Source organism: Faecalibacterium gallinarum (assembly GCF_022180365.1).
Classification (GTDB): Bacteria; Bacillota; Clostridia; order Oscillospirales; family Ruminococcaceae; genus Faecalibacterium; species Faecalibacterium gallinarum.
This window is the reverse complement of sequence record NZ_BQKV01000027.1, coordinates 1-56,398: the sequence shown is the minus strand read 5'-3', so window position 1 is coordinate 56,398 and position 56,398 is coordinate 1. Positions and strand designations below refer to the sequence as shown.

Annotated in this window: 53 protein-coding genes and 1 tRNA gene (1 of these 54 cut by a window edge); 26 read left to right on the top strand and 28 right to left on the bottom strand. The window is 58.5% G+C overall.

Annotated elements, in window-relative coordinates:
* The 11 genes from hisG to JCM17207_RS04105 form a co-directional block, all read left to right on the top strand.
* Positions 1–1,136: the 3' portion of an ATP phosphoribosyltransferase gene (gene hisG, locus JCM17207_RS04155; protein ID WP_238316401.1), read on the top strand. 460 nt of this gene lie to the left of the window's left edge; the window shows 1,136 of its 1,596 coding nt (coding positions 461–1,596); its start codon lies off the left edge, out of view; it ends in the stop codon at positions 1,134–1,136.
* Entirely contained in the window at positions 1,133–2,410 is a 1,278-nt protein-coding gene (gene hisD, locus JCM17207_RS04150; protein ID WP_238316400.1) for a histidinol dehydrogenase, read from the top strand. Before hisG ends, hisD begins: the two co-directional genes overlap by 4 nt.
* Positions 2,407–2,628 (top strand): hypothetical protein, encoded by a 222-nt coding sequence (locus tag JCM17207_RS04145; protein ID WP_238316399.1) that lies wholly within the window; start codon positions 2,407–2,409, stop codon positions 2,626–2,628. Before hisD ends, JCM17207_RS04145 begins: the two co-directional genes overlap by 4 nt.
* Positions 2,625–3,686 (top strand): histidinol-phosphate transaminase, encoded by a 1,062-nt coding sequence (gene hisC / locus JCM17207_RS04140; RefSeq protein ID WP_238316398.1) that lies wholly within the window; start codon positions 2,625–2,627, stop codon positions 3,684–3,686. The genes JCM17207_RS04145 and hisC overlap by 4 nt, the downstream gene beginning before the upstream one ends.
* 3 nt (positions 3,687–3,689) lie before the next feature.
* A complete protein-coding gene (hisB, locus tag JCM17207_RS04135) occupies positions 3,690–4,280 on the top strand; it encodes an imidazoleglycerol-phosphate dehydratase HisB (protein WP_238316397.1) in 591 nt (196 codons plus the stop codon).
* The gene (gene hisH, locus JCM17207_RS04130; protein ID WP_238316396.1) at positions 4,277–4,885 is read left to right on the top strand and encodes an imidazole glycerol phosphate synthase subunit HisH; all 609 of its coding nucleotides are present in this window, start codon (positions 4,277–4,279) and stop codon (positions 4,883–4,885) included. The genes hisB and hisH overlap by 4 nt, the downstream gene beginning before the upstream one ends.
* 45 nt (positions 4,886–4,930) lie before the next feature.
* Entirely contained in the window at positions 4,931–5,650 is a 720-nt protein-coding gene (gene hisA, locus JCM17207_RS04125) for a 1-(5-phosphoribosyl)-5-[(5-phosphoribosylamino)methylideneamino]imidazole-4-carboxamide isomerase (RefSeq protein WP_238316395.1), read from the top strand.
* 24 nt (positions 5,651–5,674) lie between these two features.
* Positions 5,675–6,430: an imidazole glycerol phosphate synthase subunit HisF gene (gene hisF, locus JCM17207_RS04120; RefSeq protein ID WP_238316394.1), complete on the top strand. Its 756-nt coding sequence runs from the start codon at positions 5,675–5,677 to the stop codon at positions 6,428–6,430.
* A 70-nt stretch (positions 6,431–6,500) separates the two neighbouring features.
* The gene (hisIE, locus tag JCM17207_RS04115; protein ID WP_238316393.1) at positions 6,501–7,136 is read left to right on the top strand and encodes a bifunctional phosphoribosyl-AMP cyclohydrolase/phosphoribosyl-ATP diphosphatase HisIE; all 636 of its coding nucleotides are present in this window, start codon (positions 6,501–6,503) and stop codon (positions 7,134–7,136) included.
* A gap of 10 nt (positions 7,137–7,146) precedes the next feature.
* Positions 7,147–7,971: a histidinol-phosphatase HisJ family protein gene (locus JCM17207_RS04110; RefSeq protein WP_238316392.1), complete on the top strand. Its 825-nt coding sequence runs from the start codon at positions 7,147–7,149 to the stop codon at positions 7,969–7,971.
* Between the two features lie 90 nt (positions 7,972–8,061).
* Positions 8,062–9,450, top strand: a complete 1,389-nt coding sequence (locus JCM17207_RS04105; protein ID WP_238316391.1) for an MATE family efflux transporter — start codon at positions 8,062–8,064, stop codon at positions 9,448–9,450.
* Between the two features lie 170 nt (positions 9,451–9,620).
* Here JCM17207_RS04105 and JCM17207_RS04100 read toward each other — a convergent pair whose 3' ends face one another.
* The 3 genes from JCM17207_RS04100 to JCM17207_RS04090 all read right to left on the bottom strand — a co-directional run bounded on the left by JCM17207_RS04100 (position 9,621) and on the right by JCM17207_RS04090 (position 13,162).
* Complete coding sequence (locus JCM17207_RS04100; RefSeq protein WP_238316390.1) at positions 9,621–10,256, bottom strand: type I phosphoribosyltransferase; 636 nt, start codon at positions 10,254–10,256, stop codon at positions 9,621–9,623.
* Between the two features lie 201 nt (positions 10,257–10,457).
* A complete protein-coding gene (gene rny, locus JCM17207_RS04095) occupies positions 10,458–12,032 on the bottom strand; it encodes a ribonuclease Y (RefSeq protein WP_238316389.1) in 1,575 nt (524 codons plus the stop codon).
* 329 nt (positions 12,033–12,361) lie between these two features.
* Positions 12,362–13,162, bottom strand: coding sequence for a tyrosine-protein phosphatase (locus JCM17207_RS04090; protein ID WP_238316388.1), 801 nt, complete (start codon positions 13,160–13,162; stop codon positions 12,362–12,364).
* 307 nt (positions 13,163–13,469) lie between these two features.
* Here JCM17207_RS04090 and JCM17207_RS04085 point away from each other — a divergent pair, with 307 nt between their 5' ends.
* The gene (locus JCM17207_RS04085; RefSeq protein WP_238316387.1) at positions 13,470–14,036 is read left to right on the top strand and encodes a TetR/AcrR family transcriptional regulator; all 567 of its coding nucleotides are present in this window, start codon (positions 13,470–13,472) and stop codon (positions 14,034–14,036) included.
* Positions 14,037–14,214: 178 nt separating this feature from the next.
* Positions 14,215–15,771 carry an FAD-dependent oxidoreductase gene (locus JCM17207_RS04080; protein WP_238316386.1) on the top strand — a complete coding sequence of 519 codons (1,557 nt, stop codon included), beginning with the start codon at positions 14,215–14,217 and terminating at the stop codon, positions 15,769–15,771.
* 527 nt (positions 15,772–16,298) lie between these two features.
* On the opposite strand, the gene JCM17207_RS04075 is transcribed toward JCM17207_RS04080, so the two are convergent.
* From JCM17207_RS04075 to JCM17207_RS04025, 11 genes are all read right to left on the bottom strand, one after another.
* Entirely contained in the window at positions 16,299–17,651 is a 1,353-nt protein-coding gene (locus JCM17207_RS04075; RefSeq protein ID WP_238316385.1) for a glycoside hydrolase family 1 protein, read from the bottom strand.
* Between the two features lie 106 nt (positions 17,652–17,757).
* Entirely contained in the window at positions 17,758–18,939 is a 1,182-nt protein-coding gene (locus JCM17207_RS04070) for a macrolide family glycosyltransferase (protein WP_238316384.1), read from the bottom strand.
* A 120-nt stretch (positions 18,940–19,059) separates the two neighbouring features.
* Positions 19,060–20,448: a glycoside hydrolase family 1 protein gene (locus tag JCM17207_RS04065; RefSeq protein WP_238316383.1), complete on the bottom strand. Its 1,389-nt coding sequence runs from the start codon at positions 20,446–20,448 to the stop codon at positions 19,060–19,062.
* Between the two features lie 44 nt (positions 20,449–20,492).
* Positions 20,493–21,908 (bottom strand): PTS transporter subunit EIIC, encoded by a 1,416-nt coding sequence (locus JCM17207_RS04060; RefSeq protein ID WP_238316382.1) that lies wholly within the window; start codon positions 21,906–21,908, stop codon positions 20,493–20,495.
* 16 nt (positions 21,909–21,924) lie between these two features.
* Positions 21,925–22,713 (bottom strand): ChbG/HpnK family deacetylase, encoded by a 789-nt coding sequence (locus JCM17207_RS04055; protein ID WP_238316381.1) that lies wholly within the window; start codon positions 22,711–22,713, stop codon positions 21,925–21,927.
* Positions 22,697–23,080, bottom strand: coding sequence for a PTS sugar transporter subunit IIA (locus JCM17207_RS04050; RefSeq protein WP_206423007.1), 384 nt, complete (start codon positions 23,078–23,080; stop codon positions 22,697–22,699). Before JCM17207_RS04050 ends, JCM17207_RS04055 begins: the two co-directional genes overlap by 17 nt.
* A 3-nt stretch (positions 23,081–23,083) precedes the next feature.
* The gene (locus tag JCM17207_RS04045) at positions 23,084–23,383 is read right to left on the bottom strand and encodes a PTS sugar transporter subunit IIB (protein ID WP_238316380.1); all 300 of its coding nucleotides are present in this window, start codon (positions 23,381–23,383) and stop codon (positions 23,084–23,086) included.
* 49 nt (positions 23,384–23,432) lie between these two features.
* Positions 23,433–24,743 carry a PTS sugar transporter subunit IIC gene (locus tag JCM17207_RS04040; protein WP_238316379.1) on the bottom strand — a complete coding sequence of 437 codons (1,311 nt, stop codon included), beginning with the start codon at positions 24,741–24,743 and terminating at the stop codon, positions 23,433–23,435.
* Between the two features lie 318 nt (positions 24,744–25,061).
* Complete coding sequence (locus JCM17207_RS04035) at positions 25,062–26,606, bottom strand: alpha/beta hydrolase (protein WP_238316378.1); 1,545 nt, start codon at positions 26,604–26,606, stop codon at positions 25,062–25,064.
* A 120-nt stretch (positions 26,607–26,726) separates the two neighbouring features.
* Complete coding sequence (locus JCM17207_RS04030) at positions 26,727–28,253, bottom strand: hypothetical protein (RefSeq protein ID WP_238316377.1); 1,527 nt, start codon at positions 28,251–28,253, stop codon at positions 26,727–26,729.
* Between the two features lie 279 nt (positions 28,254–28,532).
* On the bottom strand, positions 28,533–29,345 hold the full coding sequence (locus tag JCM17207_RS04025; protein ID WP_158098248.1) for a MurR/RpiR family transcriptional regulator: 813 nt from the start codon (positions 29,343–29,345) through the stop codon (positions 28,533–28,535).
* Between the two features lie 250 nt (positions 29,346–29,595).
* On the opposite strand from JCM17207_RS04025, the gene JCM17207_RS13720 reads away from it, so the two are divergent.
* Both JCM17207_RS13720 and JCM17207_RS04020 read left to right on the top strand, forming a co-directional pair.
* A complete protein-coding gene (locus JCM17207_RS13720) occupies positions 29,596–29,721 on the top strand; it encodes a hypothetical protein (protein ID WP_282449842.1) in 126 nt (41 codons plus the stop codon).
* Positions 29,722–29,804: 83 nt separating this feature from the next.
* The gene (locus tag JCM17207_RS04020) at positions 29,805–30,203 is read left to right on the top strand and encodes a hypothetical protein (protein ID WP_238316376.1); all 399 of its coding nucleotides are present in this window, start codon (positions 29,805–29,807) and stop codon (positions 30,201–30,203) included.
* A gap of 75 nt (positions 30,204–30,278) precedes the next feature.
* Here the strand turns inward: JCM17207_RS04020 and JCM17207_RS04015 are convergent, their stop codons facing one another.
* Both JCM17207_RS04015 and JCM17207_RS04010 read right to left on the bottom strand, forming a co-directional pair.
* On the bottom strand, positions 30,279–31,718 hold the full coding sequence (locus JCM17207_RS04015; protein WP_238316375.1) for an ATP-binding protein: 1,440 nt from the start codon (positions 31,716–31,718) through the stop codon (positions 30,279–30,281).
* Positions 31,719–31,990: 272 nt separating this feature from the next.
* On the bottom strand, positions 31,991–32,581 hold the full coding sequence (locus JCM17207_RS04010) for a hypothetical protein (RefSeq protein ID WP_238316374.1): 591 nt from the start codon (positions 32,579–32,581) through the stop codon (positions 31,991–31,993).
* A gap of 842 nt (positions 32,582–33,423) precedes the next feature.
* Here JCM17207_RS04010 and JCM17207_RS04005 point away from each other — a divergent pair.
* The 6 genes from JCM17207_RS04005 to JCM17207_RS03980 all read left to right on the top strand — a co-directional run bounded on the left by JCM17207_RS04005 (position 33,424) and on the right by JCM17207_RS03980 (position 38,734).
* Positions 33,424–33,864, top strand: coding sequence for a plasmid mobilization protein (locus JCM17207_RS04005; protein ID WP_238316531.1), 441 nt, complete (start codon positions 33,424–33,426; stop codon positions 33,862–33,864).
* Complete coding sequence (locus tag JCM17207_RS04000) at positions 33,827–35,407, top strand: relaxase/mobilization nuclease domain-containing protein (RefSeq protein WP_238316373.1); 1,581 nt, start codon at positions 33,827–33,829, stop codon at positions 35,405–35,407. The genes JCM17207_RS04005 and JCM17207_RS04000 overlap by 38 nt, the downstream gene beginning before the upstream one ends.
* Positions 35,388–36,428 carry a DNA primase family protein gene (locus tag JCM17207_RS03995; RefSeq protein ID WP_238316372.1) on the top strand — a complete coding sequence of 347 codons (1,041 nt, stop codon included), beginning with the start codon at positions 35,388–35,390 and terminating at the stop codon, positions 36,426–36,428. The genes JCM17207_RS04000 and JCM17207_RS03995 overlap by 20 nt, the downstream gene beginning before the upstream one ends.
* Before the next feature lie 18 nt (positions 36,429–36,446).
* Complete coding sequence (locus JCM17207_RS03990) at positions 36,447–36,716, top strand: hypothetical protein (protein WP_238316371.1); 270 nt, start codon at positions 36,447–36,449, stop codon at positions 36,714–36,716.
* A 303-nt stretch (positions 36,717–37,019) separates the two neighbouring features.
* Positions 37,020–37,334: a helix-turn-helix domain-containing protein gene (locus JCM17207_RS03985; RefSeq protein WP_238316530.1), complete on the top strand. Its 315-nt coding sequence runs from the start codon at positions 37,020–37,022 to the stop codon at positions 37,332–37,334.
* A 14-nt stretch (positions 37,335–37,348) separates the two neighbouring features.
* Entirely contained in the window at positions 37,349–38,734 is a 1,386-nt protein-coding gene (locus JCM17207_RS03980) for a site-specific integrase (protein WP_373871918.1), read from the top strand.
* 153 nt (positions 38,735–38,887) lie between these two features.
* Here JCM17207_RS03980 and JCM17207_RS03975 read toward each other — a convergent pair.
* Positions 38,888–38,963: transfer RNA gene (locus tag JCM17207_RS03975), tRNA-Lys, on the bottom strand.
* A 218-nt stretch (positions 38,964–39,181) separates the two neighbouring features.
* On the opposite strand from JCM17207_RS03975, the gene JCM17207_RS03970 reads away from it, so the two are divergent.
* Both JCM17207_RS03970 and JCM17207_RS03965 read left to right on the top strand, forming a co-directional pair.
* Positions 39,182–40,390 (top strand): DUF3048 domain-containing protein, encoded by a 1,209-nt coding sequence (locus tag JCM17207_RS03970; protein WP_238316369.1) that lies wholly within the window; start codon positions 39,182–39,184, stop codon positions 40,388–40,390.
* 21 nt (positions 40,391–40,411) lie between these two features.
* Positions 40,412–41,479 carry a DUF3048 C-terminal domain-containing protein gene (locus JCM17207_RS03965; RefSeq protein WP_238316368.1) on the top strand — a complete coding sequence of 356 codons (1,068 nt, stop codon included), beginning with the start codon at positions 40,412–40,414 and terminating at the stop codon, positions 41,477–41,479.
* Positions 41,480–41,572: 93 nt separating this feature from the next.
* Here JCM17207_RS03965 and JCM17207_RS03960 read toward each other — a convergent pair whose 3' ends face one another.
* From JCM17207_RS03960 to JCM17207_RS03925, 8 genes are all read right to left on the bottom strand, one after another.
* Positions 41,573–42,121: a hypothetical protein gene (locus JCM17207_RS03960; protein WP_238316367.1), complete on the bottom strand. Its 549-nt coding sequence runs from the start codon at positions 42,119–42,121 to the stop codon at positions 41,573–41,575.
* 165 nt (positions 42,122–42,286) lie between these two features.
* Complete coding sequence (locus tag JCM17207_RS03955; RefSeq protein WP_238316366.1) at positions 42,287–42,850, bottom strand: hypothetical protein; 564 nt, start codon at positions 42,848–42,850, stop codon at positions 42,287–42,289.
* Between the two features lie 45 nt (positions 42,851–42,895).
* On the bottom strand, positions 42,896–43,468 hold the full coding sequence (locus tag JCM17207_RS03950; RefSeq protein ID WP_238316365.1) for a twin-arginine translocation signal domain-containing protein: 573 nt from the start codon (positions 43,466–43,468) through the stop codon (positions 42,896–42,898).
* 217 nt (positions 43,469–43,685) lie between these two features.
* Positions 43,686–44,207: a twin-arginine translocation signal domain-containing protein gene (locus tag JCM17207_RS03945; protein WP_238316364.1), complete on the bottom strand. Its 522-nt coding sequence runs from the start codon at positions 44,205–44,207 to the stop codon at positions 43,686–43,688.
* Between the two features lie 252 nt (positions 44,208–44,459).
* Positions 44,460–44,975, bottom strand: a complete 516-nt coding sequence (locus JCM17207_RS03940) for a hypothetical protein (RefSeq protein WP_238316363.1) — start codon at positions 44,973–44,975, stop codon at positions 44,460–44,462.
* Positions 44,976–45,025: 50 nt separating this feature from the next.
* The gene (locus JCM17207_RS03935; RefSeq protein ID WP_238316362.1) at positions 45,026–46,234 is read right to left on the bottom strand and encodes a hypothetical protein; all 1,209 of its coding nucleotides are present in this window, start codon (positions 46,232–46,234) and stop codon (positions 45,026–45,028) included.
* Positions 46,235–46,395: 161 nt separating this feature from the next.
* Positions 46,396–47,520, bottom strand: a complete 1,125-nt coding sequence (locus JCM17207_RS03930) for a hypothetical protein (protein WP_238316361.1) — start codon at positions 47,518–47,520, stop codon at positions 46,396–46,398.
* A gap of 288 nt (positions 47,521–47,808) precedes the next feature.
* Positions 47,809–48,471, bottom strand: coding sequence for a histidine phosphatase family protein (locus JCM17207_RS03925; protein WP_238316360.1), 663 nt, complete (start codon positions 48,469–48,471; stop codon positions 47,809–47,811).
* A gap of 271 nt (positions 48,472–48,742) precedes the next feature.
* Between JCM17207_RS03925 and JCM17207_RS03920 the strand changes: the two genes are divergently transcribed.
* Positions 48,743–49,438, top strand: a complete 696-nt coding sequence (locus JCM17207_RS03920; RefSeq protein ID WP_238316359.1) for a helix-turn-helix domain-containing protein — start codon at positions 48,743–48,745, stop codon at positions 49,436–49,438.
* Positions 49,439–49,503: 65 nt separating this feature from the next.
* Here the strand turns inward: JCM17207_RS03920 and JCM17207_RS03915 are convergent, their stop codons facing one another.
* The 3 genes from JCM17207_RS03915 to trpS form a co-directional block, all read right to left on the bottom strand.
* Positions 49,504–50,439: an alpha/beta fold hydrolase gene (locus tag JCM17207_RS03915; RefSeq protein ID WP_238316358.1), complete on the bottom strand. Its 936-nt coding sequence runs from the start codon at positions 50,437–50,439 to the stop codon at positions 49,504–49,506.
* A 30-nt stretch (positions 50,440–50,469) separates the two neighbouring features.
* A complete protein-coding gene (locus JCM17207_RS03910) occupies positions 50,470–50,721 on the bottom strand; it encodes an AbrB/MazE/SpoVT family DNA-binding domain-containing protein (protein WP_238316357.1) in 252 nt (83 codons plus the stop codon).
* Between the two features lie 285 nt (positions 50,722–51,006).
* Positions 51,007–52,017: a tryptophan--tRNA ligase gene (trpS, locus tag JCM17207_RS03905; protein WP_238316356.1), complete on the bottom strand. Its 1,011-nt coding sequence runs from the start codon at positions 52,015–52,017 to the stop codon at positions 51,007–51,009.
* 214 nt (positions 52,018–52,231) lie between these two features.
* Between trpS and gltX the strand changes: the two genes are divergently transcribed.
* Positions 52,232–53,701, top strand: a complete 1,470-nt coding sequence (gene gltX / locus JCM17207_RS03900) for a glutamate--tRNA ligase (protein WP_238316355.1) — start codon at positions 52,232–52,234, stop codon at positions 53,699–53,701.
* Positions 53,702–53,980: 279 nt separating this feature from the next.
* Entirely contained in the window at positions 53,981–56,251 is a 2,271-nt protein-coding gene (locus JCM17207_RS13715) for a serine/threonine-protein phosphatase (RefSeq protein ID WP_282449841.1), read from the top strand.
* The last annotated feature ends 147 nt before the right edge of the window (positions 56,252–56,398 follow it).

The following is a 56,398-nucleotide window of genomic DNA, read 5'->3' as shown; positions in this document are numbered from 1 at the left end:
TGCTGGATGCTCTGGGGGTTCCCTCTTCCGCCCGGCCCCGGCTGTTGGAAAAGCTCCGGGCCCGGAACGCCCACGAACTGCGGGCCGCCGCCCTGGCCGCTGGTTTGGGCGAAGCCGGAGCCTTTGCCCTGAGTGCCCTGCTGGCCCTCTCGGGGGGCTATGCGGAGACCCTCCGCCGGGCTGAGGAGTTCTGCCGCAGCGATGCCATGCGGGCCGCGGTGGCCGAGCTGCGGGCCCTGGAAGAGGTGCTGGCGGGCTACAAGGGCGCCGTCCGGCTGGACCTGACCCTGGCGGGGGAGATGGAATACTACAACGGTCTGATCTTCCGGGGTTATCTGAAAGGCCTGCCCCGCCCCCTGCTGAAAGGCGGCCGCTATGACCTGCTGGCCCAAAAGTTCACCCCCGGGGCCGGGGCCATCGGCTTTGCGGTCTATCTCGATGAGCTAGACCGCCTGGGGGCCCCCACCCCGCCGGTGGAGCGAAAGAGCGGCAGCAGTTTTATCAACATCGCCCTGCCCAAGGGCCGCTTGGGCGACAAAGTCTATAACCTCCTGGCCGGGGTGGGCTACGGCTGCCCCGAGGATTACAACGCCACCCGGAAACTGGTGGTGGAAAACCCCGCCGCCGGGATTCGCTACTTCCTAGTCAAACCCAGCGACGTGGCCATCTATGTGGAACACGGCGCGGCGGACGTGGGCATTGTGGGCAAAGACATCCTCAACGAGGCGGGGGCCGACGTTTACGAGCTGCTGGACACGGGTCTTGGCCGCTGCCGGATGTGCGTGGCTGCCCCGGCGGACTACCAGGACGACCCCAGCCGCCCGGTGCGGGTGGCTACCAAGTTTGTCAACATCGCCAAAGCCTATTACGCTTCCCTGGGCCGGGACATTGAGATCATCAAGCTGAACGGCTCCATCGAGCTGGCCCCCATTCTGGGCTTGTCGGATGTAATCGTGGATATTGTGGAGACGGGCACCACCCTGCGGGAGAACGGCCTGAAAGTGGTCACCGAGTTCATGCCCATCTCGGCCCGGTTCATCGCCAACAAAGCTAGCTATTCCTTCAAACACCCCGAGATCGAGGCCATGCTGGCCAAACTTCGGGCCAGCCTTGCAGAGCAGGAGGAGAAACAATGATTCGGATTTATGACTTTGATGCCCTTTCCCCCGAGCAGATCCTCAACCGGGACCTGCGGGCCGAAAAGAACGTGGAAGATGTGGTGGACGCCATCATCGCCGACGTCCGGGCCCGGGGGGATGCGGCCCTGAAAGAGTACGCCCTCAAGTTCGACGGCGCAGAAATTGACACCCTCCAGGTCACCCAGGAGGAGATCGACGCGGCCTTTGCCGCCACCGACCCCGATTTCCTCGAGACCCTGCGGATGGCGGCGGCCAACATCGAGGCCTTCCACCGCCAGCAGGTCCACAAAAACTTTGTGATGAACGAACAGGACGGAGTGATCCTGGGCCAGAAATATACCCCTATCGAAAAGGCGGGCGTCTATGTGCCCGGCGGCACTGCGGCTTACCCCTCCACCGTCCTGATGGATGTGATCCCCGCCAAGGTGGCCGGGGTGAAAGAGATCGTCATGACCACCCCCGCCGGCAAGGATGGCAAGGTCAGCCCGGTGATTCTGGCCGCCGCCGCCACCGCGGGGGTGACCAAAATCTTCAAGACCGGCGGCGCCCAGGCTGTGGCGGCTCTCGCCTACGGCACCGAGAGCGTCCCCGCTGTGGATAAGATCGTCGGCCCCGGCAACATCTATGTGGCCACCGCCAAGCGGAAGGTCTACGGCAAGGTGGGCATCGACATGATCGCCGGGCCCAGCGAAATTCTAGTGCTGGCCGACGGCAAGTGCAACCCCGCCTGGGTGGCCGCCGACCTGCTGAGCCAGGCCGAGCACGACAAGCTGGCCAGCCCGGTTCTGGTCACCGACAGCGCCGAACTGGCCGAGGCCGTCCAGGCTGAGCTGGAAGTTCAGATTCCCCAGCTGCCCCGGGCCGCCATCGCCCGGGCCAGTGTGGACGATAACGGCAAGATCATCGTCTGTGACGACCTGCGCAAGGCCATCGAAGCCTGCAACATCATCGCCCCCGAACACCTGGAAGTCTGTGTGGACGACCCCTTCGCCGTTCTGAACGAGATCAAGAACGCGGGCAGCATCTTCCTGGGGCGGAACGTCCCCGAGGCTCTGGGCGACTATTTCGCCGGGCCCAACCACACCCTGCCCACCAGCGGCACGGCCCGCTTCTCCAGCCCCCTGGGAGTGGATGACTTCGTCAAAAAGTCCAGCTTTATCTATTACACCCGGGAGGCTCTGGGCAAGGTACAGGAGCGGATTGCGGATTTCGCCGAGCGGGAGGGCCTCCACGCCCACGCCCGCAGCGTGACCATCCGGTACGAAGAATGACCCCCGCCGAGAAACTGGCCGCCTATGAGGCCATGCAGCAGTTTGTCCAGCAGCGGTACGACGAGGCCGTGGCCCGGATGGCCCAGCTGAAAGCCCAGGGCCGGGAAAAAAGCGCCACCTACCGCCAGATGATGGGGGATAAATTGCAATTCCAAAACGTATTAAGCCTCTATAAAATCTACGGCCTGGATAATCCAGACAGAAAGGACGCGTCATGAGCCGTTATCTCACCCCCACCCTGGCGGGGCTTTCGCCCTACACTCCGGGCGAGCAGCCCCAGGACCAGCAGTACATCAAGCTGAACACCAACGAGAGCCCCTATCCCCCCAGCCCGGCGGTGGTGGCGGCGGTGAATGCCGCCGAGGTGGAGAAGCTGCGGCTCTACTCCGACCCGGCCTGCGCCCAGCTGCTGGCCGCGGCGGCGGAATACCACGGCCTTTCCCCCGACGAGATTATGCCCGGCAACGGCAGCGACGAGAATTTGTTCTTTGCCCTGCGGGCCTTCTGCGACGAGCAGCACCCCCTGGCCTACGCCGATGTGACCTATGGCTGCTATTCGGTCTGGTGCAATCTCATGCACATCCCCAGCCATATTCTGCCGCTAGAAGCGGATTTCTCCATCGACCCCACAAAATACTACGGCCTGAATGAGACCATCGTCATCGCCAACCCCAACGCCCCCACCGGCCTGGCCCTGCCCCGGTCGGCCATCGAGGGGATCCTCAAGTCAAACCCCGACAATGTGGTGATTGTGGACGAGGCCTATGTGGATTTCGGGGGCGAGAGCTGTGTGCCCCTGATCCACCAGTACGACAATCTGCTGGTGGTCCAGACCTTCTCCAAGTCCCGCCAGCTGGCGGGAGCCCGGCTGGGCCTGGCCATGGGCAACGCCGCCCTGATCGCCGACCTGAACCGGGTGAAATTCAGTCTCAACCCCTACAACATCAACCGGCTGACCCTGAAAGCAGGCGAGGCCGCCCTGAAAGATACCGCCTATTTCGACGCCACCCGGCAGAAAATCATGGACACCCGGGCCTGGACGGCAAAAGAGCTGGCCAACCGGGGCTTTAGCCTCACCGACAGCCGCTCTAATTTCCTCTTTGCCCGGACGGACCGGATGGAGGGCGGGGCCCTCTACCGGGCATTGAAAGAAAAGGGGATTCTGGTCCGCCACTTTGATTCGCCCCGAATCGCCGATTATCTGCGGATCACCATTGGAACCCAGGCACAGATGGAAGCGCTCATCAAGGCGCTGGACGAAATTTTGGAGGGATGAACCATGCGGGAAGTGACCATTGAGCGGAACACCGCCGAGACCCAGATCGAGCTGACCCTGAACCTAGACGGCGCGGGCCGCTACCAGATCGACACCGGCTGCGGTTTTTTGAACCATATGCTGGAACTGTTCGCCCGGCACGGACGGTTTGACCTGGTACTCACCTGCCACGGGGATGTGGAGGTGGACTACCATCACACCACCGAGGACGTGGGCATCGCCCTGGGCCAGGCCTTCAGCAAGGCCCTGGGCCAGATGCGGGGCATTCAGCGGTACGGCAGTTTTCACCTGCCCATGGATGAGGCCCTGATCCTCTGCGCGGTGGACCTCTCCGGCCGGTGCACCCTGGGCTGGCAGGTGAACTGCCCCACCGAGAAAGTCGGGGATTTCGACGTGGAGTGCGCCAAGGAGTTCTGGCTGGGCTTTGTCCGCAGCGTCCCGGCCACCGTCCACTTTGTCCAGTTCGCCGGGGAGAACACCCACCACATCCTGGAAGCCTGCTTTAAGGGCGCAGGCCGGGCCTTGGCGGCGGCGGTGGCCATCGACCCCGCCCACAAGGACGAGATCCCCTCCACGAAAGGACTGCTGGTATGATTGCGATCATCGATTACGGGGTGGGCAACCTGTTCAGCCTCCGTTCCAGCCTCAAGACCCTGGGCCTGGACGCCCAGGTGACCGCCGACCCGGCGGTGATCCGGGCCGCCGACCGGCTGATTCTGCCGGGGGTGGGGGCCTTTGGGGATGCCATGGAAAAACTCACCGCCACCGGCCTGGTGCCGGTGATCCGCCAGCAGGCGGCGGAAAAACCCCTGCTGGGCATCTGTCTCGGGATGCAGCTCCTCTTTGAAAAGAGCTATGAATACGGCGAACACTCAGGGCTCGGCTTTGTGCCGGGCGAGGTTTGCCCTTTAGTGGAGGACCTTAAGGACAAAACCCTCAAGGTGCCCCAGATCGGATGGAACGCCCTCCACATCCTGCGGGATGACCCCCTGTTCCGGTACATCCGGGAGGGGGAATATGTCTACTACGTCCACAGCTTTTATGGCAAAAACTGCGCCGCCAGCACCCTGGCGGTGAGCGACTACTCCATCCCGGTCACCGGGGTGGTGCGGGCGGGCCGGGTCTATGGCACCCAGTTCCACCCGGAAAAGAGCGGCGACACCGGCCTGCGCATCCTCAAGGCCTTCGCCGAACTGTAAATTTTGATTTTTGTTTTACCCAGCGTACAGAAAAGGAGCGATTCGATGCAGCTTTTTCCAGCCATTGACCTGCGGGGCGGCCAGGTGGTCCGGCTGACCCAGGGGGACTACGACCGGATGACGGTCTACGGGGCCGATCCCTGCGCCCAGGCCCGGGCCTTCCAGGCCGCCGGGGCCAAAAACCTCCATGTGGTGGACCTGGACGGCGCCAAGGACGGCACTCTGGCCAACCGGGACGTGATCGAGGCGCTGGCCCGCCAGGGCGGGCTGTACATTGAGGTGGGCGGCGGCATCCGCACCCAGGAGCGGATCGAGGAATACCTCTCTTTGGGGGTGGGCCGCTGCATCCTGGGCAGCGTGGCGGTGACCGACTTCGACTTCACCGCCCAGATGCTGAAAGAATACGGCGACAAACTGGCTGTGGGGGTGGACGCCCGGGACGGCTATGTGGCCATCCACGGGTGGAAGGAATTGAGTAAGGAAAAGGGCGTGGATTTCTGCCGGCGGCTGGCGGACGTGGGCTGCCGGGCGGTGATCTACACCGATATTTCCCGGGACGGCGCCATGCAGGGCACCAATCTCGACCTCTACGGCCAGCTGGCCCGGGCCCTGCCGGGGCTGACCATCACCGCCAGCGGCGGCATCACCTACGAGGAGGAGCTGGTCCGGCTCAAGGAACTGGGCATCGGCGCGGCTATCCTGGGCAAGAGCCTCTACACCGGGGCCTTGGATCTGGCCCGGTGTGTCCAGCTGGTGCAGGACTGAGAAAACAACAAGGGAGAAACGCCTGTGATTACAAAACGCATCATCCCCTGCCTGGACGTTCGGGACGGCCGGGTGGTCAAGGGGGTCAACTTTGAGGGGATCAAGGACGTAGCCGACCCGGTGGAGATGGCCCGGATGTACAACGCCGCCGGGGCGGATGAGCTGGTGTTCTATGACATCACCGCCAGCTTCGAGGGCCGGGCCCTCTTCACCGATATCCTGACCCGGGTGGCCAGCGAAATTTTCATCCCCCTGACGGTGGGGGGCGGCATCAATACTTTGGAGGATTTCGACCGGGTGCTCAAGTGCGGGGCCGATAAAGTCTCGGTGAACTCGGGCGCTCTGAAAAACCCGGCCCTGATCTCCGCGGCGGCCCAGCGGTATGGCAACCAGTGCGTGGTCCTCTCGGCGGACGTCAAGCGGGTGGACGGCAGGTTCTGCGTCTTTGCCAAGGGCGGCCGGGAGAACACCGGCCGGGATGCCCTGGACTGGATCGCCCAGTGTGTGGAAAACGGCGCGGGGGAAATCTGCCTGAACAGCATCGACACCGACGGGGTGCGGGGCGGCTTTGATCTGGAAATGCTGGACGCAGTGGCCGCCCGGGTCAACGTGCCCATCATCGCCAGCGGCGGCGCAGGAAAAAAGGAGGATTTCCTCGAGCTGTTCGGTCATAAGGGCATCGACGCGGGCCTGGCGGCGGGGATTTTCCACCAGAAATTGCTGGGCATCCGGGAGCTGAAAGAGTATCTCAACAAAAATGGTGTGGAAATGCGTCTGTGACCCCTTGCATCCGGGGCGGGAATACGATAAACTGTGAGTATCCCCTTTTTTAGGGTAGGAGTGTTGTACTATGGAACTGAAATTTGACGACAAGGGCTTGATCCCCGCTATTGTGCAGGATCACTATACCAAAGAGGTGCTGACCCTCGCGTATATGAACGCCGAGTCCCTGGCGCTGACCATTGCCGAGGGGCGGACGGTGTTCTGGAGCCGGAGCCGTCAGGAACTCTGGCGGAAGGGCGAAACCAGCGGCAACGTTCAGCGGGTGGTGTCCATCACCGCCGACTGCGACGCCGACGCCCTGGTGGTGGAAGTAGTCAAATCCGGCCCGGCCTGTCACACCGGGGCCGAGAGCTGCTTTTTCAACCCGGTATACGTCAGCGACGAGCTCAAGCAGTTCAGCTGGCAGACCCTCTATGAGCTGATCAAGGGCCGCAAGACAAACCCCCAGGCCGGCAGCTACACCACCTATCTGTTTGAAAAAGGGAAAGAGAAAATCCTCAAAAAGGTCGGCGAGGAGTGCACCGAGGTCATCATCGCAGGCGAGAAGGAAGACAAGGCCGAGACGGTCTATGAGATCAGCGACCTTGCCTACCACGTTCTGGTGCTGATGGTCCAGGCGGGCATCACGGTGGAGGACATCACCCGCGAGCTCGAAAAACGCCACGTCATCGACCACAAGGTCAAACAGGAAAGGATGCAGTGAGAAACGCGCTATGGCAGACTTCATGAAATCCAGCGTCCATTGCCACTCGACGCTGTGTGACGGCAAAAACACCTTACAGGATATGGCCTCGGCCGCCTGCGCCCAGGGGCTGACCACGCTGGGCTTTACCGGCCACAGCCACACCCCCTGCGACCGGGAATACTGCATGACCCCCCAGCGCACCGCCCAGTACAAGGCCACCATTGCCAAGCTCAAACTGGAGTATAAGGGCAAGGTGGATATCCTCTGCGGCATCGAGTGGGACCAGTTCTCGGACGACAAGCTCACCGGCTACGATTACTGGATCGGCAGTGTCCACTATCTGCGGGGCCCCAAGACCGGCCGGTACTACGAGATCGACTTCCGCCCCCAGGACCTCAAGGACTGCATGGACGACGATTTCGGCGGCGACGGCCTGGCCATGGCCGAGGCTTATTTTGCCTCGGTGGCTGAGGTGGCAGCCCGCAAACCGGACATTCTGGGCCACATCGACCTGATCAAAAAGCTGAACTGCACCGGGGCTTATTTCGACGAGAACTCGCCCCGCTACAAGGCGGCGGCTCTGGCAGCTCTCAAGGCCGCCCGTGAGGCCGACTGCCTGCTGGAGGTCAACACCGGCGGCGTCTTTCGGGGCTACCGGAGCGACTTCTACCCCAGCGCCTGGATGCTGGAAGAGTGGCACAAGATGGGCGGCAAGGTGATCATTACCGCCGACGCCCATTCCACCGACAGCCTGACCTTCGGCTATGAGGACGCGGCCAAGCTGCTGCGCTCCGTCGGCTTCGAGAGCGTCGAGGTGCTCACCGGCAAGGGCTTTGAGACCCAGCCGCTCTAAACCAAAACCACAAACCGGCCAAACGCACGGCCCCTTTTTCGGGGGCCGTGCGTTTTGTGCGGCCGGGAGCAAATGATACGAGGGGAATCTATGGAAGCAATCAAAAAACGCCCGGCCCGGGGGATGGACGTGGACCTGATCCACGGGCCGATTTTCCGCAATCTGCTCTGGTTTGCGGTGCCTATTTTTATCTCCAACCTCTTCCAGCAGCTCTACAACGCCGCCGACACCATGATCGTGGGCAACGTGCTGGGAGACAGCGCCCTGGCCGCTGTGGGCGCCTGCGGCTCCATCTACGAGCTGCTGGTGGGCTTCGGCCTGGGCATCGGCAACGGCCTGGCCATCGTCACCGCCCGGGCCTTCGGCGCCGAGGATTACAAGAGGGTCCGCCAGTCGGTGGCCTGGTCCATGATCATCGGCATTGTGGCCTCCCTGATTATTACCGCGGTGGGAATGCTCTTCCTCCATCCCCTGCTGGTGCTGCTGGACACCCCCACCGAAATTCTGGAGGATGCTTACAGCTATATCTCGGTCATCGCCCTCTTTGTGCTGGTGATGTTCGCCTATAACCTCTGCGCGGCCCTGCTGCGGGCCATCGGCAACAGCGTGATGCCTCTAGTCTTTCTGGTCTTTTCCTCCTGCCTGAACGTGGGCTTGGATATCCTCTTCATCACCCGGTTCAATATGGGGGTGGCGGGCGCAGCGGTGGCCACCGTCATCGCGCAGGCGGTGTCGGTGGTTCTCTGCATCCTCTATATCCTGAAAAAGACCGAGATCCTGGTCCCCCGGCGGGAACACTTCGCCTATGACCGGGGCCTGGTGAAGGAACTGGTGGGCCAGGGCCTCTCCATGGGTCTGATGAGCAGCATCGTCTCGGCGGGCTCGGTGATCCTGCAATACGGCATCAACGGCCTGGGCACCCTGGTCATCGCGGGGCACACGGCAGCCCGCAAACTCTTTGCCCTGACGGATATGCCGGTCATGGCCATCTCCATGGCGGCGGCTACTTTTGTCTCCCAGAATCGGGGCGCCAGCCAGCCCCAGCGGGTCCGGCAGGGGATGCGCCAGACCTTCCTGTTCTGCATCGGCACCGCCGTGGTTATGAGCCTGCTCATGCTGGTGAGCGCCCGCTGGCTGGTGGGTCTGGTATCCGGTTCCAGCGAGCCGGTGGTGCTGGACAACGGCGCGGCCTACCTGATCTGGAACGCCCCCTTCTACTCGGTGCTGGGCATCCTGCTGGCTACCCGCTACGCCCTCCAGAGCCTGGGCCAGAAGGTGCTGCCCCTGATTTCCAGCGGCATCGAATTCGTGGGCAAGATCCTGTTTGTGCTCTTCTTTATCCCCCGGTTCGAGTACATGGCGGTCATCCTCTGTGAGCCCATCATCTGGTGCTTTATGTGCGCCCAGCTGCTCTATGTCTATTTCCGGGACCCCTTCATCCGCTCGGCCTCGGCCGCTCCGGAGAAAGCGGAATCCTGATCCAGCAAAAAAACACCCCCTGCACAGAGGCCGGTCCGGCCCCGTGCAGGGGTTTTTGCGTTCTGCCCGGGCAAGGAGGGAACCCGGAACAGAAACAGCCGCAGCGCCCGGAAAAGCGCCAGGCGGCCTGCGGCTGATGATACAAAGATACGGCCTGCCGCTCGGAGGCGTTACAGCACCGAATAACCAAAGCTGTTGACCAGTGCGTCGATGTGCTGGCCCGCCTTGCACAGGGGGCAGTCGCGGGACTCATAGCTGGCGTAGTCGGGCAGGTTGTTGGGGTCAAAGATGGAGATCACCTGATGGCCCATAAAATCGTGGGTGGTGGCGAAGATGGCCGATAGCCCGGCGACCTGGCCGCCGTAATATTCCACCGCTTCCACAGCCGCCTGGGCGGTGAAGCCGGTGGTGATGGAGGCCGCCAGGATCAGGACGTGTTTGCCCCGCACCATGGGGACGATGTTGTCCCGCAGGATGATCTGGCTGCCGGTGGTGTACTCGGGGGTGATGACATAAATGGTCTGGTGGGCGTTCATGTTCATAAAGCCGTCCCGGGTCAGCTCGCTGGCCAGGCAGCTGCCGATCACCTGGGTGCCGTCCAGACAGAGGATGGTGTCCACGATGGTGCTCAGGCGGTAGGCGGAGACCAGCTCCCGCGCCACCTCCTGCGCCTCGGACAGGCGGGTCTTCTGGGTGGTCACGTCGATGTAGTAGTTGATATGACTGTGACTGGTGGCAAAATGCCCTTTTGCCACCCGGAGAAACAGGCGGCTGTTTTTGGTGGGAAGTTTAACCGTGTTCATCATGGGTCCATCCACTCCTGTCAACAAAATCACAGGGACATACCATCCCCATGGTATTATTTTAACGAAAATCCACCCCCGGCACAAGAAACGAATTGACCAAAATTCGGACCGAAAATTATACACCTCTACGCTCGATCCCAGCAAAAAAGCCGCCCCGGCAAAAGGCCGGGACGGCAGAAAGTTCTGTGGGGTGAGCCGGGATTATTTCGCGTATTCCACCGCGCGGCTCTCGCGGATGACGTTGACCTTGATCTGGCCGGGGTAGTCGAGGGTGTCCTCGATCTTCTTGGCGATGGTGCGGGCCAGCAGAATAACCTGATCGTCCCCGATGACGTCGGGCTTGACCATGATCCGAACCTCGCGGCCAGCCTGGACGGCAAACGCCTGTTCCACGCCCTCGAAGCTGGAAGAGATCTCCTCCAGGTTCTCCAGACGCTTGACGTAGCTCTCCACGTTCTCGCGGCGGGCGCCGGGGCGGGCGGCGCTGATGGCGTCGGCCGCCTGCACCACAAAGGCCAGGGGGGTCTTGGGCTCCACGTCGCCGTGGTGGGCCTCGATGGCGTGGATCACCTGGCTGTTCTCCTTGTACTTGCGGCAGATGTCCACGCCGATCTGAACGTGGCTGCCCTCGATCTCGTGGTCCAGAGCCTTGCCGATGTCATGCAGCAGACCGGCGCGGCGGGCCATGGTGACGTTCAGGCCCATCTCCCCTGCCAGCAGGCCGGCCAGCCAGGCCACCTCCATGCTGTGGGTCAGGGCGTTCTGGCCAAAGCTGGTGCGGTACTTGAGCCGGCCGATCAGCTTGACCAGGTCGGGGTGCAGGCCGTGGATGCCCAGCTCCATGACGGCGCGCTCGCCTTCCCGCTTCATCTGGAGTTCCAGGTCGTGGCGGCACTTCTCCACCGTCTCCTCGATCCGGGCGGGGTGGATCCGGCCGTCACCGATCAGACGCTCCAGGGTCATACGGGCTACTTCGCGGCGGGTCTGGTCGAAGGAGGACAGGGTGATGGCCTCCGGGGTATCGTCGATGATCAGGTCCACGCCGGTGGCGGTCTCCAGGGCGCGGATGTTGCGGCCCTCGCGGCCGATGATCCGGCCCTTCATCTCGTCGTTGGGCAGAGGCACCACCGAGACGGTGGTCTCGCTGGAATGGTCGGCGGCGCAGCGGCTGACCGCCTGGCCGATCAGGTTGCGGGCGATGTTCTCGCAATCCTCTTTCAGGTTGGTCTCATAAGCGGCCACACGGATGGCTTTCTCGTGGGACAGTTCCTCATCCACCTTGTGGAGCAGCACTTCCCGGGCGTCGGCCTGGCTCAGACCGGCCAGCATCTCCAGCCGCTCCATCTGCTTGGCCCGCAGTTCGTCCACCTCGGCCAGATGGGCCTCGGCTTCGGCCATCTTGGCCTTCAGGTCCTCTTCCCGGCGCTCCAGGGCCTCGGTCTTGCGGTCCAGGGCGGTTTCCTTCTGGTCGATGCGGTTCTCCTGCCGGGAAATTTCGGCCCGGCGCTGTTTGATCTCCCGGTCGGCTTCGGCCTTCTGGGCGTCCACCTCGGCCTTCATCTTAAAGACTTCGTCTTTGGCTTCCAGGACAGCTTCCTTGCGTTTCTGTTCGGCGGTCTTGATCGCTTCATTCACCAGGCGTGCGGCCTCGGCTTCGGCGCTGCCGATCTGTGCCTCGGCGGTCTTTTTCCGGTGCATTTCGCCCAAATAAAAGCCCGCAGCCAGCGCAACAACGGCGGCCACGATCACGACCACAATCGTCATGACTGGGGTCATCGTGTTCACTCTCCTCAAAATTAAGAATACGCTAATTTTGGGATGCTGCGGCAGGACGCGGGTCCAATAAACAATATAAAGTGAGCCTCAAAACAAAAAGACAGCAAAACACACCCAGAGGGATCCCCTGTGCGGAAATCTTGCGCGGCTTCTATCATTGAATAGTTCAATCCTTATAAAAACGGGCGGAAAACCGCCCGGGTCCTTTATGGTGCGTCGATGCCCTGCAAACAGCATCTTATATCCATACTACCTTTTATATTAAGGTACAAAACGCCGATTGTCAAGTACAAGGGCCCCAAACCCAGACCTTTTTTTACAGGACAGGGTCATTCTGTGTACATTTGGCGCAGCCGCTCCAGCCGGGCAGAATCCAGCCCATATTCCGCTTCCAGATAGGCTTCGGCGCTGCCCCAGCGGGTGCGAATGGCGTCCAAAACAAAGGGAGCAAGCTCGGGGTTGACCCCGGCGGTCCACTGATAATAGCGCTCGCAGGCGGGGTCTGCCGCGATCTCCGCGGCATGGCTGGCTACATAGGCCTCGATGGCGGCCCGGCGGTAGTGGTTGGTCAGGGCGAAGTCGGTGCAGATGGCCTCGTCGGGGGTGCCCAGAGCCAAAAGGATCAGCATGGCGGCCACACCGGTGCGGTCTTTGCCCGCGGTGCAGTGGAAGAGCAGCGGCGTCCGCCCTGCCTCCAGCGCCTGGAACAAAATCCGATAGGCCCGGTTGCCCTGGAGCATTTGCAGGTACATCCCCTGGAGAAACCCCTCTTCCCCTGCCTCGGCGGGGATGGCCTGCCGCAGGAGGGCGATGTCTTCGGGGGAAAAACCAATCTCGTGTCCGTCATTGGCGCACAGGGCACACTGCTGGATCAGTTCGGCCCCCTGCGGCACCAGATCGGGGGCTTTTCGCGATTCGCTGGTGCTGCGCAGATCCAGGATCAGCTTTAAATTCAGGGAGTCCAGCAGGGCCCGGTCGGCGGTGCTGGTGAGGTCGGCGGTGCTGGGGCCCCGGTAGAACAGCCCCCAGCGGACGGTTTTTCCCCCGGCGGCGGGCCAGCCCCCCAGTTCACGGAAATTCCGGGCCCCTTCAAAGGGCAGCTCAGCCCCGGGGACAGGATGGTTTTGCATAACGATTCTCCTTTTACTCGCTTGATCGGCCGGGGGATGCCCCGCCGCAAATCCGAAAAAGCGCCGAATCGGAGGATTCGGCGCTTTGGCTTGGTGTGCTCTTGGTCGGCGTACTTTCCTATATAAAGTAACAAATTTTCAGGGGCTTGTCAATTGGTTTCCCCTCCGCTGAAATCGCTGCTTTTCCCGGATCAATCCCTGGATTTGTGCCTGTGGGGCCGGGGGCGTTTTGGGTTGCGATCCCTTGCGCTCTCCGCGGTTTTGGCGTATTATCTAATTGTGATGCTGAAGAGGGAGGTTTCTTGCCGTGGAAAATAATCCTCTGCCGCTGGTGCATAACCGGGCCAACGGCCTGAAAAACGCTGTGGCCCAGACCCTGTACCAGCTGATGCAAACGCAGTCGATTGATGATATCTCCACCCGGGACCTGATTGCACAGGCGGGGATCGGCGTGACCAGTTTTTACCGGCATTTCCGGGATAAATACGACGTGGTGAACTGGCTTCACGGGCAGCTGCTGGATCAGACCTTGTTCCGCTTGTTCGAGGGCGTGGACTATGACACCGCAACGCGCAGCACCTGGGGTGTGTTTGAGGCGCACGCCCGGTTTTACCGCAATGCTTTCTCGTCCCGGGACGTGAACAACCTGCGGGGATACGTTTATCAGGAGACGATGCGAACCTATGAGACGATCCTGCAGCAGCACGATATCCTGCTGGACTATCAGCAGAGGGTGGCGTTGGAACTGTATGTGAGTGGATCGGTGGAGCTGACGGTCCGCTGGGTTCAGGAGGGCTGCCGGCAGGAAGCCGCTCCCCTTCTGATGGCGATCAAGATGGCGGCCCCGGATTTTATCCGCCGGTATATCGAATAAAATAGCGATTTGGAGTTGGAAAAGGAACATGTGTGCCAATTCGTTCTTCTTTGGAACAGATCGGCATAGTCGTTCCTTTTCTTTTTGCGTCGGAGTCGATATTATTTTAACATAGTCGACAGCAACGCGCGCGTTTCACCTGCCTGGAAATCACAATGTATGGAAAAGGAGAAAGATTATGAAGAAGATCTCTAGAAGAAACTTCCTGCATAGCAGTGCCGTGGCAGCCGGTGTGGCGGCGGTCAGCACTCTGGCCGCCTGCAGCAGCACAGCCAGCTCCACCACTGCCAGCTCCAGCTCCACTTCGGAAACCACTTCCTGGGATTATGAAGCCGATGCAGTTATCGTGGGCGGCGGCGGTACCGGTCTGGCAGCAGGCCGTGCGGCGGTTGATGCAGGGGCGTCTGTCATTATCCTGGAAAAAGCCGGGATCACCGGCGGTACCACAACGTTCTCGGGCGGCGTTATGCAGGCGGCCGGTACCAGCTATCAAAAGGAGCTGACTTCTTTTGGCAGCGACACCCCCGCCAACCATGCCAACGAGTGGATCGCCGAAGGCGAAGGTTATGTGGACGAGGAATTGGTCAAAGCACTGGCAGAGGGCGCCCCGGCCATCATCGACTGGGAGGCCGAACTGCCCGAGATCAAGTGGGTCAGCGTCTACGGTCACTGCCATGTCCCCACGGTTCCCCGTGAGCTGGAAGCGGACCGGATTCACGTCTACGAAGGCGGCGGCGCCGCAGGTCAGGGCGGCGTTTTGACGAGTGCCCTGGCAAATTACTGCAAAGAAAAGGGCGTCAACATCATGACCAACACGGCCGCCACCCGTCTGATCACCGAGAACGGAGAGGTCATCGGTGTGGAGGCAGAGACGGAAGAGAAGGTTATCCGGGTAAAAGCCAAAAAGGGCGTGATTCTGGCTGCTGCTTCGGTGGATCAGAATAAGGAGATGGCCAAACGTCTGGCGCCCCAGCAGTACTGGGCGCTGGAGAACGGTACCTGCATGTGCGTCGCAGGGAATACTGGCGATGGCCTGCGGATGGGCATGGAGATCGGAGCGGATCTGTATGGCCAGGGCGGCACCATTGACTTCTGCGGTACCACCGGCAATGCCACCAACAATACCATTCCCACCATGCCCTGTATCATCGTCAACAAGGCGGGCCAGCGTTTTGTCTGTGAGGACGCTACCTATGCCTATCAGTACCGGGCGATCTTCCAGCAGGAAAAGCAGTTGGGCGGTAAGACCTATATGGTCTTTGGCCAGGAGGCTCTGAGCGATCCGGGTGCCATTTGGACGGCCGAAACAGTGGCGGATGCAGTCGCCGCAGGTACCCTGCTGTCTGCCGACACCCTGGAAGAGCTGGCCGCAGCCATGGACTGCGATGCGGCCAACTTGGCCGCCAGCGTCGCCAGCTGGAATGAAATGGTTTCCGCCACCGGTGAGGATCGGGTCTTTGGCCGCCGCACCGGCCTCAACACCATTACCGGCCCCTTCTATGCGATGATGAATGTGCCCTGCAATCTGGGCAGTATCGTGGGCCTGCGCATTAACGCAAACTGCCAGGTGCTCGATGTCAACGGCCAGCCCATCAGCCGCCTGTATGCGGGCGGCATGAATGCCGGCGGCTGGATTGGGCCCTACTACCCCGGTTCCGGTACGGCCATCATTGGCACCCAGTATCATGGCAAAGTCTGCGGCGAGCAGGTCGCTGCTCTGACGGCCTGGTGCTAAATATTTAAACATTTAAAAGCCGTGGCTCGATGCGCTTCCCTTTCAAAGGAGAGAGGATCCCGGGCAGACGGTACAGGACTTGTACAGGCTCGGGTGGGAAAAACGCCCGGCTTGTACAAGTCTTTTGTTTTGGGATGGAGTATGCAAAAAGAAAATCACGCGATAAATCTTGCGATTTATCGCGTGATTTTGGTGCGCTCGTGGGAACTCGAATCCCAGGCCCTCTGATTAAAAGGACTTCTCGGGCAACATTTGTCGATTCCCATTTGTTCGCATCTATGTAATTTTATTTGATTATACGTTATTTTTAGTCTTTATCCCCTCTGCATATTTTGCACCCATTGAATTTCTTGCATCCGCAATCCATCTATTTCGATGTGCAAAATCTGTGCAAAAATGTGCAGAGGGCTTATATGGACAAATAAACCACCGGTTCTCTGGCAGGGTTTGAGAAAGACAAAGAGGCCGCCCGCTGCGCTTGTCTGCACAGTGAGCGACCTCTTTATGTTTGTTCTGGCGTCGCGCCCTTACAGGCACCCGCCATCCGAGGCGATCACGTCCCGGTACCACCAGCCGGAATCTTTCACGATCCGCTGCTGGGTGGGATAATCCACATAGATCAGGCCGTAGCGGCAGCTGTAGCCTGCCGCCCACTCGAAGTTGTCGAAGAGGCTCCACACCGAGTAGCCGATCACCGGGATGCCGTCGGCGATGGCATGGGCCACCTCCCGCAGGTACCGGTGGAGGAAGTCAATCCGCTGGGGGTCGTGGACTTTGCCGTCCAGCATCACGCAGTCCAGGCCCGAATAGCCGTTTTCGGTGATGAGGATGGGCAGGTGGTACCGCTCAAACCAGAATTTGCTGGCATAGTACAGGACTTTCGGGGTGATGTTCCAGGCGGCCGCTGTCTGGGGGCTGCCCTGGTAGGCGTAGGCGTCGTATTTGGACGGGTCAGGGACGATGTCCACCGTCCCCTGATAGCAGTTGTAGGCGTAGAAGTCCAGAGGCTGGGACACCAGGGTCCACTCCTCTGCCGTCATGGGGTACAGCAGATCCCCAAACTTCTCTTTGGCCCAGGCGGGGTACTGCCCCAGAAACACCGGGTCGGCCCACCAGGTGTTGGACATGATGTAGCCCGGGTACTCGCTCAACGACTTCTGCCGGGCCTTCTCCACTTCCTCGGGGGAGTCATCTTTGGGCAGGCAGCAGTCGCCAGTGGGGGCCATGCCCACCTTGGCGCCGGGGCAGTTTTTCCGCAGTACCTGTACCGCCCGGCCGTGGGCCAGCAGGATGTGTTTGGTGATGTCCATCATGGCGACGTCATCGTTGTGCTCAAAAGGTGCATGAACCCCTGCCACCAGCCCCAAGCCACAAAACATCTGGGGTTCGTTGAAGGTGAGCCAGTACCTCACCCGGCCCGCCAAGGCCCTGGACACCACGTCCGCATACTCGGCAAACCAGTCGGGGCTGGCGGGGTTCTTCCAGCCGCCCTGCCGGTAAAGGGCGGTGGGCAGGTCCCAGTGGTAGAGGGTCACCAGGGGTTGGATGCCGTTTTTCAGCAGCTCGTCGCAGAGATCCTGGTAAAACCGGATGCCTGCCTCGTTCACCTTGCCAATACCCTCGGGCAGCACCCGGGACCAGCTGATGGAAAACCGGTAAGCTTTCAGGCCCATCTGTTTCATCAGGGCCACGTCCTCCCGCCAGCGGTGGTAAAAGTCAATGGAAGTGTCGGAGTTCTCGCCGTGGGCAATTTTGCCGGTGCCGTCGTGAACCAGGGTGTCCCAGATGGACTCCCCTTTGCCGTCGGCGTTCCAGCCGCCCTCAATCTGGGTGGCCGCTGTGGAGGCGCTCCACAGGAAATCTTTGGGAAAAGTGGTCATGGTCTGTATCCTCCTGACTGTGGAAAGAATACCCCGCCTGGGGGTCAGGCGGGGCATTGCAAAAAGGAGTACCTGCTCCGGCAAATGGAAGCAGCGGAAAATGGCGTTATTGTTTGAGGAAGTGCAGCAGGGCCTCGGCCGAGGCAGCGGCGCCGCCCAGGCTCTTCATGTCCCGGCCGAAATCTGCGGCGGTTTCCTTGTAAGAGGGGTCGGTCAGCAGCTTGACGATGGCGGTCTTCAGGTTCTCCGAGGTGATGGCGTTCTTGTCCAGGAAAGCGGTGCCCAGGCCCAGTTTCTCGATCTGCCGGGCGGTGATGGCCTGTTCTTCCATCTGGGGAATTGCGATCATGGGCACACCGTAATAGATGGCCTCGCCGGTGCCGCCCATGCCGGCGTGGGTGATGAACACCGATGCCTGGGACAGAATGTCCAGCTGGGGCACCATCTGGCCCACCTCCATGTTGGCGGGGATATCCTTCAGGCTGGCAGGGTCGATGGAACCCAACGCCGCAAAGACGTTGATGTCCAAATCACGAACCGCGTCAAACAGAATCGGGTAGTATTCGGGCCAGTTGTTGAAGGCGGTGCCCAGGGACGAGTACAGCAGGGGTTTGCCGTTGTCGGGGGCTTTCCAGCTGCCGAAGGCAGTGCGCTTGCCGATCTGGACCCCGGTGAACACGAAGTTGTCCCCGAAGGTCTCGTTGTGGGGCACCAGCCGCTTCTGCATCATCACCAGGTTGAAGTCTCCGTGGCCGTCGAAGATTTCCTTGACCGTCATCTTGCGGCAGCCGTACTTTTTCACAAAGCCCTCAGCAATCTGGTCGGCGGCCTTCCGCAGCGGGTGCTCCGCCGGGACGCTCTCGAAAGAGGCGGCCATGGAGTAGCTGTCGTTGGAGGGGTAGCTGGTGTACAGCATCACGTTGGGGATGTGGAGGGCGTCGGCGGCGATGGTGCCGGCGATGCCGGCAAAGTCGTGGACGATGGCGTCGGGCTTGTCGGCCTGCAGCACCTCCAGGATGGGGTCAATGTAGGCCCCGGCCTCGTTCAGGAACAGGAAGGGCACGGTGGCAGCCACATTTTCATCGGCGCCGCCTTCCTGTGCGCCGGCCTGCCGGGCCATCCAGGAGGGCACCACCACAAACTTGGCCCCGGTGGGCTCCACAATCTTCTGGAAATTCTCGGTGGAGAAGTAGGTCACCCGGACTCCCTGCTTCACCAGTTCGGTCACCAGGGCCAGGGTAGGGTTCACATGGCCGAAGGCCCCCAGGGATACAAAGGCAATATGCATAAACGGAACTCCTTTCCGGTTTTTGGGCAAAAAAGGGCAGCCATACAGGCAGCGCGGAGGGTTGCCCGCATGGCTGCGGAGGGAGAAAATGAATGAAGGAGAAAATGGGGTGATTGCAGGTTATTCAGGCAAGCCGTTCTGGGCAATGACCTTTTGGTACCAGTAGAAGCTGTCTTTCTTGACCCGGGCGCACTGCTTGGGGTCGGTCTCGGTGCGGTCCACATACACCAGGCCATACCGCTTGGCGAAGCCCTGGTGGCTGGACACCACGTCCACAAAGCTCCAGGGGCAGTAGCCAAACACCGGCAGCCCCTCGGCGATCATGATGCCGATCTGCTCAATATGCTCTTTCAGGTACTCGATGCGGTAGGGGTCATGGATGCAGCCGTCGGGGCCCAGGGTCTCGCTGTAGGCCATGCCGTTTTCGGTGACGATCATAGGCAGGCGGCAGCGGTTGTAGACCTTTCGCATGCCGATCCGCAGGCCCACCGGGTCGATGCCCTTGTCCATCCACTCGGTGGTCTTCAGGTAGGGGTTATCGCAGATGTCGAAGGCATCTGACACCCAGAATGGGGGCTGGTTATAGTTGACAGGGCCCTCCTTGGCCTTGACGCAGATGCTGAAATAGTAGTTGATGCCGATGAAATCGGGGGTCGAACTTTTCAGCACTGCGGCGTCCTCGGGCTGTGTCTCAGGGTAGAGGCCATGGGCTTTCAGATAGCTGGCCACATAGGGAGGATACTCCCCCCGGACGCTCAGGTCCAGCAGGTAAAACTCCATCAGCTCTTCGGCGTTCTCGGCGGCAAGCACATCCTCGGCCCGGCTGCTGTGGGGATACACCACCTGGATGGCGCAGACCGGTCCGATCTGGGCCTCCGGGTCAATCTGCCGCAGCAGGGCCATGGCTTTGTGCTCGGCCAAGGAGACGTGATAGCTCATCTGATAGATGTTTTGCAGGTTTTTCTGGGGGTCTTTCTCGTGGTTGCCGTTCATGATGCCGGCGGCAGTGGCGATCAGCTGTTCGTTGACGGTGACCCACCGCTTGACCCGGCCCTTAAAGTGGGTGAAACAGATCTCGGCGTACCGCAGGTAGGCGTCAATCATCTGCCGGTCCAGCCAGCCGCCGAAAGCGTCCACCAGGGCCTGGGGGCACTCGAAGTGGTAAAGGGTCACCAGAGGCTCGATGCCCTTTTCCAGCAGGTAGTCGATCAGATGGTCATAGAAGGCCAGGCCCTCCGGGTTGGGGTTGCCCGAGGCGTCGGGCATAATCCGGCTCCAGGAAAAACCCATCCGGTAGACCTTCAAGCCCAGTTCGGCCATCAGGTCCACGTCCTCTTTCCAGTGGTGGTAGTGGTCGGCGGCCACCTTGTTGTCGGCGATGCCGGGACGGCCAGCGCCCCGGTCGGTGGTGGCGGGGCCTTTGCCCCCCTCGTTATAGCCGCCTTCCACCTGGAAGGCGCTGGTGGATGCCCCCCAGAGAAAGCCGGCGGGGAAAATCATTTGTTTCATCAAATCCATAATACCAGCCTTTTTGATTTTATTGTATCACGCAATTAAACGTTCTCCAAATCTTTTTTGGAAAATCCAAACAAATAAGTCAGGACTGCTGCTACAATCAGGGAAGAGAAGGAAGCTGCCACGCCAACGGCGATGTTGGCGTTGGTGCCGCCCACATAGCCCAGCAGAGACAGGAAGTTGGCGGAGGTCATTGCGTATCCCTTGAGGTCGAACATGCCGGCAATGGCGCCGCCCACAAAGCCGCCGACGGCCATCGTTACAAAGCAGCGGGTAAAGCGGAAGCAGATGCCATACAGAGTGGGTTCGGTGACGCCGCCCAGAATGCCGGAAGCGAAGGCTGCAAAGGATGTGCTGCGATCATCCTTGTTTTTCAGGCGGAGCGCTGCGCCCAGCGCCACACCGAAGCAGGCCCAGGTGGCAAAGTTGCCGGCGTTCATCGGTCCGCTGCCAATACCGGTTTCAAAGAAATCGGCCATCATGGGCATCATCAGGGCCAGGTGCATACCGCTCATCACCAGGAACTCCCACAGGGCGGCAATGACAGCTACACCGAACCAGCCGGTGGTCATACCGAACCAGGCAAGGCCGCCGCTGATGGCGTTGCCCACAATGGTGCCCAGAGGCGCCAGCAGGCAGAGGATAAAGGGCATGGAAATGAGCAGGCTGAGGAACGGGGTGAAAACGGTGGTCAGCAGATCGGGCATGAACTTTTTGACGATCTTATAGACCAGGCAGAACAGGGGCACCGACAGCATAATGGGCAAAACAGTCTGGGCGTAATTGGTCACAGTGGCAGGGATGCCAAAGACTGTGAAGGGCTGCCCGTTGGTGGCAAAAACTGCGAAATCGGGCACCATCAGAATGCTGCCAATGAACGAACCCAGCATACCGTTGACCCCCAGCTGCTTGGCTGCATTGTAGCCTACCAGGATGGGCATGAAGTAAAAAGCTGCATCATACAGGAAATCGAACAGGATATACAGGTTGCTTTCCATAGGGTACAGGCCCAGCAGGTCGGGGCCAAAGATGGAATTGACGGCACGGAACAAGCCTCCGGCCAGCAGCACCGGGATCATGGGGGTCATACAGCCCGCCAGATAACCCATGATGTTTTTGAGCACCTGCTTGGGGGTCAGCTTCTGCCTGGCAATGGAGGCATCCTCAGCGGCGGCCGCATCATCCTTGACAGCGGCGCTGGCGCTGATGCCTGCCAGCTTGCACAGTTCCTCGTACACTTTGGGCACATTGGTGCCAATGATGATTTGATATTGCTGGCCGCCGCGGACAACCCCCAGCACGCCGGAGATCTTCTTCACTTCGTCATCTTTGGGGATGCTGTCGTCCTTTAGATACAGACGCAGGCGGGTCATGCAGTGGGTGGCGTCCTTCAGGTTGGCCGCTCCGCCCACCGCTCCCAGAACCTGCTCGGCTATTTTTTTATTGTCTGCCATCTTTATGTCTCCTGTTTCAAGTCAGATCGTTGTAAGTGACAAGCTGAATGTCCTGCTGTTCCAGCCAGGCACGGACCTCGGGCCGGCAGAGCATAGCGGCCTCCCGCACCCGGGGGGTGGTCATGGTGGAATGATCCAGCAGGTAAGCGTCGATGTATCCCGGGTGGAAGACCATCAGGTCGCAGGCTCCCTCATGGGCGTGGGCCACTGCATCCTGGACCCCGGTGAAAGGGTCGGCCTCATAGGCCTTGAAGTCTCTGGGCATATAGGCATAGACCTGGGTATGCCGGAAGGTCACCGCCTCGCCGGGACGACCCATGGCAAAGTAGGGCAGGCCGTGGCGCTGGGCTACGATTTCCAGCCCCTTGAAGAAGTTTGCGCTGGCCACTGCGTGTCCCTCAAAGTAACCCGGCTCCCACCCGGTGAGGGCCTTGAACTGGCGGTACTGGGCCTCGATCTCCTCAATGACCTCCTCCAGAACCACAAAGTCCTGGCCGGCTTTGGCGGCCTCCCGGTAGGCGCGGCTGGGCTTGAATTCCCCTTCGGGGGTGCACAAGCTGGGAATACGGGAAGGGTCGGTGAGGGGCCGGCCCACACAGATGTTGGTGTGCTGGCCCAGGCACAGGGAATGGCCATGCAGCAGCCCCAGGCCGTGGACGACAGCGGGCATGTTGGTCATGACGCCCACAGAGCGCACCAGCCCGGCGGCTACGGTCGCTGCAATGCCGCAATTGACCCCTTCCGAGTAGCCGAGATCATCGGCGCGGACCAGCAGATATTTCATGGTCTTAACCTCTTCCGTCACGGGATTTCAGCTCCTGCAGTTCCTGGTGTACTTCCACGAACTCGCTGGCGATGGTCTCAAAGGCGTCGGCAGCCATCAGCTGGTCCTCGGCGTGCATCAGGAAGATATTGGTCTTCCAGGTCAGCCCCTGGCCCTGCCACTCCAGCAGGTCGGCATGGCCGTGGTGACCCAGCACGAAGGTTTCCTTTCCTTCTGCCATCAATTCTTTGGCCCGGTCAAAATGGCCGGCCTTTGCCTCCTGAATGGCTTCGATGTACATCCCCCGGGCGGTACCCACGTTGGCAATGATCTCAAAAGCCATCTCGGTGATGGTCTCCTGGAGCTGTTCCTCGGTCATGGCCCGGGCTTCTTCTACAGAAATTGCCATGACTCAGTCCCCCAGCACTTTGCGGACATGATCCAGAACGGCTTTGCCGTTCATCATGCCGTAGTCCTTCATGTCGATGACTTCCACCTTGTTTTCCGGCAGCTCGGCCTGGACTTCCTTCAGGCGGTAGCGGACCTGGGGTCCCAGCAGGATCATATCAGCGCTCTTATAATTCTTGGCCTCGGATACCGAGTGGGCCGAAATATCACACTCATAGCCCTCGGCTTTGGCTGCATCTTTCATCTTGCGGACCAGGGCGCTGGTGCTCATGCCAGCAGCGCACAGGAGAACAATTTTGGTCATGGTAATATACCTCCGTATGGATCGTGGATAAAGTTTGGATGGCTCGATTTTATTCTTCGGGCTGCTCGGCCAGGGCGCCGGCCTTTTCCTCGGCCACAGCCTGGTTGTCAGCGGCCTTGAAGAAGGGATACCAGATGGCAGCGCTCATGATGGTCATCAGGATCTGATAGACGCCGATCTTCCAGGAACCCTGGATCACGCCGTAGATGAAGATGGGCATGGTGTTCATGCCGATCAGGCCGGTGGGGCAGGGCATAAGTCCCAGGGTGATGGCGGCCCAGGCAAAGACCAGGGACAGGATGGGGGTGACGATAAAGGGGATCAGCATGGTGAAGTTCAGCATCAGGGGCATACCGTAGACCAGTGGCTCGTTGATATTGAAGATGCCGCAGGGCAGGACGATCTTGGAGAACTCCTTGTAGCGCTTGGACTTGGCAAACAGGAACATGACGATCACCAGGCCCAGGGTGCAGCCGCAGCCGCCGTTGCAAGCGAAGTCGTACATGGAGGTGTTCCACATGTGGGGGATGGGCAGGCCGGCTGCAGCAGCAGCGGTGTTCTCAGGCAGGTAGGTGAACCACAGGGGGTACAGGATGGCCAGCACGGTGTAGGAGCCGTGGACGCCGAAGAACCAAAGGATCTGGGCCAGCAGCAGAAGGATGATGAAGCCGCCCAGGCTGCCGGTGATGTTGGCCAGAGGGGTCTGCAGCAGGGAGTAGACGGCGTCGATGACGTTGCCCCAGGGAGTCAGGGTAAACAGGCCCCGCAGCAGGCTGGAAACCAGCGCGATGGCAGCGCCGGGGATGATGGAAGTGAAGCACTGGGTGACGTTTTCGGGGACGCCGGCGGGCATCTTGATGGTGATGTTCCGCTCCACCAGGGCGATGTTGATCTTGGTAGCCATAATGCCCAGGATGAAGGCCAGGAAGACGCCGTGGCTGCCCAGGTAATCCAGGACGACAACGGTGCTGCCGGCCTCGTTGGTGGCCATGGGAACCATAATCAGGTAGGACATCAGGGACAGCAGGCCGTTGTTGAAGGCCAGCTCGTCATGGCCGAAAATCTTGGCTCCTGCGAAGCCCACGCTGAACACCATGAACACACCCATGAAGTTCATGCAGGCATTGTTGACGGCGTTCAGGAAGGCCGCGATTCCTGTCGCCTGAATGAAGCTCTGGTAGGGGTCAATCTGGATGCTGTTCAGCAGGTTGAACACTGCGCCGATCATGATGATGGCCATCAGGTTCTGGGAGCCTGTGCCGATGCAGCGGACGTAGCGATTCTGGGCGAACCCGGTGGAGATAGGCACCAGCGTATTCTCGATGAACCGCCCGATGGGATTTTTCTTGGTCTCCGTCATGGGAAGATTCCTCCTTCTTTTTGAAACAAACGATTTTGGGAAGGCAGCAGCTCTGCAGATGGGCTTTTCCTCTTTGCACCAAAAGTATATCACGCCTGACGTTTGATTTGGTTACAAGTGCAGCACCGGCCTTTCAGAGTGGCTGTTTCCATTTCATGTTTTGAAAAACGGAAAAACATTTTTGCTGTTTTTTGTGCAGTTTAACTGCACGAAACACAATGCCCCGGGAAGCCAAACCCTCCCGGAGCATCATGTTTTCTGCGGTTCAGCCGGTCATCTGCCGGGGGTATTCAGGCCCGGGGCCGGCATGCCGCTTTTTCAGTTGACAGGGACCCAGGCCGAGGGATCCACCAGATCCCACATCTTGGCTGCATCCTGGCCAAAGTAGCCCACGCTGTCGTAAGTTACGCTGGCCACATGGCCGCCGATCAGCAGACCTTCCACCATGATGTTTTCGCCCCATCCAAAGAAAGTGAACAGGCACTTGCCGCCGTCGGCGGTGGTGTAGACGTTCACCGTCACGTCGTCACCGATGGGGAACCAGTTGACATGGACCTGCTGGGTCAGGGTGTACTCGGCAGGAATCTCGCCAGTGAAGGGAATCTCAGCGTAGCCCATCACCTTCTGCATGTACAAGTCGCAGGTCTCCATCCAGGTCATGGAAGAGGTGCCCTCCATGCCGGCGCCGAAGCCGTGGCCGTTCAGGCCGTAAACATGGAGCTCGGGGTCCAGGCCCAGGTCATAGGCCTGCTTGAAGAGCTCCAGGCTGCCTTCCCACTGGTCGTCTGCGCCAACGGCGATGAACATATGAGGCAGGTTGGGGTTTTCGGTTTCGATGGGAGCGCCCGAGTAAATCAGATGAGCCACATCCACATCGCTGTTGACGGCGTCCACTGCGTCGCAGACGTAGTCAGGGTCGAACTGGTTGGGAGTGATGCTGCCGTAGAACTTCTCCAGCATGGTGCGGATGTTGCCGCCGCTGCCCGAGTAGCCGGACACGGCCAGCAGGGAATTGTCCAGGTCAATGCCCCACGATTCGGCATTGTATTTGATCACGCGGACAGCCCGCTGCATGTCCATAACGATGTCATCGTTGTTATAGGGGGCCACCCGGCGCTGGAGCAAAAAGCAGTTGTAGCCCAGCTTATTGAATTCGGGGCAGACTGCGTAGGCTTCCACCGGGTTGCTGCGGCTGGTATTGCCGCCGCCGGAGGTGACAAGGATGGTACCCTTGGCCGAGCTGGGGTCATCCAGCAGGTAAGGGATCAGGAAGGGCTGGAAGTCGGCGTTGTCGTACACGGCCTCCCCTTCATAGTTCACCAGAGGGAACTGCAGGTCGCTGGTCGGGGTGGTGACGGGCATGTCATCGCCCCAGAGGTAGATCACTTCGCCGTTGATGCCGTCGCTGAAGGGCTTGAGCTGATGGTCAGCCAGGTCGGCAATGGCGTCCCGGGCAGCCAGGATCTGCTGCTTGTTGGCGTCGGTCAAAGACTCGGGATGGAGGCCCATCATGACAGTGCCCGCGCTCTGGGCCGCATCCCAGGCGTCCTGGGTGTACAGGGTGGGATAGTTGCGGACCATCTTATAGTTATAGACCTGGGTCTCCCACTCAGCCTGCCAGTAGTTGGGGTCCGATTCGGGCAGGGTGTTGACCTTATAGGGGGCCTGGCTGTCGAAATGCCGGGGAATCTGAATGCCCAGCCAGTCTAAGATCTGGGCGCAGTTTTCACTGGAATCCACCGACTGGGCAGAGGGGGCAGACACATCCCCGGGGCTAACCGCAAAGGCGGATGCCGGGATACTCATCACCAGGCCGACTGCCAGGACGCTTGCCACCATGGTTTTAACGCTCGTGTTTTTCACAACAATTCCTCCTTGTATCTGAGATTTGCATACCACAGGTCATGCAGGACCGAAAACCATCACCCCTCGCAGGTTCCCCGAAGCCGTTTTTCACGCGGCAGATTTGTAATTCACATGCCTTTATGCTACAGGCTGCCAGTTGTTCTGATCAGCGGCGTTGTAGATGGCCTGGGCGTCATTGGTCATAAAGCCGGACTGGTCATAGGTGACGGTGATGATGCCGTCGTTCAGCACGCCTTCCACAACCTGCTGCTGGTCAAAGGCCACAAACGTCATATACACTTTGGTCTTTGCATCGTCCACAGCGCAGGTCACGTCTGCCTTGCCGAAGCCGCCCTCAAAGGTATACTGCTGCATCTGGGTGTAGCCCTCGGGGATCTCTGCCGCCTCGCCGGAGCCTGCTTCACCGCGGCCCATCACCAGGTCAATAAAGGTGTCCGCCATGGGAATCCAATAGGTGGAAGTAGTGCCTTCCAGGCCGCCGCCGAAGCCGTGGCCCACCTCGGCAAAGGTGTGCACTTCCACCAGCGTCTTGCCCCGGACCGAGTTGGCCAGGGTCCAAATGTCGGGCATGGCACCGGTGGCATCGTTTTCGCCCACAGCCAGGAACATGGCAGGCAGATTGGAATTTTCGGTGACCAGGCCCACGTAGTCGCTGGTGTGCTCTCCGTCATACTGGGGTCCGTACAGGGGGCAGACCACGTCCAGATCGGCGCTCATCTGATCCACTGCGTCGGAGACATAATCTGCATCATACAGGGTGGGCTGAACGTCGCCGTACAAGTTGGCCACTTCTCCCAGTATGGTGCCCGAACCGCCCGAGAAACCGCTGGCGGCGATGCAGTCCATACCGCCCAGCCCCAGGCTGTCGGCGTTATATCGCAGATACCGGACAGCCCGCTGCATATCCAGCCAAGTATCTTCCTGGCTGTAAGGGGCCACCCGGCGCTGGAGCACATAGGCGTTGTATCCCAAATCCCGGAAGGCCTCGGCGATGGGATAGCCTTCCATCGCGTTCCCGCGGGAAGAATAGCCGCCGCCGGCGATCACAATCATATTGCCCTTGGCTGCCGACTGGTCCTCCACCAGATAGGGCACCAGGAAGGGTTTCATATCGGCGTTGTCATAGCTCTCAACGGTAAAGTCCGCGACCTCCACCGTCTCGGCTGTGGCCGGTGCATCCCCCCAGATGTACCACATACAGTCGGCTGCCGGTGCAACCTGAACCAGCGCTTCCCGCTGGGCCACCGCGTTGTCAATCATACTCTTGGAGACATCATCGATATTGTCCGGGTCGATGTTCAGCAGGGTGTTGGCCGTTGCGGTATAGGTATCCCAGCCTTCTGCCTGATAGGCCGTGGGCACGTTGCGGATCAACTTGTAGTTATATAGTTCTGTTTCCAGGGCTTTCTGGTAGTAATCCGGGTCGCTGGGGTCCAGATCCAGAGTCTGGACTGGCATGTCGTGATAGGTTTCGACAGTTTCGGCCGGGCCCTCCGCTGTTTCCTCGCTGGACGCTGCAGCCGAAGATACAGCCTGCGACGACACAGCACTGGAGGGGGTATTCCCCTGCTGGCACCCGCCCATCGACAGCAGCAGGGCTGCCAGCAGGCACCCGGATAAAAGCTGTTTGCTCCATCTCTTCATTTGATCGTTCCCCTTTCTGTACAATCCTCTTATCCATTTTTTCGAACACATAGACTCTGGAATTGCATTTTTCACCTTCTGCAATTTCGTTTATCTTGCACCAAAATTATAACATGTTGAGAACATAATTTAGTTTCAAATACCTTCCGTCTGTTTCAGGAGCTGATTTTCTTTTTCAGTTCTTGAAACATCGAAAAACGTTTCAGCCGTTTTTTGTGCAGACCGCAAAAAAAGGCCGCGGTGCGCTATGCGCAACCGCGGTCTTTGAAGTGGGATTCTTTATTGAAATGCTTTGTCGTAGGCTCGCAAATACCCCATCAGAATCAGGTCGTTGGCCATCAGCGCCGCATATTTGCCCACATCATTGCGATTGGTGGTGCCGCATTGGAGGATGAAGTCTGCGGTGTTGAGATAGGGACTGGCCAGGTTCTGGGTGATGATCAGCATCTTGCACCCGCTGGACAGGATGGCGTTGCAGATGTCGGGATACCGGGTCAGATAGCTGCCGCCCACGCTGCAGATGATGGCAAAGTCCTTTTCGGTCAGGCTACGGGCGCATTCCAGCTGGGTGCCATAGTCCATGAACAGTTCTACATAGCGGCCCATCATCATCATTTTGCTCTGGAAGTAGTGGCCGATGTCCCATAGGAAGTGGTGGGAGAAGTAGGCAGCTTTGCTGCAGTCGTGGAGAACCTTGACGATGTCGGGAATCACCTGGGCATTTTCGGGGGCAATGGTGGTGTAGATATTGCCGATCAGAGCGTCCCGGTAGGCGCTGATGGCGGTTTCCTGGTTGTTGTGGAGCATGGTATAGAACTGGCGGGAATAGTCGGTCCGCATGGTAAAATCCCGTTCCATCCAGGACTGAAACTCCTTGAAATTGTCCATGCCCAGAAACCGGCAGAAACGGGAGATGGATGCGTTGGAAGTATAGCACAGGTCTGCGATCTGGCTGAGGGTCAATCCCTTCAGCTGGGAGTAATTCCGCAGCAGTGCCACCGCAATGTCGTAGTTTGCGTCCCGCTCCGGCGCCGAGCTCACATAGCTGAGCAGACGATCCGACAGGGAACCCATCATTTTTACATCATTCATCCCTACATCCTCCCTTACCATTGTTCTGAGCGGTTTTATTGTAACACATCCGTCAATATTCTGTCAAAACCAAACTTTCCCGGCATGCGGGCAGTCAAATCCGGCATGGACTTCGGTTGACAAAATTCAGATTCGGCTTTACAGTATTTTTATTTACGTCATATAGGGGCTGATGAAGGCCGACTACAAGTTCTACAAAGAACACGGTATCTACGATTTCCCCTAGAAGCAGAAAAAGCGGATTTTCCAGATGAAGCTGGTGGGGGCGCTGATTTCGGTTCCTGCGGTCCAGAAAAAGATCAAGGGCCAGATGAACCAGTATATCATCGGGCCCTACGAAAAAGTAATCCAAGAAGCTATGAAAAACGCTAGGTAAACCAGGTCTGCCTGATCACTGTCAAACAGAAAAATGCCGGATTGCATTTCAGTGCATTCCGGTATTTTTACGGCCGCCACAGAATGGATTTTGGCTTCAAAGCAGCTCCACACCAGTATTCAGATAGAACCTGGCAAAGAGCTCTAGGCCTCCTCACTATAACCGACGTTGGTCTCTTCGGGCATGCCGCCTATCCGCAGCTGCCTGCCGGTGAGGAATACCCTGTGCCTGTGCGTTTGATCCAGGTTACAGAATCGATCCGGTCAAAATCGCCCTGCTACCGCATCGGAAAACGCTTTCTAAGCAATATTTGTCAATCTCAATTTGCTCATATATATGCAATTTTAGTTGTTGTCTCCTCTGCACGTTTCATCTATTTCAGATGTGCAAAAATGTGCAGAGGGCCTAATCTGGACAAATCTTACACCGGTTCTCTAGCAGGGTTTGTGACAATCACTATCGCCGCCTCAGAGGCATTATAAAAGCACCTGGTTCAAGCAAACAGCCTGCCGGTCCAATATGACTGGCAGGCTGTAATTTTGTCTTCACCCGAAAAATCAAGGCTTGTAATAAGTTTGCCTGGGGCTGCCCGGGCGATCTGGGATCGTCATCTTCAGTTTGCCTGCTTCCACCAGCGGCAATACATACTGGCGGATGGCATAGGAAGCCGTCTTAATTCCCAAAAAGGCAGCAATTTCCTGCCGGGTGCGCGGAACTGTGCAATAGGAAAGCAAGTCCGTCTGCGCCCCATCATAACTCGGTTCTCCCGGCTCCATGGAATGACGGAGAGTCACCACAAATTCTCCGCGGCGGTTTTCAAACAGCGGCTCAGGCAAGCCATAGGCCGCCATTTCCCGCCGTATGGTGGGAATACCAGAATAGCGGTTTTCAGCGTCGGTCAGGATCTCCGCCATCACGGCCAAAGCTGGATTCCGCAGATCAGGCCGGGAATGTCCCAGCTCTTCCACAGTGGTCCGTCCATACAAGCCGCCCGGGCTGTGGATTTCCAGTCGGTCTGTGAAGAAATCCAGCTGCACTGGGGTTCCCTCGGTATAGCTGCTATAGTCCCGATGAATCAGGGCGTTCAGAATCGCTTCCCGCAGGGCGTTGATGGGATATTCTGTCTGGTCGGTGCGGCGGCCCGTCTGCGGGTCGATGATGGTACGGGTTTTCATGTTTCGCTTACAGAAGGCAAGCGCTTCTTCCACCATTTCGGCTATGGTTCCCTCAATGCGCTTATTATCAAGAAACCTGGCAGCGTCCTCTTGATCCGTTTCGCCAATCTCTTTGCCAGGCACTACAATGGCAGTGATCCCAAGCTGCGGCAGATACCCTTGTGGATAGATGCCAAAATTCAGCACTGCGGCCAGCGTAGGCACTCCATTCCGAGTGATATTCAGCATTTCCATCTGCTGTGCTTCATCCAACCGGCCAAAACCAGGCCGCTCTGCCCGCCGTTCCAGCAAGTAGCGCTGAAGAACATCCCGATTCAAAGTGGACAGGCTGGCTCGCTGAATGGGGCGCTCATCGTCATGCAGATGCTTGCGGAAAGCTTCATAGCTGTACAATTCGTAATCGGTCATAGGCAAGTCTGCATCGCCTACCCGGATATAGGAGCCTTTCATCCGGCCAGCACCTTTATAATAGCAGGGGCGCTCGGATAGATCGATGGCAGGTATTTCTGCTGAACAGACCAGCAGTCCATCCACTTCTGCAATGGTAAAGACCGCGCGCACCTGCGGCTCCATCTGGTTGCACTGCTCCGTTACCTTCTTCTGAAGATCCTGAAGGTCATAGACACCTACTACCTTGAATCCCTGCTTCTCATCCAGACCAAACAGCAGCACTCCGCCGCTGTCCTGGTTGGAAAAGCTGGACAACGTATCATACAGGCGTTTGGGACAATCTACATGGGCAGCTTTCACTTCCAAAGTCTGGCTTTCCGCCTTTTGACGTACTGTTGTGTTGACAAGTTCCAAAAGTTCTTCTGTCAGCATGAATAAACCTCCCTTCTCATTTTCATTTTAGTGGAAGATTTAAAAATTGTCAACGTGTTTTATTACCTTATTTTCAAAGCATTTCAAACTTTATCAATCAATTTCAATCTTTTATGATTTTGTTTTGATTTCTTTTCATTTTCTGCATGGATTATTTGAAATTTTCATTTTCCGGTTCAAATTCAATATAGCAAATGTCAACCCGTAGCCATACTCAATTTACTTAGAGGATGAACTTTTGGCCTGGCTTGAAAAGCTCAAGGAAGACCAAGTCAAATCCGACGGCCGCTACCGCCGCCCACCCTCAGGACAAGCCCCGTATCGAGCTGGCCGAAAAGACTGAATCCAATTTTTATCTTGACGAACTGGTAGACCCCATACTTGAGGGACTCGATTACTCCCAGTTTACGGAGCTTTCGTAGTGCCGCTGTAGCGGCAGCCGGCTTAACACTAAAAATGTCAGCCACATTGCTGGAATGGAACGTATACTCGTAACCATAGCGCCGGAACAGTTCCGCCACATTATTTCTGGTGCCATTAGAGATTGGCAGGTTTTTCAGCATTATTTTGAATGTTTCCTGCTCAATTTCCTTCGGTGTCTTCGACTGTGCGGTTACTAAATCTTCAGGGGAGGTTGCTAAACTCTGCCCCGAGGTCGCTAAACATTCTGACATTGTCGCTAAATCTTGAGCAGCGGTTGCTACATCATCCAGCGAGGTCTGCGCGGGGTTCGCCACACTTCGGTTGGGCAGCGTAACCAGGAAGATGTCTGAATCCGAGTAAAACACCAGCTTTTGAGCGACTTCAGCATAAGAGTTGAGAATCCGGTCGATGCCGCTGCCTCGCCGCTCCATGAAATTCAACTATAAAAACACATCCGAAATAATTTGGTTTCGGCGCATAGAGGAAATCCGATGGAGATCCATTTCCTGAATGCTCTGCGTTCTTTGTTGATCCGGTAAAGCCATAACTCCTCAAAAAAGCAGACTTTTTTCTTCGACAAAATCCGTATTTTTTCACCAAACAAAAATCGCCATTCTGCCCAACGCATTGAACTGTTTCTTGTTGTCCCTTCCAAATCGTTCGACATATCGTTGACATTTGCATTTTTCAGTGATACTCTGTTCCTCAACAAAGCCGCTTTACTCAACGAAAGCTACTACATTGCTTTGTTTGTCCGCTCCGCAGCTTCACCGAACTGTTTTGCCGCCATCCACCCACGACAAAATCTTTTGGTGCCGCGGAGCCTTTTTCTTTTCGAGAGACTTGCAGCCGGACAACCGGCTCGCAATTCTTCATACGTACCTTGACAACCGCATCAGCCGTCCGGACTGGATACAGCGCCATGACCCCGCAGAACTGCGGGCGAGCCTGACAACGCCGCTGCAAAACAGGGGCAGGAACTTAATTCGGATGTGAACGGCGACCCTACCAAGCAGGAGACACTGTGCACTTCCTACTTTGACCGATTGGAGACCGTTTTGAAATGGAAATTTTCAAACTTCTGGGAAAAGTAAAAAGCAAGTATCGACCCGTGGCCACAATTTCACAAATTGAAATGGATGCCGCACGCTCCGGTCGTACTTGTTGGGGAGTGCCTTCCCCAAACCCTGCTCATTTCGCGCTCTGCGCGTTCTTCGGCTGCGCCGCACCATACATAGCTCCCCACTTTCGATGGGAGCTAGTCAAACAGCAAGGAGGTACAATGACCAAGCCTAGCACTCGTTCGACTAGCCACAAACCCCAGCACAGCGGATCACCGAGGAAAACGCAGCTCATCAAGTTCAGAGTTACCCCACAGGAGAAGCGGGAACTGGAGATCATGTGTGAAATTCTTCACGTCAACATGTCCACCCTGCTTCGCCGCTGCTTATGCACCAAACCCATCAAGCAAACCCTTGTTGTCACCGGCGGCGGAGAAGATGCACTGAAACTTCTCTCTGACCTGCTGGGACAATGCGGCAGGATCGGCAGCAATCTGAACCAGCTTGCCCGCCACTTCAACAGAGGCGGTAAAGATTCAGAACAAATTCGGGCCCATCTCTTGACCGAATTGTCTGCACTCACACTCTTTCGGCTGGACGCCGAGAAAAAGATGGGAGAACTGTATGGCAACCATCAAGCATACAAGCTCGAAGAACTCTGATCTTACGGCGCCTGAGCACTATCTGACCTTTCAGCACAACGAGTACACCGGTCTCCCCCTTCTGGACGAGAACGGCCGGCCCAAGCTGCGGGAGGAGTACTTACTGGACACCCTGGAATGCGGCGGGCAGTCCTTTGCCATGGCCTGCCTGCTGGCAAACCGGAAGTACGGCAAGAACTTCTCTCCCGACGATGTGAAGACCCACCAATATATCATCAGCTTTGACCCGCGGGATGCCGCGGACAACGGACTGACCCTGGAAAAGGCCCAGGCCCTTGGCCTGCAATTCTGCAAAGAAAATTTTCCGGGTCACCCCGCTATTATCTGCGCTCACCCCGACGGGCACAACGGAGCCGGGAATATCCACGTTCACATCGTCATTTGCAGCGTCCGGGTGCGGGAGATTCCCCGCCAGCCCTATATGGAAAAGCCCTGTGACTGGCAGGAGGGCATGAAGCACCGCTGCACGTCCGCGATGCTCCGGCACCTACGGGTCGAGACCATGGAGCTTTGCCAGGAAGCCGGCCTCTACCAGATCGACCTTTTGAACGGCACCGGCGAACGGATTACCGAAAAGGAGTACTGGGCGCAGCGGCGCGGCCAGCGCCGCCTCGACCACGCCAACCAGAAGGCAGCTGCTTCCGGTCAGCCCATCCGGCAAACCAAATATGAAACCGAGAAAGCGACCCTTCGTCGGCAAATCCGTTCTGTTCTGGCCAAGGCTACCAGCTTGGAGGAATTTTCCGCTCAGCTTTTACAGAAGCATGGCATCACGGTTCGTGAGAGCCGCGGTCGGTTCAGTTACCTCACCGCCGGCCGGACCAAACCCATCTCCTCCCGCAAGCTGGGCGACGATTTTTCCAAAGAGAAAGTTCTGGCTGTTCTCTCTGAAAACGCCGAGCGAAAGAAAACCGCCAAACTCTACAGCTCTGATCCTCACCCCGACCGCATCAGCCGCCTGATTGACATTCAGGCCAAGCTGGCCGCAGGCAAGGGTGCAGGTTACGAGCACTGGGCCAAGATTTTCAATCTCAAACAGCTGGCAAAATCCATGGCGCTTTTCACCCGGTACAACCTGAACAGCGAGGAAGAACTGGACGTCCGTGTAACTGAACTTCAGGAAAAACGAGACGAGAGTCTCAAGGTGGTCAAAGACCTGGAGAACCGTATCAAGGCCAACCGGGAATTGAGCCGCCATGTTACAGCCTATCTCCAGAACCGGAAGTATGTCCAGCAGGTCAAGACCGCAAAGAACCCGGAAGCGTTTCGGGAACAGCACCGCGCCGAACTGACAGCTTACCAGGCAGCAGCCGCCTATTTCAAGGCTCAAAAAATTACCAAACTGCCCAGCCTGAAACAGCTTGAAACCGAACGCGAACAGCTGATCTCAGAAAAAGCCAGGTTCTATGAGGCGTACCGTGAAGCAAAAAAGGCATGGATAGAACTCAGCACCGCACAGCAAAATCTGTTGTCGACCCTCCATCGGGAAGATCGCCAGCAGGAAGCAGAACAAGGAGGGCTGCATGACCTGGACAGACGATGATGTCCGCGACGAAATGGATGAGCAGGAAGAGGACCAACTTTGGATTGACAGCAAGGGCAAAAGCGTGGAGTCTGCATTCTGCGCCTATTTTCTGCAGAAGCGTCCACTGATGTGCCTGGACCAAAAATTATTTGATCTGGACGGTGAGGTCAACGAGGAGCGGCTGCGCCATGAAATCCATCAGGAGATCCGGCCGGCTGCCCGCAATGACACCGCCAAAAAGACCAAGCGAATTGTGGATGCCATCAAGATGGAGTGCTACCGGGAAGAATGGGACACCCAGCTGGACCGGATTCATTTGAAAAACGGAACCTACTACCTGGATGAGCGGGGCTTTGTGCCTGAAAAGGAACTCTGCCTCAACCGCTTTCCGGTGGAGTACCAGCCGGACGCCCCGGCCCCGGAAACCTGGCTGGGCTTTCTGAATGGCTTGCTGGTACCAGAGGACATCCCAACCCTACAGGAGTATCTGGGATATCTTCTCATCCCTTCCACCAAGGCGCAGAAAATGATGATCCTCACCGGACGAGGCGGCGAAGGCAAATCCCGCATCGGACTGGTGATCAAGAAGCTGATGGGCGATTCCGTTCACATGGAATCAATCCACCGGCTGGAGACCAACCGCTTTGCCAGCGCCAACCTGGAACACAAACTGGTGATGGTGGACGATGATCTCCAGATGACGGCTCTGCCCGACACCCGGAACGTGAAGTCCATCGTCACCGCCGAGGACAAGACCTGCATTGAACGGAAAGGAAAACAGGCCACCCAGGGCCGGCTCTATGTCCGGCTGCTCTGCTTCGGCAACGGCAATCTGATCGCCGTCAATGACAGTAGCGACGGCTTCTGGCGGCGTCTAATTTTGATTTCGGTAAAGGATCGTGACCCCAACCGGGTGGACGATCCTTTTCTGATTGACAAGATGGCTGCCGAGCTGCCGGGGATTTTCCTCTGGATGCTGGAGGGTCTCAAGCGGCTTCTGGCCAACCAGTACCGCTTTACCCTCAGCGAACGGACATGAAAGAATCTGGAAGCCGTGATGGCCGACGGGAATAATCTGGATCAGTTCATGGCCTCGGACAAGTATCTTCGTTTTGCCGAAGATGCAGCTGCCCGGTCTACGCATCTGTTCTATGCCTACTCCAAGTGGTGCATGGAAAATCTGGAGACGCCCGTCTCTCAGAAGCGATTCAGCCAGTTTCTGTTCAAGAGTGCCGGCAAGTACAACCTTACCTTCTCGAAGCACATCGGGGGCGAGTACCGGGGCTATAAGGGCGTGTCGGTCCGCCCGGATTGCGCCCTGAATTAAAAAATCTCCGGGAAGTGAAAATTTCCCGCCCTACGCGCCCGCCCATCTGGAAAGCGTCTTATTTTCATTGTAATACCGTCATTTTTCAAAAATCATATCCGCCCGCTTTGCCGCCCTGTGAGCCGCCCAGGCGGGCGGTTCCGGGCGCATCTGGGCGGAAGGGCGGATCGGGCGCGTATTTTTGAGTTCCCGCACAAAAAATTTCACAGGCAAAAGTATAGGAGGGAGTTTTCAGCTAAAGCTCCTTCCTCTTCCATATCTTTCTGGACGAAAACAGTTCACTCGGAACTGTTTGCCATGAAGATGACGCAAAGGAGCGTGCAATTGAGTAATTATCACAAGAACGTAAATTTAGCCTGTGAAACCTTGCAATCCAGTCCGGCATCCGCTACAATGGAAGTGTCTCCAAACCCTGCCGTGGAACCTCAAAGCAGACCGCGTGCAGCCAGACTTGATCCTCTCGTTTACAAGGTGGAGGAGATCGCCCAGCTGTTGGCCATCTCTCCCCGCGCTGCCTATAACCTTTGCAACACCACCAAGGATTTCCGGGTGGTTCGCATCGGCACCAGCATCCGTGTAAACCGGCAGAGCTTCGATGCCTGGTTTGCCGCCCTCTGAGAAAGGGTTCAGCCATGGCATCCATTATGAAGCGCGGAAGCGCTTATTCCGTCCGATACACCTATATTGATCACCGGGGCAAAAAACATGAAGGCTGGGAGTCCTTCAAGACCAAGAAGGAAGCCTCCGAGCGAAAGATTACCATTGAAAAGGAATTGCAGGATGGCACCTTCCTGATCCCCGATTCCATGACAGTCCAGGAACTGCTGGAAAAGTGGATTCCAATTCAGTCCAGCAAGCACAAGTGGGCACCCAAGACCTACACGCATACGGTTGCAATGGTGCAGAATCTGATCGTCCCCTACATTGGGGGATTACAGGTGCAGAATGTACGCACCTTTGATCTGGAACAGTTCTACACCACCCTGAGCCAGACCCCCAAGGGTCTGTACAAGCAAGGCAAGAAGCAAAAGCTGACCGCCCAGCAAAAGAAACGCTGCCTGACTGCGGCTTCTATCCATGAAGTTCATGCGCTGCTCAAGACTGCGTTTTCCTATGCAGTCGAATGGGACCTGATCCACAAATCCCCTGTTCCCCGCGAGGCACCCAAGTTCACCTCGGAGGAACGCGCCATCTGGGACGAGCACACCATGCTGGCGGCCCTTCAGACCATGGAGGATCCCGCTCTGCATCTAGCGGTTCACCTGAGCATGATCCTCTCGCTGCGAGTCGGTGAAATCCTCGGTTTGCAGCCGGGAGATCTGGACTTTGAAGCCGCCGATGGGCGTGGAACGGTCGCTGTGCGGCGTTCCATGCAGCGTACCAATAAGGTATCCCTGGAAAAGACCGACTCCAGCCAGATCCTCTATGTGTTCCCCGACCAGCGGGAAGGCAGCACTTCCTCCTTGATTCTGAAAAAGCCAAAGACCAAAAAGTCTCAACGTATTTTGTACATGACCAAACCTTTAAAGGATGAACTCTTGGCCTGGCTTGAAAAGCTCAAGGAGGACGAAGCCAAATCCGACGGCCGCTACCGCAACTGCGGTCAGCTGTTTCGGCTTCCCAATGGTCTGCCGGTTGCCCCGGAAGCTCTGTCCAAGTGGTACCGGGAATGGCGGGACAAGCACCCTGAATTTGAGAAGATCGTTTTTCATGGGCTGCGCCACTCCAGCGCCACCTATCAGCTGATGCAGTCCGGGGGCGACTTCAAATCGGTCCAGGGAAACACCGGGCACGCCACCGCAGGCATCCTGATGGACACCTACGCCCACACCCAGGACAAGCCCCGGATCAAGCTGGCTGAAAAGATCGAGGCCAATTTTTATCAGTCGGCTTCTTCTCCCGCCGCCCCAACCGCCCCGGCTGGGACTGCCGGAATGACCGCAGAGAGCCTTTTGGAGCTGGTCCGGCAGATGAAACCCGAACAAAAGCGGGAATTTGCCCGTCTCCTGTTCTCGTAAATTCCATGGACGAATCGCCTTTGATGCACCTCATACAGCCTATGCAAAGGGTGAAGGTCCTTCCCCGCCGATGTGCAAAATATGTGCAAAAATGTGCAGCGGCCCGAAAAAAGAAAAATCCCGCGATAAATCTTACGATTTATCGCGGGATTTTGGTGCGCTCGTGGGAACTCGAATCCCAGGCCCTCTGATTAAAAGTCAGATGCTCTACCGACTGAGCTACGAGCGCAAATAAACACACGGCAACTATGCCGCCCAGTAATTGTAGCATAACCGGAACAAAAAAGCAAGAGGAAATGTGAAATTTTCGGTGGTCGGGGGGACTTTGGCAGCAACTGCCTCTTTACAAATGAGCGTCAAACCGCTACAATCAGAGGCAAGATACAGCCATAAACCAGGCCCCATTGCGCCCTGCGCGCGGGCCTGCTGAAAAGGAGAGGATCGCACATGAAGCTAACACGCCGTCAGATTCTGCGCGGCTCGGGGGTACTGGCCACCGGGTTCTTGCTGGCTGGGTGCAGCGCCCGCAGCGCCGCCCTGGGTTCCGGCTGGCCGGCGTGGCTCCGCCGCCTGCTGGGCATGGAAGAAGGGGCCTCCAGCGCGGCGTCCTCCGGCGCGGCGTCCTCGGCCGCATCTTCGTCGGCCGCATCCAGTGCGCCTGCCCTGCCCCCCTATCTGGCCGACCCCCTCACCGGCGAAGCCCGATCGGCCGATACCCGGATTGTCGGTATCATGGTCAACAATATCTCCAACAGCACCCGCCAGAACGCCCGACCCCAGCGGGGTCTGTCCGATGCCGGGATGCTGATCGAGAGCCGGGTGGAGGGCAACATCTCCCGGTTCTGCGCTCTGTACAGCAATGTGGACGCCATCCCTGAGGTGGGGCCCATCCGTTCCGGGCGGGATCAGTTCCTCCAGCTGCTGATGCCCTGGCAGGGTCTCTATTACCACGATGGCGAGAGTATTTTCTGCACCCAGTACATCAAACAGTGGAACTACTGGGACCTGAACATCGGCGGCAAGAGCTACTTTAGCACCCCCACTCATCCCCATGTAGCCCACCGGGACAGCCGGGGCGGCGTAGTGGCCTATGAGCACACCGAGTTTACCTCAGGGCCGGAGATCCGCCAGGCCGCGGAAAATGCCGGCATCGGGCTGAATTATGCCTATGATGCCACCTTCTTCCCCTTTACCGACTACCGCAAGGGGGAGATCAACCCTATGACCGACTGCCCCGAGGCTGAGAATATTCTGGTGTATCACTCGGCCAACTACCAGAGCAAATTTGCCTATGACCGAAGCGACCGGGTCTACACCATGCAGATGTACAGCGCCCGGACCAAAACTTTCGAGGCGGCTGTGGATGAGCTGAATGGCCAGCAGCTGGCCTTCGCCAACCTGCTGGTCTGCTTCGCGCCCATTGCAGCCTACCCTGGCGACTCCGCCGACGTCCAGTGTGTCGAGTATGCAGGGGGCGGGGCTGCCTGGTACTTCACCCGCGGCCGAGTGCTGGCCTGCCAGTGGCAGAAACCCGCTCCCGATCAGCCCCTGACGGTCTGGAACGGGGCTGATCAGGTGGTGTTTAACCGGGGCAAAACTTACCTGGCTGTGGTGGACGTGGACGCGCTGGATCATTTTGATTATGGCAGCGTCTGATGCAGGCGGGAAGGTGAACCAATGAAACACAATAAGCTCTGTGCGGCGGCCCTGGCTCTGGCCGGGCTGGCGCTGGTGGTGCTGGTGGGGTGCAGTCTGCCCTCTCTGCCCGGCGCATCCGACGCCCCCGCCGCCGCACTGGATCCTCTGACCGGTCAGGCCGCTATATGGACCGACCGGTGCCCGGCGGCCGTGACAGTCCAGAGTGACGCCGGGGCCAATCTGCGGGGGATCGGCGATGCCTCCCTGGTGCTGGAAGCCCTGACCGAGGGGGAGACATCCTCCAGCCTCTGCCTGGTCTGGCCGTCGGTGGAAGCGGTGCCCGAAGTAGGGCCTGTGGCTGCCGGCCAGGACCTCTATTGGCAGCTGCTGGCGGCCCAACAGGTGCTCCCCGTCCAGCGGGGAGCGGGGGTCTACGCGGGCAACCTGTTGGATGAATATGGCGTGCGTGCAGTGGACGCCCTGGAAGTAGGGGTCTCGGCTTTCTATTATGAGGGGGCTTGGGGCCAGCCGGACGCCCTGTCCTGGTATACCAGCGGCAGTCGTTTAAGCAGTGTTCTGGCCGGGCTGGAAATTGACCCTCAGACCCAGTCCGAAGCTCTGGACACCGAGCCCGCTCCCCTGCCTGCTCTGCTGCCTTTCGGCGAGGTGAGCGAGCCGGGAACCGAAGGAGTTGCTGGCATAGAGGTACAATTCTCTGAGACGGCGGCCACCGGATTTACCTATGATGCCGAGGCCGGAGTCTACCGAATGGCCGATGCCGGTGGTGCCCCCCGCATTGACGCCAATACCGGCGAGCAAGCGGCCTTTGATAACGTTTTGGTACTGTATAGCGCCCCCACCCTGCGGGACGATGGCCATACCTGGGGCTATGATCTGACCATGGGCGGCGGCTACTATCTCAGCGGCGGCCAGGCCTGGAATATCCTCTGGACCCAGGGGGTGGATACCACCCTCAGTATCTACAACTCCGGAGGCAAGGCCATCTCCATCCAGCCGGGCCGCAGTTACATCGCGTTGCTGGGCAGTCTGCCCGGCCAGCAGCTGATTCTCACCGATGCTTCGGGTGCAAAGTTGAGCACCCCGTAAAAGCGACGGGGATCAGCCCCAAAAGAATAAAAGAAAACCCTGTCCGCCCCGGTTTTAGCAACGAGGCAGACAGGGTTTTTATGTTTTAATGGTTTAGCGGCTCAGGCAGAAAACGGCTTGTTTCAGCCCGGCGCCGTCGTTCATCTGGACGGCCAAGGTCAGGGAGGCCCAGCTCGGATTATCTGCCCGAAGATAGAATTTTCCTTGGGCGCTGCTGCCTGCTTCCACCATTCGGCCCGATAAGTTGTCGGTAGCCCCGGCCAATCCGCCGTCTGCACTGCTCAACACGGTGACTTCCGAAGGACTGCCATCGGTGTGAGCGGACAGGCTCAGCTGGCCCTTCCGGGTGGCGGCAGTTCCCCGATTGTTAAAGCAGAGGGCAAACTCCAGATCGTTCACCACGGTCAGGGAAACAACAATCAAATTCCGCTGATTATCCACAGAACAGTCGGTTACCCGCAGAGTACAGGTCCGACTATCCACCCGTAGAGTCTGGGTTTGGAACACTCCGCCGCCGATGGCTCGCTCTCCGTCCGGCAGCACATAAGTCACGGGAATGTTCCGGGAGCAGCCGCCCAGGGCCCAGGCGGCCAAAACAACAGAACATGCGGCGGTTCTCCGCAAAAAAACACGCCGCGTCATCTTTTGATTCATCCTCTCCCCTGACCCCCTTTCCGGTGCAGCAGACAGTACACCATCTTACATTTATGGTACCCCAAATGGTCAAATTTGTCAAGGAAAAGGGAGCTGATACGACAAAAAAGCCCGCCCTGCGGGTGCAGGGCGGATACTCTGAAGAAAGGGTTGTCAGGGGCGAGAGAAATCAAACCGTATTTCTTCTGAAATCGAGGGTAAGCCGGTACCCTGGCTTTCTAAAATAACGGTCAAAGAAAAGCTGGACCAATTTTCAAACCGACTACGGGACAGTGGATCAGAGACGAGATTTACGAGGGAAGAAGGGTCTGCTAAGGTTAATTCGGTTTCAGTTTGCTGGCCGGCCGGAAAAGAAGTGACAGACCAGCTGGGGGAATTGCCTGAATAATAAGCGTACTGTCGATATGCGTCAGAGAATGCTTTGTCGTGATCGAAGGTATAATCTACTTTCCACAGATATCGGGTGCCGGTGGGAATGCTCATTCCAACATCATTTTTTACACTTAAACCCAAAACCAGATTCCCTTCTGTGTTTTTATAGAATTTGGTGGTAGAAACTGTCATAGTTCCTTCTGGAACGGAAAGGGTCTGTGTTTCGGGGCAAAAACCTGAAGGGATGGACGGGGTGCAGCACCCGGTTAAAACAACAGAGGCAGCCACGGTTAGAGTGGCGGCTGTAATACTTTTAAGTAAAATGCGACGAGAAATATTTTCCATAGTTGTCTCTCCCTTAGTTGGTATTCAAAATAAATGAAGGTTAACTTAAAGATGAGGCAAAGAGAACTCGATTTGTTTAGCGATAGGCATGAAGGTTTGTGTATCCATCAGGTACAAGATGAAAGTTATCGTTTTCCAGTTCTTAAGCTTTTCGTCAACAGGAGTATTTCCTTTGGCATAACTTGCAGGGTCGGGGAAAATTAGCTCGCCTGATTTAACACTGTTGGCTGGAATGGGAAGTTGACCTTGAAAAAATTCTATCGACATATATGATTGCTGAACATAAAAGTTGGATAGACTTTCCATATCATCCAGCATAAAGTAGTTCATTAACTGGTATTTCGCACCAAAAATACCAATAGCTCCTTCTGTATAGTTGGCAATGGTCAGATCAAGCTTGAGTCTGCCATCGGGCTGGCGGGAGTAGGATGTAGTGGACACCGCAAGATAATATTGATCATCCAGTTGAAGGACCTTTGTTTCAGGAGAAAAATGTTCAGGGGGATTTATGACCGAGGAAGCGGGGCAATTGCACCCAGTCAAAAGTGACGAGGCGGCAGCGGAGGCGGTTAAGGCGGCGACGCATTTTACAAAACCGCGGCGTGTGATGTTTGACATAGACAATCCTCCTCAAGTTTTATTTTGTTAAAAAATGTGCGGTGATATAATTAAATTATTCTAAATACACAAAAAAGTCAATAGAAGTGAAATAATTTTAAAGAATGGCTGGGTTTATGGGGTGAAATTGTGCATAGAAATAACAAAGGTGTTTTTAGCAAAAAAAGCCCGCCCTGCGGGTGCAGGGCGGGTAAAGAGAAATTTGGTGCTATAAAAATTAGTTCTCGAAGGAGAACTCCACGGGATCACTAACGGCACCAGTGGCGTCATAAACGGTAAAGATCAGCTTGACCTTGGACCACTCGCCCTTGGCTTTCAGATTGAGAGTCAGCTTATCGGTCAAGTCACCATCGGCTGCGATGGTCTTACCAATCAAGCCGCTCTTGCTAGTTTCGAAACCGGTAACTACGCCGTTATCACCATAAGAGTCATACCCGACAACCAGAGTATAGCCAGTAATGCCCGACGTACTATCGGAGATCTTGAGGTCGCCACTGAGGTTATTTACGATCTTAAACTCCGTACGAGCCTGATAGAACCAGCTGTCATAGCTGTAGCCGGTCAGAGCAATGTTAACGGTCTGGCCATCCTTAAGCTTAATGGTCTTGGTGCGGGTGCCGCCGAAAATGCCGCCCAGATCGGGCATATCGCAGCCGGTCAGCATGGTGGAAGCAGCGACAGCCAGAGAAGCAGCAGCGGCGCCTTTCATGAAAGAGCGACGAGAGATATTCATAGACATAACAGAGCCTCCTTATAAGTGCGCCCCAAGCTGGGGGCAACGGTTTGCACCAGGATGGTGCTATCGGTATGCCCTGATTCTATACGAACTGGGAGGATTTGTCAAGGGACGGGCCGAAGAAAAAAACGGGGTGTTGTAGTACAGGTTTTACAAAAATTACAAATTTTGGGTGAAAAAGCCGCCCTCCCTGCACAAAGACGGGTGGGCGGCAAAGTGTGTTTACATGAAAGATCGCTTTTCCAGTTATCAAATTTACTTTTTCAAAGTAAATTTGATCGCTTTGCTTGTAGTGCTGGGATCGCCGTTCTTATAGAGCGTCAAAGTCAGAACTACGCCAGTCCACTGGGCAGACGGGTCAACTGCAACCACAAGGTAACCGGTTTGTGTTTCGCCGGGGGCAACGGGATCATTCTCAAAACCACGGCCGATTTCAAAAGTAAGGGGCTGGTCGCTGCCAATATATGTAAAGGTGGGAATGATCTGATAAGCTTTGCTACTGTCGGGTGTGGTAGCAAGCTCCACTGGGTCGACAAACTGAGACTTAACTTCCAGCTGGGGGCTGAGAGTAACATAATAAGGGTTATACTGGCAGCCTTTTAAGGTTATAAAGCAGGAGAAATCTCCGTCGGTGAGCACTCCTTTTTGCGGGCCAAAGAGATTAGCCACATCGTCCAGCGAGCAGCCGGTCAGCAGAGTGGCAGATGCAGCAGCCAGAGACAGGGCGGCAGCGCCTTTCAGAAAGGCGCGGCGAGAGAAATTCTTTGACATAACAAAACCTCCTTGTAGCAGCACCTAAAGAGCCGCTGGTGCAGGCACGTTTAGAACGTAGCTTCATTGAAAGAAACGGTAGTGTGAGCGGTGACGCCCTCAACGGAGAAGTTCATCTTTTCAAGCAAACCGTTTTCTGTAATAACATCGACAAGAGGACCGGCAAAGCGATTGACTCCTCCGTGAATGAGATAGATGACTGCTTCGATTACGAGCGGAGCAACCGTTTCCCAAGAGAGAGAGTAGCCTTTTTCCAAAGAAAGTGCGAGCTTCCGAGAGGTAAAATGCATATCCAGCGAAGTCCAGTTGCGGTATGCCGGGAAACCCAAAACGCCCGCCTTGGCGCCGCCAACATCGATGGTGTTTACCATAAGCGGGGTATTTGCCCGCAGATGCGTGTAACCAGCCGCCGCTGCGTTGAGGAACTGGTCAGTTTTGCTCTCTTTCAGCTGCTTGTCAAAAACACCCTGAACCATCAGGATGCGGAATATATCAGATACCTGGAGAAGGTTGTTGTCAATCAATTTACAAATTTCCTCGAGAATAGGTTTCTGGATGGAGTCGCTCCATTCAGGAATTCCCGAAATCTTGAACCGCTTGCCAAAGATATTTATTTCAGGGGAACCATTTGTTAGATAATTTCTAAGAGTGACTTCAGGAAGGGTCTTCTGCACCAAAGTTTTTGTGAAGTCACTGCTTAAGAGGTCTACAATGATTTTCAGCCATTCACCGACTTCCGCAGCTTTCTGCTTGAGCAGATCACGGAGGGCGTTGGCAACTGTTTCCTCCACAGAGGGCGTAGAAAGGTAGGAGTAAAGCTTTGTTTCAAGCTCCTCGTCATAACCATTTACCAGAGGCAAAACCAGTTTTTGGAACACTTCGTCCAACGTTTCATCCGTAAAATAGGGCAGAATGACCAGGGTTTTATCGGAGGTATTCTCAATCCGGCCCTTGGGCATAGCACAACCAAAACCCAGCACGGAGCTGATGCCTGAGAAATTGAAATCAACGCCGGGAAGATCAATGCCCAACTCGCTCTCAATATCCGAGATACTGACGTTGAAGGGGGACCAGTCCATGCCGGTGAGGGAGATGTTGGCGAGGGGAGTACCACCGTCTTCGGAAAGTGAGATCGACCCGCCAAAACCGCCGACAATGGACGCAGGGGCGCACCCCGTCATCAGGGTGCCGGTGGCCGTGGCGAAAGCGGTGATGCCGACACACTTCATGAAGCTGCGGCGCGAAATTGACAAAGCCATAGGGGGGATACCTCCTGATTTAACTTGGAAAGAAACACACCAATCGAAAAAATATACAGACCGTCGATATTATACTGAAAGGATTGGGCTCTGTCAACACAAAAATTACACAAATATGAAAATTGTGAAAACTGGTTCTTCCCCGCTCCCCGCCCCGCTTTTCAGAGGGTGCTGCTGATGTGGCGGCGGCGCAGCCGAAAGACCGCGGGCACGGCGTCGGGCGGCTCTTCCACCCGATACTGGAGACTGTCAAAGGAGCTCAGCACCAGGTCATAGAGGGGGACGGCCAGGCAGCCGGCTTTTTCGCCGAACAAGATCCGGGCGGCGGCAAACACCAGGGGGTAGATCTCATCCCAGCCCAGGAGAAGGGTGGCTGTGTCGAGACTCAGGGCCAGTCGGCGGGGCAGGATGCGTAGGGTGGCGGAGCGCCAGCGCCGCCCCGCTCCCAGGGGGAGCGCGCCCAGCCGGGATTCCCCAGCCGGAACCAGGTCGGCCAGCAGCGGAGGCTCGCTCCCATCGTCGTACAGGGTATAGGCCAGGGCGGCAGCGTGGAGTCCGACGTCGATGTCGCTGGCGCCGGATCGGGCGTCGAAGCTGCCTTTTACCATCAGCAGGTGCACGGTGTCGGATGTCTGGGCCAAAAGATCCTTCAGCAGGCCCACGATGGCCTCCACCAGCTGGCGTCGCTGATTTTCTGAAAGACTGTCAAGGAGCTTTTTTATCAGACGGTCCAGGAACCGCTCGTTCTGCTCCTGGGCCGAAGGGGTCAGGATGCCGCCAATGGCGTCCCGGAGCAGGGCCCGCAATTCGGGGTCATGTTCGTTCAGAAGAGCTGTGAGCTGCCCGCACAGAGCGTCGCGGTTGTTGCGCAGAGCCGGGCCAGCCAGCCGCCCTACCACAAGACGGAGCTGCCGGTTGGTAAAATAAGGCAGCACCAGCAAAAGCCCGCCGCTGCTCTCAATCATTGCCTGGGGCATCACCCGGACAAGCCCCGTCAATCCTGTGATGCTGGGGTTGAAGGGAATGTCGGGGAACGCTGCGCCCAACAGCTCGGTGATTTCATTGATGCGGATGCCGATGGGCTCGGTCCGCAGACTCTCGAGGGTCACCGTGGCCAGCAGCTGCCCGCCTGCGGTGATCTGCTGAGGGATGCCAAAGGGAGTATCCTCCTCGCCGCCGGGGTGGGAGGCACAACCGGTCAAAAGGCTGCCGGAGACCGTCGCCAGAGAAGAAACGCCGGCGTACTTAAGGAATTGGCGGCGCGGAAAACAAGGGGAAAAACGCAAGGGATTACCTCCTGGAATAAGGGGAGTTTTGGGGCGGAAAAGCACGACCCTGCGTCATTGTATCGAAAGAGGCGGCCCGTGTCAACACACGGGCCGCCCCAAAATGCGATTGGAAAAAGTTCCCTGTTCCGTTAAATTTCCTCGGCCTCGGCCTGGCCCCGCAGGGCAACAACGCCGAAGCGCCGCCAGTGGCGGATGCAGCGAGGCGTTGTTGGCGCCGCGCTCCGATTTTCGCAAGGGCGCAGCGCGTCCCGCCGCGAAAACCGGCCAGCGCAAGAGGACAAGGTTTCAGATCTCCTCGGCTTCGGCCTGGCCCCGCAGGGTATCCGCATACCCAAAGGGTACGATGTCGATGGCTTCCACCAGTTTGTCCCGCATCCACAGCTGGACATCCGTCTGCAAGGTGTAGCCGCAGCCGGGGTCCGCCATCCACTGCTCGGGGCGGCGGCTGGGCAGGGCGTGCTGGCTCAGCATGCTGACGATCACGCCGCCGTGGGTCACGCAGGCAGCCTCGGTCACGTCCATCCGGATCATATACTCGAACAGCTTCAAAAGCGACTCGCCGCACCGCCGGTGGAAATCCGCCGTGGGCTCAGCCCCTTCCGGGGTGTAGCCAGCGCCCGGGGTAATCCATTTCTGGAAATCTGGGTCCTTCACCAGCTCTTTCACCGGCCGGTTCTCGAATACGCCGAACCCGGCCTCCCGCAGATCGTGCACCGAGAACTGGTGGGTCGCCCCCGGGAACAGAAGGTTTGCCGTCTCCACCGCCCGCATCATAGGGGAAGAAAAGACGGTGTCCACCGCCGGGTACTCGAACCGCTCTTTCAAATCGGCCAGCTGAGCCCGGCCCTCGTCGCACAGGGGGATATCCGTCCCGCTGCCGATGTACCGGCCCTCCAGGTTGCCCGCCGTCAGACCGTGGCGAATCAGATGCAGTTTGAAGGTTTTCACACAAACACCCCTTTATAAAAAGTAGAGAAACAAAAAATCGCGGCCGAAAAGCCTCTCCGGCCCGGCCACAAAATGTGCGGTTTTTCGCCCACAGTGTACCATAGATGTAGCACCCCCGGCAAGAGGTTTGACAAAATCCACGTTGTTTCAGAAAAATTTGACCAATTTTTCTTTACAAATCGTTTTTGGTTGTGTATAATCAACCTGCTGTAAACCAAAACAAAAGGAAGTGCCCTCCGCACCTATCCTCTGGCAGAAGGAGCCGTCAATTATGGAGTTCAACCGCATTATCAAACTGCTGCGCAACGAGCGCGGCATCACCCAGAAGCAGGCCGCAGACGACTTGGGCGTCTCCCAGGCGCTGCTCTCCCACTACGAAAAAGGCATCCGCGAGTGCGGGCTGGATTTCGTCGTCCGGGTGGCGGACTACTACGGCGTCTCCTGCGATTACCTGCTGGGGCGCAGCGCCGAGCGCAACGGCAGCATGATCGCCCCGGAGGATATCCCCAGCCCGGACAAGATGAAGGACAGCATCTACCACGGCAGCGTGCTGCCCACCATGAATAAAAAGCTGATTTCTAACAGCCTGAACGTCCTCTACGCTAAAGTGGGCCAGTGCCACAACAAAGCCCTGGTCAACGAGGTCAGCGCCTATCTGATGATGGCGGTGTACAAAATGTTCCGGATGCTCTATTCCGCCGAGCCCCACAACGCCCCCAGTATGTTCCGGGTGGATGAGCAGCGCTGGGCGGGCTATTCGGACGCCGTGATGCATATGGCCGAGGCCAATGTGGGGGCGGCTCTGCGGGGCGTGGATGTCCACGGCGCCGAGGGCCTCCATGACACCACTCCCCTGTCCATGACCACCGAGAGCCTGACCCGGGAGTTTCCCCTCTATACCCCCAGCCTGCTGAATCTGGTAAAAACCAGCGAGACCTATGTCAAGGGTCTGCGGCCGGAGGAATAAAAATTCAACCCAAAACGAACACGCCCCTCTGCGGCTTGGCAGAAGGGCGTGTTTTTTGTTAAGGTTCAGTTGGCCAGCTGTTTTTCGATCCACCCGGCGATGTCTCCGAACACCTCCCGACGGTTCAGCTCCAACAGCAGCTCATGCCGCGCCCCGGGATAGAGCTTGACGCTCACCCGGCCCAGACCGGCCCGGCGCAGGCTTTCGGCGGCCCGCTGGACGGCCCGGCCATTCTCGCCTACCGGATCGGCGTCGCCGGAAAGGAGCAGCACCGGCAGATTTTTGGGCATCTTGGCCAGCACCCGCTTGTCGTGGAGCCGGGCGATGCCGGTAAACATACTGTAATAGCCGTTCAGGGTGAAGATAAAGGTGCAGCGCTCCTCGGCCAGATAGCGGTCCACTTCGGCGGGGTCCCGGTTGAGCCAGTCGCTGGAGGTGCGGGCAGGTTCAAAGGCCCGGTTGAAGGCCCCGAAAGCCATCTTGTTCACCAGCTCGCTCCGATGGTGCCAGCCGTGGAGGGCGGCCAACACCCGGCAGAGGGCCCGCCCGCCCTGAACCATCACCAGGGGCTGGTGTCCGGTGCCCATCAGGATGGCCCCGGAAAGCTCGGTGCCGTAGTCGCACAGGTACTGCCGGGCGTAGAAGGAGCCCATGCTGTGCCCCAGCAGAAAGACCGGCCGCCCCGGCCATTCGGTTTTGGCCAGCCGGGTGACGTTGTGCAGATCTTCCAAAAGGGTGCGGTTGCCGTCCGGACGGGCGAAATAGCCGTAGTCCGCCGGGGTGCGGATGGAACCGCCGTGGCCCAGATGGTCGTGGCCGATGACGGCGAAGCCCCGGTCCGCCAGATAGCGGGCCAGCTCCTCATACCGGCCGATATACTCCACCATGCCGTGGGTCAGCTGAACGATGGCCCGGGGCGGGGTGTCCGGGGTGCAGCGCAGCACGTTGATCTGGCGGCCCGCCGCGCTGGAGGGGATGGAACCATAGGTCAAGGTACTCATAGTGCAGCTCCTTTGCCGCCGTGGGGCGGCTTACATCGAGCCGATCTTGCGCCGGCAGGCCGGGCAGATACAGCAGTTGCCGAAATTGATGATCCCCGGGACGTTCTCGCCGCAGAAGTCGCAGGCCCCGGCGGGATGGTATTTTTTGAGCAGGATGGTATCGCCGTCTACAAAGATTTCGAGTTTCGTGTTGGTGTCCAGCTGAAGGGTGTTGCGCAGCTCCTTGGGCAGGACGATCCGGCCCAGAGAGTCCACGCCGCGGATGATGCCAGTGCTTTTCATGGTACATCTCCTTTGTTTAGTCTATCTTCACCGCCGGGATGATGCCCGGCAGATGCTTTACAGAAGGTTGAAAACAGGAAAAAATTGTAAATTCCTGTCCTGTTCAGTATACATAAAAAGACCGAAATCGTCAATGTTTACGAGCCGATTCGACAAAAACTGTAAATATTCCCCTGAGTATATTTCTGCCTGGCTCAAAAAACAGCGAAAACTGGTGAAACAGCGCGGCCCCCGGGCCGCCGCAAAGGGCAGCCGGGGGGCCGGCGCAGGAGCAGGGCGGGTTGCTTACAGCTGCAAAAGGCCCACTTTCTTATATACTTTCTGAATCATGCGGTCCGCCAGGCGGGAAGCGCCGGCGGCGCCTTCGGTGAGGATGCCGTCCACATAGGCGGTGTCGGCCAGGATGCGGTTGTACTCGCCCTGGATGGGGGCCAGCGCGTCGGCCACGGTCTCGCCCACGGCCTGCTTGAAATCGCCGTAGCCCTTGCCCTCGAACTCCCGCTCGATCTCGGCCATCTCCTTGCCGGTGAACACATTGTAGATGCACATCAGGTTGGAGACGCCCGGCTTTTCGGCGGGGGCGTAGCGGACAACCCCCTCCGAGTCGGTGACAGCCCGCTTGAACTTGCGCAGGATGGCGTCCTTGTCGTCGGTCATCAGAACAAAACTGTTCTGATTGGTGTCGCTCTTGCTCATCTTGCGGGTGGGCTCGGCCAGAGACATGATCTTGGCGCCCTCTTTGGTGACATAGCCCTCCGGCAGGGTGAAGGTGGGGCTGTAAGCGTTGTTGAACCGCTGGGCGATGTTCCGGGCCAGCTCCAGGTGCTGGGTCTGGTCCTGGCCCACCGGGACTAAGTCGGCGTTGTAGATCAGGATATCCGCCGCCATCAGGGCCGGATAGGTGAACAGACCGCCGTTGACATTGTCGGGGTGCTTGGCGCTCTTGTCCTTGAACTGAGTCATCCGGCTCAGCTCGCCGAACTGGCTGTTGCAGCAGAAAATCCAGTTCAGCTGGGTGTGGGCGGGCACATGGCTCTGGACAAAGAGCAGGCTCTGCTTGGGGTCGATGCCGGCGGCCAGCAGCATGGCGGCGGCCTCCCGGGTGTGGCGGCGCAGCTCGGCGGGCACCTGGCGGACGGTCAGGGCGTGGAGGTCGGCCACCATATACAGGCAGTCAAACTCGTCCTGCAGCTTGGCCCAGTTGCGGACGGCTCCGATGTAATTGCCCAGCGTAAAGGTGCCGGTGGGCTGGATGCCGGATAAAATGCGCTTTCTGCGCGGTGCTTGTTCGCTCATATCGATACTCCTTCGCGGCCGGTGCCGCCCGGAGGGCGGCAGCTTGTCCAGTTGGTTTTTGATATATAAAGCCAGCATAGCACGTTTGGGGGGTGCTGTCAAGCGCGGGCCCGGTTGACAAACCGGCTGTCAAAGATTAAACTAAACGTGCATCCGGCCCGGGGTTTTGTCCGGGCCGCCCGCCCGAAATTGTCTGCCGAAGGAGCGTAATTTTATGCCAACCAACAAAGTCCGCACCCGTTTTGCGCCCTCGCCCACCGGTTATATGCACGTGGGCAACCTGCGCACCGCCCTCTATGCCTATCTGATGGCCAAGCACGAGGACGGCACCTTTATCCTGCGCATCGAGGACACCGACCAGGAGCGCTATGTGGAGGGCGCGGTCGATGTGATTTACAATACCTGCCGTGAAACCGGCCTTATCTGGGACGAGGGCCCGGATATCGGCGGCCCGGTGGGCCCCTATGTTCAGAGCGAGCGGATGGGGATGTTCAAGCAGTACGCCGAGCAGCTGGTGGCCGAGGGCAAGGCCTACTACTGCTTCTGCTCCGCCGAGCGGCTGGACGCCCTCCACGCCGAGCAGCGGGCCCGGGGCGAGATGACCCACTACGACGGTTGCTGCCGTGACCTGCCCCCCGAGGAAGTGGCCGCCCGGCTGGAGGCTGGCGAGCCCTACGTCATCCGCCAGAAGATCCCCCGCACCGGGGTCACCGGCTTCGACGATATGGTCTACGGCCACATCGAGGTCAACAACAGCGAGATGGACGACCAGATCCTGATCAAGTCGGACGGGATGCCCACCTATAACTTTGCCAACGTGGTGGACGACCACCTGATGGGGATCACCCACGTCATCCGTGGCAGCGAGTACCTCTCCTCCACCCCCAAGTATAACCTGCTGTACGAGGCCTTCGGCTGGGAGATCCCGGCCTATATCCACTGCCCCCCGGTCATGAAGGACGCCCAGAATAAGCTGTCCAAGCGGAACGGCGACGCCAGCTACCAGGATCTGGTGGCCAAGGGCTACCTGACCGAGGCCATCCTGAACTATATCTGCCTGCTGGGCTGGAGCCCCCGGGGCGAGTACGCCGAGCAGGAGATCTTTACCCTGCCCGAGCTGGTCAAGATCTGGGATCCCGCCGGCATCTCCAAGTCCCCCGCCATCTTTGACCCCCTCAAGCTGCGGGCCATCAACGCCGAGTATATCCGCCGTCTGCCCGCCGAGGAGTTTTTGAAGAAGGCCGAGCCCTGGATCGATCAGGCCGTCAAGAGCCCCATCGACAAAAAGCTCCTCTGCGCCAACCTCCAGCCCCGGTGCGAGGTGCTGGGCGAGATCCCCGAGCAGCTGGACTTCTTCGACCAGATGACCGAGTACGACGTGAGTCTCTACGCCAACAAGAAGCAGAAGACTACCCCCGAGTCTGCCAAGGAAGCCCTGGAGGCCCTCCAGCCCCTGCTGAGCGACCCGGCCCTGGATTTCGCCAACCGTGACGCCGTCTTTGAGGCCTGCAAGAACCTGGCCGAGCAGCTGGGCAAGAAAAACGGCTGGCTGCTCTACCCCCTGGGCATTGCCCTGTCCGGCAAGAGCCGCACCCCCGGCGGCGGCGTGGACCTGGCCTGCATGATGGGCCGGGAGAAAACCCTGGAGCGGTTGTCTGCCGCCCTGGCCAAGCTGAGCGCCTAAACCTATTAGAATAAAAAAGAAAGCCCTGCGCCGCAGGGCTTTTTTGGTCTGGGCGGCGCATTGGGCCGGAAAAAGGCCGGAAATGGCCCGCCCCGTCCTTTCGCCGCCGATGGGGGCAGAGGCCGGGGCTTTTTTGCGCCTTTGCGAATCTTTTATATCTTTTGCCGGGAGGATGGCACTTCTCTGCACAGCGGCAAAAAGCGCGCTCTGGGCCTGCTAGAGTATATGCAGCAGGCGGGACAGCTAGAACATACCCGCCAAGAAAGCGGGGAGTACATCATGGAAAAAACCTTTGGGACCGAGCTTCAACTGCCGCGGCCGCTGGCGTCGCCGCTGGATAAATGGCGGGCCGTGGGGCCGGTGCTTCGCCGGTGCGGGGCACTGGCTGCCGGTTTTGCCGGTGGGTGGGCCGTCTTGTATGGGGCGCTGATGCCCTTTGGCCTGGGGCTGACCCTGGGCGCCGGAGAAGATTGTTTTGCCGCCTGTGCGGTGGGTGCAGTGCTGGCCCTCCTGCTGCGGGGCGGCGGGGTGCGGGCGGTGGGTCTCATCTGCGCCGTGGGGGCGGCGGTGGTGGCCCGGTGGCTCTGGCCCCGGCGGTTTTTGCCCGCGGCCCTGGCCGGGGGCGGCGCGCTTTTGGTATCCGCGGCCTGTTTTTCCCCTTACCTAGGGCTATCCGGTCTCTGGCAGAGCGGGGCCGACGCGCTGCTGGCGGGGGCCATCGGATGGGCGTTGCGGCATTCCCCGCCTGAAAAACAGGGGGCCGGGCGGCTGGTGCTGGCGGCGGGTGTGGTCTGTGCCCTGGGCAGCATCTGGCTGGGGCCCCTGAGTTTGGGGGTGGTGGTCTGCGCCCTGGTGGAACTGGTCCTCTGCTGCCGGGGCCGGGGGGCCGAGGCTCTGGCCGGGGCGGCGGTCTGCGGGGCGGCCCTCTGTGCGGCGGACGGACAGCTGGCCTTTGCCGCGGCGGGCCTTGGCTGCGGCACAGCGGCGGCTCTGCTGGCCCCGGGGGACAAGCTGCTCTGTCTGGCGGCCTATGGGGGCGGCTGTTTGACAGGGGCCCTCTGTGTCCAACCACCTGGAAGCGCCTTCGCCTACTTAGGGGCAGTGGGTGTTTCGGCGGGGCTATTTGGGCTGACGCCCCGCCGCCTGCTGCTCCGGGACGTCAGCCTTCGACACGATCCGACCGAACACGCGGGCCGCCCCCAGCTCTCTGCCGCCGCCACCCGGCTGGGAGCGGTGGCCGAGAGCCTGTCCTCTCTGGCTGAGACGGTGAACCAGGTTTATGACACCCTGCCCCACCGGTGTGAGAGTTTCCGCTGGGTGATCGACAACACCCACGACACCCTCTGCGCCAACTGCGGGCGAAAGGAGGAATGTTGGAACAAAGAATACGCCGTCACTCTGGACGGCATGCAGGCGTTAAAGCCCATTCTGGAAGAAAAGGAGCATGTAGAGGTCCAGGACCTGCCCGGCCAGCTGGCCCGGTGCATCCACCCGGCGGCCCTGTCGGGGACGGTGACCCGGTCCTTTGCCCTCTACCGCAGCCGTCAGGAGGCCCGGATCCACGCAGAGGCGATGCGCAGCGCCCTGACCGAGCAGTACGGCGCGGTGGCCCAGGCCCTCTCGGTGCTCAGCGACCAGATCGGCACGCCGGGCAGCCCCGAGCCCTACAAATCGGGGCGGGTGGCGGCCTTTTTCTCCTCTCTGGGGATGCCGCCCCTGGAGTGCGCCGTCACCCTGGACAACCTGGGCCGGACCCGGGCTGCCGTCACCCTGCCCCGGGCCCGGTTCAGCCAGGCGGAGCTGTCGGCTCTGGCCCAGGAGGTGGGGCGGATCTGCCGCCGGGGCCTCGAGACCCCCCAGAAACTCACCTGCAAGGGGATCACCACCCTGATCTTTACCGAGCGGCCCCTGCTGCGGGCGGTGTTCGGCGCAGCGGGCACCGCCGCCCGGGGGGATGTTTCGGGGGATGCGGTGCAGCAGTTTTGCAGCCCCGGGGCGGCCCAGATGATCCTCTGCGACGGGATGGGCACCGGCCGCCCCGCCGCCGTGGACGGCAACCTGGCCGCCGAGCTCACCGGCCGGCTGCTCAAGGCTGGTTTTACCGCCGAACTGGCGGCCCGGCTGGTGAATGTGGCTCTGGCCCTCAAGAGCGAGGACGAGAGCGGCGCCACCCTGGACCTCATCAGCGTCGACCTCTACACCGGCACAGCCCGGCTCTTTAAAGCCGGGGCGGCCCCCGGGTTTATCGTCCATGGCGGCAAGGCCCGGGCGGTGGGCGAGCCCAGCCTGCCGGTGGGAGTGGCTGGGGCGGTGAATGGCCAGAGCCGGGTGGTGCACCTGGCTGCGGGCGACCTGGCAGTGCTGGTGTCGGACGGCCTGCTGGTGGACGGCAGCGGCTGGGTCCTCAAACAGCTGGAACTGGCCGGGGCCTCCGGGGACAGCCCCGACAAGATCGCGCGGGAGCTGGTGGACACGGCCCGGGCCCGGGCCGAGAACACCGGCCGCCCCGACGATATCACCGCAGCAGTCCTGCGGCTGGAGGTGTATTGAGAAAAAATTGAGCCTTCCTCCCCGGTGGGAATCGTTGCAATCCGGCCCGGCGGAGGGTATACTGAGACTATTCGGACAAGGGCCGGGGGCTTTCCGGCTGGGCGGCGGCGCGCAGAAGCGTACATACCCTGCGATGGGGACGCAGGG

Coding starts and splice junctions, on each gene's coding strand:
- hisD (WP_238316400.1), top strand. CDS start 1,133: ATGATTCGGATTTATGACTTTGATGCCCTTTCCCCCGAGCAGATCCTC.
- JCM17207_RS04145 (WP_238316399.1), top strand. CDS start 2,407: ATGACCCCCGCCGAGAAACTGGCCGCCTATGAGGCCATGCAGCAGTTT.
- hisC (WP_238316398.1), top strand. CDS start 2,625: ATGAGCCGTTATCTCACCCCCACCCTGGCGGGGCTTTCGCCCTACACT.
- hisB (WP_238316397.1), top strand. CDS start 3,690: ATGCGGGAAGTGACCATTGAGCGGAACACCGCCGAGACCCAGATCGAG.
- hisH (WP_238316396.1), top strand. CDS start 4,277: ATGATTGCGATCATCGATTACGGGGTGGGCAACCTGTTCAGCCTCCGT.
- hisA (WP_238316395.1), top strand. CDS start 4,931: ATGCAGCTTTTTCCAGCCATTGACCTGCGGGGCGGCCAGGTGGTCCGG.
- hisIE (WP_238316393.1), top strand. CDS start 6,501: ATGGAACTGAAATTTGACGACAAGGGCTTGATCCCCGCTATTGTGCAG.
- JCM17207_RS04110 (WP_238316392.1), top strand. CDS start 7,147: ATGGCAGACTTCATGAAATCCAGCGTCCATTGCCACTCGACGCTGTGT.
- JCM17207_RS04105 (WP_238316391.1), top strand. CDS start 8,062: ATGGAAGCAATCAAAAAACGCCCGGCCCGGGGGATGGACGTGGACCTG.
- JCM17207_RS04100 (WP_238316390.1), bottom strand. CDS start 10,256: ATGATGAACACGGTTAAACTTCCCACCAAAAACAGCCGCCTGTTTCTC.
- rny (WP_238316389.1), bottom strand. CDS start 12,032: ATGACCCCAGTCATGACGATTGTGGTCGTGATCGTGGCCGCCGTTGTT.
- JCM17207_RS04090 (WP_238316388.1), bottom strand. CDS start 13,162: ATGCAAAACCATCCTGTCCCCGGGGCTGAGCTGCCCTTTGAAGGGGCC.
- JCM17207_RS04080 (WP_238316386.1), top strand. CDS start 14,215: ATGAAGAAGATCTCTAGAAGAAACTTCCTGCATAGCAGTGCCGTGGCA.
- JCM17207_RS04075 (WP_238316385.1), bottom strand. CDS start 17,651: ATGACCACTTTTCCCAAAGATTTCCTGTGGAGCGCCTCCACAGCGGCC.
- JCM17207_RS04070 (WP_238316384.1), bottom strand. CDS start 18,939: ATGCATATTGCCTTTGTATCCCTGGGGGCCTTCGGCCATGTGAACCCT.
- JCM17207_RS04065 (WP_238316383.1), bottom strand. CDS start 20,448: ATGAAACAAATGATTTTCCCCGCCGGCTTTCTCTGGGGGGCATCCACC.
- JCM17207_RS04060 (WP_238316382.1), bottom strand. CDS start 21,908: ATGGCAGACAATAAAAAAATAGCCGAGCAGGTTCTGGGAGCGGTGGGC.
- JCM17207_RS04050 (WP_206423007.1), bottom strand. CDS start 23,080: ATGGCAATTTCTGTAGAAGAAGCCCGGGCCATGACCGAGGAACAGCTC.
- JCM17207_RS04045 (WP_238316380.1), bottom strand. CDS start 23,383: ATGACCAAAATTGTTCTCCTGTGCGCTGCTGGCATGAGCACCAGCGCC.
- JCM17207_RS04040 (WP_238316379.1), bottom strand. CDS start 24,743: ATGACGGAGACCAAGAAAAATCCCATCGGGCGGTTCATCGAGAATACG.
- JCM17207_RS04030 (WP_238316377.1), bottom strand. CDS start 28,253: ATGAAGAGATGGAGCAAACAGCTTTTATCCGGGTGCCTGCTGGCAGCC.
- JCM17207_RS04025 (WP_158098248.1), bottom strand. CDS start 29,345: ATGAATGATGTAAAAATGATGGGTTCCCTGTCGGATCGTCTGCTCAGC.
- JCM17207_RS13720 (WP_282449842.1), top strand. CDS start 29,596: ATGAAGCTGGTGGGGGCGCTGATTTCGGTTCCTGCGGTCCAGAAAAAG.
- JCM17207_RS04020 (WP_238316376.1), top strand. CDS start 29,805: ATGGATTTTGGCTTCAAAGCAGCTCCACACCAGTATTCAGATAGAACC.
- JCM17207_RS04015 (WP_238316375.1), bottom strand. CDS start 31,718: ATGCTGACAGAAGAACTTTTGGAACTTGTCAACACAACAGTACGTCAA.
- JCM17207_RS04005 (WP_238316531.1), top strand. CDS start 33,424: ATGACCAAGCCTAGCACTCGTTCGACTAGCCACAAACCCCAGCACAGC.
- JCM17207_RS04000 (WP_238316373.1), top strand. CDS start 33,827: ATGGCAACCATCAAGCATACAAGCTCGAAGAACTCTGATCTTACGGCG.
- JCM17207_RS03995 (WP_238316372.1), top strand. CDS start 35,388: ATGACCTGGACAGACGATGATGTCCGCGACGAAATGGATGAGCAGGAA.
- JCM17207_RS03990 (WP_238316371.1), top strand. CDS start 36,447: ATGGCCGACGGGAATAATCTGGATCAGTTCATGGCCTCGGACAAGTAT.
- JCM17207_RS03985 (WP_238316530.1), top strand. CDS start 37,020: ATGACGCAAAGGAGCGTGCAATTGAGTAATTATCACAAGAACGTAAAT.
- JCM17207_RS03980 (WP_373871918.1), top strand. CDS start 37,349: ATGGCATCCATTATGAAGCGCGGAAGCGCTTATTCCGTCCGATACACC.
- JCM17207_RS03970 (WP_238316369.1), top strand. CDS start 39,182: ATGAAGCTAACACGCCGTCAGATTCTGCGCGGCTCGGGGGTACTGGCC.
- JCM17207_RS03965 (WP_238316368.1), top strand. CDS start 40,412: ATGAAACACAATAAGCTCTGTGCGGCGGCCCTGGCTCTGGCCGGGCTG.
- JCM17207_RS03960 (WP_238316367.1), bottom strand. CDS start 42,121: ATGACGCGGCGTGTTTTTTTGCGGAGAACCGCCGCATGTTCTGTTGTT.
- JCM17207_RS03955 (WP_238316366.1), bottom strand. CDS start 42,850: ATGGAAAATATTTCTCGTCGCATTTTACTTAAAAGTATTACAGCCGCC.
- JCM17207_RS03950 (WP_238316365.1), bottom strand. CDS start 43,468: ATGTCAAACATCACACGCCGCGGTTTTGTAAAATGCGTCGCCGCCTTA.
- JCM17207_RS03945 (WP_238316364.1), bottom strand. CDS start 44,207: ATGTCTATGAATATCTCTCGTCGCTCTTTCATGAAAGGCGCCGCTGCT.
- JCM17207_RS03940 (WP_238316363.1), bottom strand. CDS start 44,975: ATGTCAAAGAATTTCTCTCGCCGCGCCTTTCTGAAAGGCGCTGCCGCC.
- JCM17207_RS03935 (WP_238316362.1), bottom strand. CDS start 46,234: ATGGCTTTGTCAATTTCGCGCCGCAGCTTCATGAAGTGTGTCGGCATC.
- JCM17207_RS03920 (WP_238316359.1), top strand. CDS start 48,743: ATGGAGTTCAACCGCATTATCAAACTGCTGCGCAACGAGCGCGGCATC.
- JCM17207_RS03915 (WP_238316358.1), bottom strand. CDS start 50,439: ATGAGTACCTTGACCTATGGTTCCATCCCCTCCAGCGCGGCGGGCCGC.
- JCM17207_RS03910 (WP_238316357.1), bottom strand. CDS start 50,721: ATGAAAAGCACTGGCATCATCCGCGGCGTGGACTCTCTGGGCCGGATC.
- trpS (WP_238316356.1), bottom strand. CDS start 52,017: ATGAGCGAACAAGCACCGCGCAGAAAGCGCATTTTATCCGGCATCCAG.
- gltX (WP_238316355.1), top strand. CDS start 52,232: ATGCCAACCAACAAAGTCCGCACCCGTTTTGCGCCCTCGCCCACCGGT.
- JCM17207_RS13715 (WP_282449841.1), top strand. CDS start 53,981: ATGGAAAAAACCTTTGGGACCGAGCTTCAACTGCCGCGGCCGCTGGCG.